This window comes from Leucobacter sp. cx-328 (assembly GCF_014530035.1).
Lineage (GTDB): Bacteria > Actinomycetota > Actinomycetes > Actinomycetales > Microbacteriaceae > Leucobacter.
Window position 1 is genome coordinate 1 of sequence record NZ_JACVMX010000008.1, and the last position, 45004, is coordinate 45004.

Annotated in this window: 35 protein-coding genes, 2 tRNA genes and 1 pseudogene; 23 read left to right on the forward strand and 15 right to left on the reverse strand. The window is 62.5% G+C overall.

Features of this window, described 5'->3' with window-relative positions:
* Positions 1–144 precede the first annotated feature (144 nt).
* The 3 genes from ICL81_RS09755 to ICL81_RS09765 form a co-directional block, all read right to left on the reverse strand.
* Positions 145–390: a hypothetical protein gene (locus tag ICL81_RS09755; RefSeq protein ID WP_188034711.1), complete on the reverse strand. Its 246-nt coding sequence runs from the start codon at positions 388–390 to the stop codon at positions 145–147.
* A gap of 209 nt (positions 391–599) precedes the next feature.
* Complete coding sequence (locus ICL81_RS09760) at positions 600–1178, reverse strand: nitroreductase family protein (RefSeq protein WP_188024640.1); 579 nt, start codon at positions 1176–1178, stop codon at positions 600–602.
* 110 nt (positions 1179–1288) lie between these two features.
* The gene (locus ICL81_RS09765) at positions 1289–2221 is read right to left on the reverse strand and encodes an AEC family transporter (protein WP_188034712.1); all 933 of its coding nucleotides are present in this window, start codon (positions 2219–2221) and stop codon (positions 1289–1291) included.
* Positions 2222–2369: 148 nt separating this feature from the next.
* On the opposite strand from ICL81_RS09765, the gene ICL81_RS09770 reads away from it, so the two are divergent.
* The 3 genes from ICL81_RS09770 (at position 2370) to ICL81_RS12210 (ending at position 4776) form a co-directional block, all read left to right on the forward strand.
* On the forward strand, positions 2370–2984 hold the full coding sequence (locus ICL81_RS09770; protein ID WP_188034713.1) for a LysE/ArgO family amino acid transporter: 615 nt from the start codon (positions 2370–2372) through the stop codon (positions 2982–2984).
* A 90-nt stretch (positions 2985–3074) separates the two neighbouring features.
* The gene (locus ICL81_RS09775) at positions 3075–3719 is read left to right on the forward strand and encodes a TrmH family RNA methyltransferase (RefSeq protein WP_188034714.1); all 645 of its coding nucleotides are present in this window, start codon (positions 3075–3077) and stop codon (positions 3717–3719) included.
* A gap of 235 nt (positions 3720–3954) precedes the next feature.
* Complete coding sequence (locus ICL81_RS12210; protein WP_188034715.1) at positions 3955–4776, forward strand: DUF559 domain-containing protein; 822 nt, start codon at positions 3955–3957, stop codon at positions 4774–4776.
* Positions 4777–5066: 290 nt separating this feature from the next.
* Here ICL81_RS12210 and ICL81_RS09785 read toward each other — a convergent pair whose 3' ends face one another.
* Together ICL81_RS09785 and ICL81_RS09790 are read right to left on the reverse strand one after the other, a co-directional pair.
* Positions 5067–5441 (reverse strand): hypothetical protein, encoded by a 375-nt coding sequence (locus ICL81_RS09785; protein WP_188034716.1) that lies wholly within the window; start codon positions 5439–5441, stop codon positions 5067–5069.
* Positions 5438–7231, reverse strand: a complete 1794-nt coding sequence (locus ICL81_RS09790) for a PspC domain-containing protein (RefSeq protein WP_188034717.1) — start codon at positions 7229–7231, stop codon at positions 5438–5440. The genes ICL81_RS09785 and ICL81_RS09790 overlap by 4 nt, the downstream gene beginning before the upstream one ends.
* A gap of 113 nt (positions 7232–7344) precedes the next feature.
* Here ICL81_RS09790 and ICL81_RS09795 point away from each other — a divergent pair, with 113 nt between their 5' ends.
* A complete protein-coding gene (locus ICL81_RS09795; protein WP_188034718.1) occupies positions 7345–8751 on the forward strand; it encodes an ATP-binding protein in 1407 nt (468 codons plus the stop codon).
* Entirely contained in the window at positions 8744–9418 is a 675-nt protein-coding gene (locus ICL81_RS09800; protein WP_188034719.1) for a response regulator transcription factor, read from the forward strand. The genes ICL81_RS09795 and ICL81_RS09800 overlap by 8 nt, the downstream gene beginning before the upstream one ends.
* A gap of 228 nt (positions 9419–9646) precedes the next feature.
* On the opposite strand, the gene ICL81_RS09805 is transcribed toward ICL81_RS09800, so the two are convergent.
* Together ICL81_RS09805 and ICL81_RS09810 are read right to left on the reverse strand one after the other, a co-directional pair.
* Positions 9647–9717 (reverse strand) — tRNA-Gly (locus tag ICL81_RS09805).
* A gap of 70 nt (positions 9718–9787) precedes the next feature.
* Positions 9788–11044 (reverse strand): serine hydrolase domain-containing protein, encoded by a 1257-nt coding sequence (locus ICL81_RS09810; RefSeq protein WP_188034720.1) that lies wholly within the window; start codon positions 11042–11044, stop codon positions 9788–9790.
* 120 nt (positions 11045–11164) lie between these two features.
* Here ICL81_RS09810 and ICL81_RS09815 point away from each other — a divergent pair, with 120 nt between their 5' ends.
* Both ICL81_RS09815 and ICL81_RS09820 read left to right on the forward strand, forming a co-directional pair.
* On the forward strand, positions 11165–12265 hold the full coding sequence (locus ICL81_RS09815) for a biliverdin-producing heme oxygenase (protein ID WP_353055488.1): 1101 nt from the start codon (positions 11165–11167) through the stop codon (positions 12263–12265).
* Between the two features lie 19 nt (positions 12266–12284).
* On the forward strand, positions 12285–13364 hold the full coding sequence (locus ICL81_RS09820; protein ID WP_353055489.1) for an FUSC family protein: 1080 nt from the start codon (positions 12285–12287) through the stop codon (positions 13362–13364).
* A 32-nt stretch (positions 13365–13396) separates the two neighbouring features.
* Here the strand turns inward: ICL81_RS09820 and ICL81_RS12215 are convergent.
* Positions 13397–14425: pseudogene (locus ICL81_RS12215) on the reverse strand (sensor histidine kinase); the annotation flags it as partial.
* The gene (locus ICL81_RS09825; RefSeq protein WP_188034721.1) at positions 14422–15120 is read right to left on the reverse strand and encodes a response regulator transcription factor; all 699 of its coding nucleotides are present in this window, start codon (positions 15118–15120) and stop codon (positions 14422–14424) included. The gene ICL81_RS09825 and the pseudogene ICL81_RS12215, both read right to left, overlap by 4 nt.
* 160 nt (positions 15121–15280) lie before the next feature.
* Here ICL81_RS09825 and ICL81_RS09830 point away from each other — a divergent pair, with 160 nt between their 5' ends.
* Entirely contained in the window at positions 15281–15733 is a 453-nt protein-coding gene (locus tag ICL81_RS09830) for a DoxX family protein (protein ID WP_251382072.1), read from the forward strand.
* 220 nt (positions 15734–15953) lie between these two features.
* On the opposite strand, the gene ICL81_RS09835 is transcribed toward ICL81_RS09830, so the two are convergent.
* The gene (locus tag ICL81_RS09835; RefSeq protein ID WP_188034722.1) at positions 15954–17603 is read right to left on the reverse strand and encodes an amidohydrolase; all 1650 of its coding nucleotides are present in this window, start codon (positions 17601–17603) and stop codon (positions 15954–15956) included.
* Positions 17596–18858, reverse strand: a complete 1263-nt coding sequence (locus tag ICL81_RS09840) for an MFS transporter (protein ID WP_188034723.1) — start codon at positions 18856–18858, stop codon at positions 17596–17598. Before ICL81_RS09840 ends, ICL81_RS09835 begins: the two co-directional genes overlap by 8 nt.
* Positions 18859–18989: 131 nt before the next feature.
* Between ICL81_RS09840 and ICL81_RS09845 the strand changes: the two genes are divergently transcribed.
* Positions 18990–19604: a TetR/AcrR family transcriptional regulator gene (locus ICL81_RS09845; RefSeq protein ID WP_188034724.1), complete on the forward strand. Its 615-nt coding sequence runs from the start codon at positions 18990–18992 to the stop codon at positions 19602–19604.
* Here the strand turns inward: ICL81_RS09845 and ICL81_RS09850 are convergent.
* Positions 19601–20884 carry a DEAD/DEAH box helicase gene (locus tag ICL81_RS09850; RefSeq protein WP_188034725.1) on the reverse strand — a complete coding sequence of 428 codons (1284 nt, stop codon included), beginning with the start codon at positions 20882–20884 and terminating at the stop codon, positions 19601–19603. The two genes, ICL81_RS09845 and ICL81_RS09850, sit on opposite strands and share 4 nt — an antisense overlap.
* A gap of 59 nt (positions 20885–20943) precedes the next feature.
* Here ICL81_RS09850 and ICL81_RS09855 point away from each other — a divergent pair, with 59 nt between their 5' ends.
* Complete coding sequence (locus ICL81_RS09855; RefSeq protein WP_353055490.1) at positions 20944–22161, forward strand: MFS transporter; 1218 nt, start codon at positions 20944–20946, stop codon at positions 22159–22161.
* A 526-nt stretch (positions 22162–22687) separates the two neighbouring features.
* Here ICL81_RS09855 and ICL81_RS09860 read toward each other — a convergent pair.
* Complete coding sequence (locus ICL81_RS09860) at positions 22688–24061, reverse strand: MFS transporter (RefSeq protein ID WP_188034726.1); 1374 nt, start codon at positions 24059–24061, stop codon at positions 22688–22690.
* Between the two features lie 248 nt (positions 24062–24309).
* Between ICL81_RS09860 and dnaK the strand changes: the two genes are divergently transcribed.
* From dnaK to ICL81_RS09885, 5 genes are read left to right on the forward strand one after another with little or no spacing between them, the layout of a single operon-like run.
* Positions 24310–26157, forward strand: coding sequence for a molecular chaperone DnaK (gene dnaK, locus ICL81_RS09865; protein WP_188024610.1), 1848 nt, complete (start codon positions 24310–24312; stop codon positions 26155–26157).
* A gap of 2 nt (positions 26158–26159) precedes the next feature.
* Positions 26160–26765: a nucleotide exchange factor GrpE gene (locus ICL81_RS09870; protein ID WP_188034727.1), complete on the forward strand. Its 606-nt coding sequence runs from the start codon at positions 26160–26162 to the stop codon at positions 26763–26765.
* Positions 26758–27708 (forward strand): DnaJ C-terminal domain-containing protein, encoded by a 951-nt coding sequence (locus tag ICL81_RS09875; RefSeq protein WP_188034728.1) that lies wholly within the window; start codon positions 26758–26760, stop codon positions 27706–27708. Before ICL81_RS09870 ends, ICL81_RS09875 begins: the two co-directional genes overlap by 8 nt.
* Before the next feature lie 14 nt (positions 27709–27722).
* Entirely contained in the window at positions 27723–28163 is a 441-nt protein-coding gene (locus tag ICL81_RS09880; protein ID WP_188024607.1) for a heat shock protein transcriptional repressor HspR, read from the forward strand.
* Positions 28148–29329 (forward strand): methyltransferase, encoded by a 1182-nt coding sequence (locus ICL81_RS09885; protein WP_353055491.1) that lies wholly within the window; start codon positions 28148–28150, stop codon positions 29327–29329. The genes ICL81_RS09880 and ICL81_RS09885 overlap by 16 nt, the downstream gene beginning before the upstream one ends.
* Before the next feature lie 63 nt (positions 29330–29392).
* On the opposite strand, the gene ICL81_RS09890 is transcribed toward ICL81_RS09885, so the two are convergent.
* Positions 29393–29704, reverse strand: a complete 312-nt coding sequence (locus tag ICL81_RS09890) for a helix-turn-helix transcriptional regulator (RefSeq protein ID WP_188034729.1) — start codon at positions 29702–29704, stop codon at positions 29393–29395.
* Between the two features lie 76 nt (positions 29705–29780).
* Here ICL81_RS09890 and ICL81_RS09895 point away from each other — a divergent pair, with 76 nt between their 5' ends.
* The 3 genes from ICL81_RS09895 to ICL81_RS09905 all read left to right on the forward strand — a co-directional run bounded on the left by ICL81_RS09895 (position 29781) and on the right by ICL81_RS09905 (position 35106).
* The gene (locus tag ICL81_RS09895) at positions 29781–31070 is read left to right on the forward strand and encodes a glycosyltransferase family 4 protein (RefSeq protein ID WP_188034730.1); all 1290 of its coding nucleotides are present in this window, start codon (positions 29781–29783) and stop codon (positions 31068–31070) included.
* Between the two features lie 76 nt (positions 31071–31146).
* A complete protein-coding gene (locus tag ICL81_RS09900; protein WP_353055492.1) occupies positions 31147–32385 on the forward strand; it encodes a glycosyltransferase in 1239 nt (412 codons plus the stop codon).
* A gap of 117 nt (positions 32386–32502) precedes the next feature.
* On the forward strand, positions 32503–35106 hold the full coding sequence (locus tag ICL81_RS09905) for a transglycosylase domain-containing protein (RefSeq protein ID WP_188034731.1): 2604 nt from the start codon (positions 32503–32505) through the stop codon (positions 35104–35106).
* A gap of 94 nt (positions 35107–35200) precedes the next feature.
* Here ICL81_RS09905 and ICL81_RS09910 read toward each other — a convergent pair whose 3' ends face one another.
* The gene (locus ICL81_RS09910) at positions 35201–35692 is read right to left on the reverse strand and encodes a GNAT family N-acetyltransferase (RefSeq protein ID WP_188034732.1); all 492 of its coding nucleotides are present in this window, start codon (positions 35690–35692) and stop codon (positions 35201–35203) included.
* A 126-nt stretch (positions 35693–35818) separates the two neighbouring features.
* Here ICL81_RS09910 and ICL81_RS09915 point away from each other — a divergent pair.
* The 5 genes from ICL81_RS09915 (at position 35819) to ICL81_RS09935 (ending at position 44604) form a co-directional block, all read left to right on the forward strand.
* A tRNA-Tyr gene (locus ICL81_RS09915) sits at positions 35819–35899 on the forward strand.
* A 164-nt stretch (positions 35900–36063) separates the two neighbouring features.
* The gene (locus ICL81_RS09920; protein ID WP_188034733.1) at positions 36064–37806 is read left to right on the forward strand and encodes a sigma-70 family RNA polymerase sigma factor; all 1743 of its coding nucleotides are present in this window, start codon (positions 36064–36066) and stop codon (positions 37804–37806) included.
* A 118-nt stretch (positions 37807–37924) separates the two neighbouring features.
* Positions 37925–41794, forward strand: a complete 3870-nt coding sequence (locus ICL81_RS09925) for a collagen binding domain-containing protein (protein WP_188034734.1) — start codon at positions 37925–37927, stop codon at positions 41792–41794.
* A gap of 93 nt (positions 41795–41887) precedes the next feature.
* Positions 41888–43438 (forward strand): SpaH/EbpB family LPXTG-anchored major pilin, encoded by a 1551-nt coding sequence (locus ICL81_RS09930; RefSeq protein WP_188034735.1) that lies wholly within the window; start codon positions 41888–41890, stop codon positions 43436–43438.
* A 122-nt stretch (positions 43439–43560) separates the two neighbouring features.
* Positions 43561–44604, forward strand: coding sequence for a class C sortase (locus ICL81_RS09935; protein WP_188034736.1), 1044 nt, complete (start codon positions 43561–43563; stop codon positions 44602–44604).
* Positions 44605–45004: the final 400 nt, after the last annotated feature.

Consider the following 45004-nt stretch of genomic DNA (forward strand, 5'->3'; position numbering starts at 1 on the left):
CGCGGGGCGGGGGCCCCCCCACCCCCCCCCCCCCCCCCCCCCCCGCCCGCCCCCCCCCCCCCCCCCCCCCCCCCCCCCCGCCCCTGTGTCATGCCGTTACGGCCGCGGCGAAGCCTCCAGCGCAGGCTTGCTACCCAGCCTCCGCTAGCTGAACACGAAACAGACGTCCACCGCAATCAGCATGAGTAACGAAGAATGGGCCGCAATCCACATCAGGTTCGCGTTTGGAAGCAGTTTGGACGGGTCGAAGCCAGCTGGACCTTCCGCCGAATTCACGCTCGTGGCGTCAGCGATCCACCAAAGCACGAAGAAGGAAACTAGGACGACGTTCAGGGCTACGAGCAGTACCAGCGTCGTTGTTCGCAGTGCAGAGCCTGCTTCTTTCGTCATGTGCGTTCTCCTTGGCGCTGGGTCTTCGAGCCCGAGCGCCAGTTTTCCGCGCTGGGTTCCCGGAAGTGCCCCAAATCCTAATGGCAAGAGGACTTGCCTGCCAGGCCATCTTCGGGGCGCAAGCCTCCAGCACAGACACACAGGGGCGCGGATCGGACAACCACTGTCTGATCCGCGCCCCTGTGTCGTGCCGTTGCGGCCGCAGGAAATTACGCTGCGATGGTGACGATGTCCTCGAGGGGACGGCGCTCGCGGGGAGCGGTCTCGCGCTCCTGGAGCATCTCGGGGAGGTGATCCGCCGACTCAGCGATGGTGCCGAGGGTCGAAACAGTCACAGCAACCTGGTTCTCGCCGAGGTTGAACGCTGCCTTGAGTGCTGCGGGGTCGAAGCCACCCATCTGGTGCACGTAAATGCCCTCGCTCTGAGCCTGCACCGAGAGGTGAGCCATTGCCTGGCCGAGGTCGTAGTGTGCCCAGGGGCGTGCGTTGCCCTCTTCGTCAGCGGTCTCTGCGACTGCAACGAGGAGTGCCGAAGCCGAGCCAGCCCATGCCTGGTTGAAGCCTACGAGCGACTCTGCGATCTGTGCGAAGCCCTCGGTGCCACGGCGTGCAACGATGAAGTGCCAAGGCTGAACGTTGTTCGCGCTGGGTGCCCAGCGAGCTGCCTCGAAGATGCCGCGCAGCGCGCCCTCGGGGAACTCATGGTTTGCGTCGAATGCGCGGGGGCTCCAGCGGTTGCTGAGTGACTCAAGAATAGGAGCGCTGGTCTGCGCGGTGCGGGGGCTCATGTTGAGGCTTACTCCTTGAAATACGGTGATGTACGCAGGGTGCAACATCAGATCTGGCCAGAGTATTCCAGCGAGTTTTCTGTGCGTCAGTTTGTGACGGTGCCCCGTCGCTATCCCAGCAGCAATGCGATCGCGGCCAGCACCGGCAGCGAGGCAAACGTGGTGAGGAACACGGTGTCGCGCACAAGCACCTCACCGCGCTGATAGGTGACGGCGTAGGTGTAGACGTTCTGCGCGGTCGGGAGGGCTGCGATCGTCGTGGCCACGAACGTGGCGTGCGGATCGAGCCCAAACGCGAGTGACAGCCCAAACGCGATGAGGGGCATGCCCACGACCTTGAGGCCCGAGGCAGTGAGTGAGGCTGCGCGGCCGCTGCCTGCCGTGAGGGGACGCTGGCCGTGCAGCGAGATGCCAAAGCTCAAGAGCACCATCGGAATCGAGGCCGCACCGAGCATGTCGAGCGGTTCGACAATGAGCTGCGGCACGGGTACCGCGAAGAGTGCACAGAGATAGCCAGCTGCCGTGGCGATGATGATGGGGCTGCGGAGTGTGCGCCCGAGTGCTTGGGTGGCCGTTTTGAAGGCTGAGGATGATCCGCCAGACCGTGAGAAATCGAGAATCGACAGCGTTACCGGGGCAAACACAATGAGCTGCACGAGCAGCAACGGTGCAACGTACGCAGCGTCACCCAGAATGTACATGGCCACCGGCAGGCCCAGGTTGTTCGAATTCACATACCCCGAAGCGGTCGCGCCGAGCGTCGTCGCAGCGAAGTCACGTTTGAACCACAGGCGCGAGGCAACGACAAACAGCAATGCCGCGGCAATTGCCGAGAGCGTCGTGACGAGCATGACTGGCGAGATCAACACCTTCGGGTCGCTGCGCAGCAGCACGCCGAATAGCATCGCGGGCATCGCGACGTAGAACGCGACGTTGTTGAGGACGCGTCGTTGCTCGCCTTTGACGATGCCGAGGCGACCCGTGAGATATCCCGCTCCGATGATGACGAGGATGACGGTGAAGCCCTGCAATACGCCAAACACGGGTGAGGATCCTCTCGATCTGCTGCCGCGACGGGAAGCGCCGCTAGATCAATCGTATGGGGCGTGGATCTCGGGGCCACCGCAACCGTTGCAGAGATGCAACCTGCCCGAGCTGTTGGCATGCCATGCAGCACGTACGCTGTATCGGGTGATCATTCCATTTCTCGTCGGTATCGGTAGCGGCCTCTCTCTGATCGTTGCGATTGGTGCGCAGAATGCGTTTGTGCTGCGCCAGGGCATCCGACGAGAGCACGTGCTTCCGGTCGTGCTTATCTGCGGGCTGACGGACGCGCTTCTTGAAACGCTTGGCGTCGCTGGTATCGGATACGTCGTGGAGCGAGCGCCTATCGCGCTTGAGATCATTCGGTGGGGTGGCGTGCTCTTCCTGCTCTGGTACGCGTTCTCGGCCGCTCGCCGTGCGATGAAGCCGTCTGTGCTCGTCGCTGATGGTGCGGGGGAGTCATCGCTTAAGCGCACGGTCCTCGCCTGCCTCGCAATCACCTACCTCAACCCGCACGTGTACCTCGACACCATGGTGCTCATGGGGTCGATCGGTAACGCACAGGGCGACCCCGGCCGCTGGTGGTTTGCTGCTGGCGGAGCGATCGCGAGCATCGGGTGGTTCTTCCTGCTCGGGTACGGCGCACGCCTGCTCACGCGCTTCTTCGCGACGCCGCGTGCATGGCAGGTGCTCGACTGGATCGTCGCTGGCATGATGCTGGTCATCGCTGCGCGCCTGATCTTCGGTGGTGCGGTCGGCTAATTCGCGGCATGGGGCTGCTTGGAGCTGCTTGGAACGATCCGCGCCCTGCCCGCGGCACACGCGCCCGCGCGAGCCTGGAAGAATAGGGGTGTGACTGAAGAGAGCGCACCCATCCAAGATCGTCCCGGCGTCGGGCCGTGGCCTGGCGGCCGCGAGGAGTGGCCGACCGAGGATTACTACGACCCCGAGCTGCTCGAGAATGGCGATTCACGCAATGTGATCGACCGGTATCGGTACTGGACGATGGATGCCATCGTGGCGGATCTCGACGAGCACCGACACCCATTCCACGTCGCGATCGAGAACTGGCAGCACGACATGAACATCGGTTCGATCGTGCGCAGCGCCAACGCGTTCGCCGCAGACACCGTGCACATCGTCGGACGTCGCCGCTGGAACAAGCGTGGCGCAATGGTGACTGATCGCTACCAGCACGTCGAGCATCGGGAAACCGTGGCGGATCTCGTTGCTTGGGCACGGGCTGAGGGCATTCCGATCATTGCGATCGACAATGTGCCTGGGTGCGTTCCCCTGGAGACCTTTGAGTGGCCCGAGCGCTGCGTCATGCTCTTTGGCCAGGAAGGCCCTGGCTTGAGCGCCGAGGCCATTGAGGCGGCTGAGGCCGTGGTCGAGATCACGCAGTACGGGTCGACGCGGTCGATCAACGCTTCTGCTGCTGCCGCGGTGTCGATGCACAACTGGGTGATGCAGCACTCGACGCTGCGGCCCCGGTAGAGGTTGGTGCTGTTGGCTGCGCTGCGGCCGCGTTTGCCGTAGATATGCGATCGGCCGTCAATATGGTGTTTGGGCGTCCAAACACCAGTTTTTAGGCAGATTACAGATTTACGGTGACGTGCTGATCCTGGCTTTGCGTTGCGCACAGGGGCACATATCGCGAAGACCCGAGTGAGTTTTCCACATTTCCAGAATTCGCCGTGCGGTGGGATTCAAGCGTTGCAATTGTGGGTAAATGTATCGGCAGCGCTTGGAAGAAGCACATGGGGTGACCCGCACAAGTGAATTGCGTGAGGCGGGCCTGAGTAAGTATGCACTCGACCAAGCGGTCAAACGTGGATCGCTGCTTCGAATTGGCCGCGGTTGGGTGGCCGTGCCAAGCGCAGATCCAGCACGAGTGTACGCAGCCAAAGCGCGACTCACGCTGAGCTGCGTCACTCAGGCAGAGCGGCTGGGGCTGTGGGTGCGTGAGAGTGGTCAGCGCCACTTTGCTGTGCCCAGGCCTGGGAGCGAACTGCGCGAAGAGGGAATCTGCCTCCACTACTGGAAACCGGTTGAACCACGGATGCCGTATGCGCTCGAAGACTCGATCATTAATGTGTTGTCACATGTTGCTCGATGTCAGCCTCACGAGGACGCGGTTGCGACTTGGGACTCCGCATTGAACAAGCAGCTCGTTACCAAGGGACAGTTGGAAAGTGCCGCACTTGGTGGCCGAGCAAGACGCGTGCTCAGAGACACTGACCGCTTCGCGGACTCGGGGCTAGAGACATACGTACGACTCAGGCTGAGGTGGTTGCCGGTACGGCTCCGAACTCAGACCTGGATCGAGGGGCGACGAGTGGATTTCCTCTTAGGGGAGCGTCTGATCTTGCAGATCGACGGAGGTACGCATGTTGGCGTACAGCGAAACAAAGACAACACTCACGACGCAGTGCTGGCGACGTTGGGATTCACCGTGCTGAGGTTTGGCTATGCCCAGGTCATGCATGACTGGCCAGAAACCCAAGAAATCATCATGACGGCAATCAGGGCGGGACTGCATAACAGGCGTTGATGCAGACGTAGGGTGGTTGGTCCGAAAGCGATTCGGCTCAGGGCAAGGTCTGCCGGTGGCAGGCCGCGGCAGCGCCGTGTAGGGCCTCCATGTCGTGGCGGGGCTGTATGGTGCTGCCGCAGCCGGGCATGCGCCCGGCATTGCCCTGGGCTAGTGGCATGTTGCGGCTGTCGCTTGCCGCATTTGCCGTAGATATGCAATCGGCCGTCAATATGTTGTTTGGGCGTCCAAACACCAGATCTAGAGCGGAAAGCAGATCTACGGCAACAGCGGGCTGGAATGGGCCGGCGCTACGTGCGACGCCCGCGCACCACGACGGTGATGCCGACCAGCAGGAGCAACGTGCCAAGCCCAATCGTGGTGATGGTGATCCAGGTGATCGCGTCGAGGCTACCTGTGCCAAACGCCTTCTGGCCGACGTAGGCGCAGAACGCGAGAATCAGGGCACCCCAGATGATGGGACCGGTTCGTGGCCCCGTGCGATGGTCATCCTGCGCTGGCTGCGCTGGCTGCGCTGGCTGCGCTGGCTTCAGCGGCGGAACGGGCTGCGTCGGCGGAACGGGCTGCGTCGCCTCGATCGGAGTCGTCGGAAATAGTGGAGTAGTCGCAGGTTGCACTGACGGCTCCGCTCCGGTTTCGGGGCGAGTCTCTTCTGAACTGCTCATCGGATGACCTCCTGCTTCGCACGGGCGAGTTGGCTCTCGAGTTCAGTCTCGCGAGCTTCGAGCTCGGTACGGTCCTTGGCCGAGAGGCCTGGCTCGGTGAGCTGCCACTGTACATGGTCAAGCTGCTCCCCGATACGGGCGGCCTTTGCTTCCGCTTCTGCTTCCGCTTCGGCCGCGGCTTGTTCCTCAGCTAGCTCGGCCTGAGACTTTCCAGTATCGTCCGTCTTCGACCCGCTGGTCGAGGAACTGTCAGTGCTCTCCATTTGATGGAAAACACGGATGTTTCCTGCCAGCACGTAGACGGTGATGTGGGGGAGATCCGCGCTCCGGTGTGCCACGCTCCCGCTGCCGTGCCCTGAGTGGTCAGCGCCGTTGACTTCGATGGTTCGACTCAGCAGCGGGCCAGCGGTGCGAGCGCCAGCGGCCCCGGGCTCTTCGATGTTGCCAGCGAGTACACGCAGTGTGATTACCGCTGGTGTCTCGATCGGGAGAGACACATTCACGCGACCGGCCCCGAGCCATGCGGTGAGATCGCCATCATTGGGTTGCAGATTCGTGAGATCGAGATCCATGTCACCCGCGACGACCACGGCACCGGGCGCCTGGCCGGCCGGGACATACATGTTGCCGAATGGCTGGAAGCGTGAACCCCAGGGGAACACTGCGGTGACGAGGAGCGCAATGACGCCGACAGTAGAGAGGAAGCCGACAACGCCGGTGCTTCGACCGCGGATACCGGCCACAATCAGTGACACGGCCAGCACAACAAGCGCACCAGTGATGCCCGCAATGAGCGAAGCAGGGACACCAGATGCGAACGGCAGGCGGGCATCAAACGTGAGCGCCCAGATCGCGCAGGATCCAGCAGCGAGCAGCGCAAGCGCGAGGGTGATGATCACATGACCTGCACCCAGCTTGCGAGCGTCGTGGTGCGCGGCGTACTGCGCGCTCCATTCGTCAGCCTTGCGGCCTACGTCGTCGCCCCACTTTGAAGCCTTCTCGCTTGTGCGGTCGCCCCAGTCTGAGACGTTCTTCTCCCAGCCGTTGAGACGTTGCTCCCAGGTGGGGTCGGGAGTACCCGCGCTCGAGTCGGAGGCGTCTGACGTGGGGGCGGATCCGCCCGCGGTCGTAGCCGACTCAGCCGGTCCGGCGAAGGAAGCCGTCGAAGGTGCTGCGCCAGCTGTGGCCGGTGTAGCGGCTGCAGCGGCAGCCGGGTCAGTAGCTGGGGCCGCCGTCGGATCACTCGCGCCAGCAGCATTCTGCTTACGGCCGCGCTTCAGCGCGACACGGCTGACCCACCACACGGCACCGCCCACGATTGCGAGCCACAGGCCGATAGTGAAGAGTACTTGCAGCCAGTGCGGGAGCATCCATGTGCCCCAACCCCAGCCCCAATTCCAGACGCTGAGCGGGCTGGAAACGCCGGGCGCAATAATTCCGAAGATCGCCGGAATCACCACAACGACCGCAATAATTACTGCGGCGGTGACGACCCCGGCCGACGCTCGCCCCCGGAACAGTTCCTCCAGGTGAATGCGTCCGCTGGTATCGGGCAACAGGAGCCAGCCTGCGAGGTACAGCAGCAAGCCTGGCCCGCCAAGCACGGCGAGAACGATGAAGATGCCGCGCACGATGAGCGGATCAATGCCTGCTTTCGCCGCAAGGCCACCGGCAACGCCGGCGAACCAGCGATCGCTGCCGCGGGTGATTCCGAGTCCACGCAGCCACGTGAAGAACGGGGTGCCGAAGGGGGCATTGCCGTTCTGAGTCGGTTCGGGTGTGGTGTTCATACTTCGAGTTTGCTGGACACTGGCGAAGCTTGCCATCGGGGTTTCCCCTGAGCGACCCCTGATCCTTGCCCCTGAGGGTGCAGACTGCCCCCGTTGGCTGCTTTGATAGAACCATGAATCGACCCCCGCTCGTGCGCGCGACAGATGACCGCATTCTCGCGGGCGTCTGTGCGGGCCTTGCCGCGCACCTCGCGGTGCCGGTGGCATGGGTGCGGATCGCATTCGCCGTCCTCGCGCTCGCCGCAGGCGCTGGGCCGCTGCTGTACATCTGGCTGTGGGTGACGGTACCGCCGGCAGGAGCGCTTGAACCGATCGTCCCGTTGCGTCGGGCACTGACTCGGCCCGCTGCGACTGACGTTACGGGGCCGACCGCAGGAGCACCTGCGATTGCAGCCCCTGCCGCACCAACTGCGCCGTCTGGTATCCCAGATAGTCAGACGGACGAATCTGGCACCGCACCGGCTCCTGAGGCTGCGCCCCGTGCCACTCCAGACGCGGTTGCCTCTGCGCCAGCGCCAACACCAGCGCCAACACGCTTCACCCGCTGGCCGGTCGCCGAGCTCCTGCTTGGTGCCGGATTCCTCATCGCCGGTATCGCACTCGTGCTCGACCGCTCTGGCGTGCGCTTCGACCTGACGTTCATCCTGCCTGCGCTCGCAGTGCTTGTTGGCGTCGGGCTGACCTGGTGGCAGTTCGCCGATCGCCGCAACCCCGAGCGCAACATGGTTCCCCGCGTGCTCGGGGCATTGGCACTCGTCGCCGCAGGCGTCTTGATGTTCTTTGTCACCGCTCGAGAACCGAGCGCACTCACCGTCATTGGTGCCGCATTCGCGGTGCTTGCTGGCGTCGCGCTCGCGATTGCGCCGTGGCTGCTCCGTATGAACCGTGAGCTCGTGGCCGAGCGGTCGGCACGTGCCCGCGAGGAGGAACGCTCCGAAATCGCCGCCCACCTGCATGACTCGGTGCTGCAGACGCTCGCACTGATCCAGCAGCGATCCGCCCCCGGCAGCGAAGTCGCGCGGATCGCCCGCGGCCAGGAACGCGAACTCCGTGAGTGGCTGTTCCGCGCTGGGGACGGTGCTGCCGCGCGTGAGCGCGAGCTTGCCGGCGAGGAGCTGCGCGCCCACGCTGCCGCGCTCGAAGCGGAGCACGCGGTGCGATTCGAGGTCGTCGAAGTAGGTTCGGCAGGCATCGCCCCCGAACCGATCATCGCTGCCGCGCGCGAAGCCATGCTCAACGCAGCCCGCCACGCGGGCGGTGACGTCACGGTATACCTCGAAGCGACCGCTGACACGATCCGCATAGATATCGCCGATCGCGGTCCCGGTCTTGATCTCTCCAATCTGCCAGATGGCCGCATGGGAGTGCGCGAATCGATCCTCGGTCGCATGGAGCGCGCCGGTGGCGGGGCGCGGATCGTCCGAGGCCCCAGCGGCGGCACGTCAGTGCGACTGAACATCCCACGGGTGGCCCCTGCCGCCACAGCCCCAGACTCTCCGGAAGGAACCCCGAATGACTGAGGTGCAGAGTGCGCCAATCCGCGTCGTGATCGTGGATGACCACCAGATTTTCCGCACCGGGCTGCGCGCTGAGCTCGGCCCGGAGCTCGATGTCGTTGGCGAGGCGGCGACCGTCGACGAGGCTGTTGCGGTGATCGCCGAGACGTTGCCCGACGTCGTGTTGCTTGACGTGCACTTGCCCGGCGGTGCTGGCGGTGGCGGGGCTGAGGTGCTCCAGCGGATCGCAGGCACTCCGGCCGGCGCCACGGCTCGTGCACTCGCGCTCAGCGTCTCGGATGCTGCTGATGACGTGGTGACCGTGATCCGCGCGGGTGCTCGTGGGTACCTGACCAAGACGTCATCGGGTGCGGAAGTTACGGCGGCAGCGGTGCGTGTGCACGGTGGCGATGCGGTCTTCTCGCCGCGCCTGGCCGGGTTCGTGCTCGACGCCTTTGGCGCTGGTGGCGGCGAGACTGCAGCGGCTGATGATGAGCTCGACCGGCTGTCTGCCCGGGAGCAAGAGGTCATGCGCATGATTGCCCGAGGCTATGCGTACAAGGAGGTGGCGGCTGAGCTCTTCCTGTCGGTGAAGACGGTGGAAACTCACGTCTCCAATGTGCTGCGCAAGCTGCAGCTGTCGAATCGGCATGAGCTGACTGCCTGGGCGCTGTCGCGGCGGCTGCTGTAGGGGTTTTGGTCTGGCGTCGGTGCCGCGACCGCGACCGCGACCGCGATTTGCCGTAGATATGTAATCGGCCGCCAATATGTTGTTTGAGGCCGATTTCTGCATATTTACGGCAGAAAGCATATTGACGGCAAATTGGGGCGCTTCGTCGTTGCAACCAGGCATAGCCGCGGCGCTCGCACAAACAAAAGGTGGTGGGCCCCGCATAAGCGAGGGCCCACCACCTGGCAGAGGGACCGACGGGAATCGAACCCGCGTTCTCAGCTTGGGAAGCTGATGTCTTACCATTAGACGACGATCCCAGGCTGCGTTACCGCAACCCTACGAGCGTATCAGAATGGGAACCCGAAGGCGCCCATTCTGGCGCCGTAATTACGAAGCGCAGACTGCCTTCTCGGCGATGGCGTTTGCCTGTGCCTCAGCGGTCCAGCTCATTTCGGGTGCAGCGCCGTTTTCAGCGGCGATTGCTGCGAGCTCGAACGCGAGCGCACGCGCGAAGCTTGCGCCTGCGGTCGAGTTGTTCAGTGCGACTGCGACGGTGAACTTGGTCTCGGGATCCTGGTACGCAGCGCTGATGGTGCCAGAAAGCTTGCCTGCATGACCGAGCAGCGGGCCGACCTTCTCGACGCCGAAGCCCCACTCAGCGCCGCCTTCTTCGACTTCACCCGTGGGGTTGCCGTCCTTGTCGCGCTCGGGGTTCGACGCAGATTCGGTCGTGGTGGTGATGCTTGCCTGCTTCGGTCCGCCGAAGGTGCCCGCGAAGTATGCGTCGTAGAAGCGCTTCATGTCAGTGACGGTCGTGACAGCCGAGCCAGGGCCCGAAATCATCGTGGTGCTCACGCCTGAGAGCGTGATGTCTTCAGCATCACAGACGGCATTGCCGTCCTTCGTCGGGTACGCGAGCGGGGTGAGGCCGCCTTCGCCGAGGCTGGTCTCAGTTGTTTCAGGGATGTACGACGAGCGCATCTCGGCAACCTCGAAGAGCTCGTCCTGGTACAGGTTCTGCGGCGATACCGCTGCCTGAATGCGCAGTGCGCGATGCAGAAGGAGCGCGTTGCCGTCTGACTCGTGGAAGTCGAGACCGGGCCACGAGAGCGGTGAGCGTGCGAACGTGTTCGCAAGCAGCTCCTGCTCAGCAAAGACGCGCTCGGGCGTCTGCATGTTGGCGCTCTCGAAGCCCTTCTTGTAATCTGCAAGGCCAGAACGCTGGGTGCAGAGCTGCTCGAAGGTGATGTCGTCGAGGTGCGCTTGGCGCGTGAGTACGTCTGAGACCGGCTGGTTGAGCTTCAGCTCACCTGCCGTGACCTTCTCGAGCAGAATCGCGCACGCAAACGGAGTTGCGGTCTGAGCAGCGTTGAACTGCGAGCCTGCGTCGATGCCCTCGCCGAAGCCCTGGACGTACTCGCCCTCTGACGTCCAGACGCCGACGACGGCCTGCGTCGATCCGCTCTTCTCGAGCGCGTTCTGCACCGCGGTCTCGAAGCTCCCTGCGAGGCCTTCACTTACGGTGCTGGAGTTTGAATCGTTGCCGGCCTGGCCAGCACCGCTGCATGCGGTGAGGCTGAGGGCGACGACAGCGAGAGCACCCACTGTGGCGACGCGAGTGCGTCGGGCAAAGCTTGCGAACACGAAAACCGCCAATCCTGCTTACTGGTTGCGCGAGGCAAAGTCGAGGAAAGTCTACTCTGTGGTACCAGCGGTAACCCGTGAAAATGGCCTCTTTCACCAAGTCGTTAATAGAATGGTGTGGTGAAGAACTTTGATGCCGCCGTTATTGACGCAGTGCTCGCCCACATGAATGACGACCACAACGATGACAACTTGCTCATCGCACGCGCAAATGGTTATCCCGATGCGACTGCCAGCGTCATGGCAGACCTGAACCAGGATGCCGGTGTTTGGCGCGCCGAGGGCCCCGAGGGCACTCGTGAGATCACTGTTGCCTGGCCGAGTGCTCCGCTGACTGAGCGCCCGCAGATCCGCCGCGATGTTGTGCTGGTGTACCAGGCGGCATGCAAGACGCTCGGCGTTCCCGCTCGTGAAGAGCACAAGCCTGCAGCCGATGCCAACCCGCATGGCGAGCACGGCGGCCACGGCCACGGCGGCCATGGCGCAAGCCCCCACGGCCACGGCGGCAACCCGCACGCGCATGGCGGCAACCCGCACGCGGCTGCAGCTGAGCACACCGGCCCGAAGCCGTTCTCGCAGGTTATCCGCGAGAGCTCGTGGGGCGACCACTCAGACAGCGAGGGTGCGACCTTCATGGAAGACATCATGCGCGGTGTCGCCACGAAGCAGGACTACATTGACCTCGTCATCCAGCACTACTTCATGTATGTAGCGCTCGAGGCGGCTGCGACTCAGCTCGCAACCCGTGATGACGCAGAGCTGCTGCACCCCGCAGCGCTCGTTCGTCTTCCCGCTCTTGAGGAAGACCTTGAGTTCCTCGTTGGTGCTGACTGGCGTGAGCAGATCGCGGCAGTGCCTGCGACCGCTGCATATGCGGCTCGCATCACCGAAATCGGCGAAGAGGGCTGGGCTGCTGGCGTTATCGCGCACCACTACACGCGCTACCTCGGTGACCTGTCGGGTGGCCAGATGATCGCGAAGCGTGTCGCGAAGCAGCACGGCTTCGATGATGGACGTGGCATCTCGTTCTACAACTTTGCTGAGCTCGGCGATCTTGCTGAGTTCAAGACCAACTACCGCACGGTGCTTGATTCGCTGGGTGACACCCTCGATGAGGCCGAGCAGAAGCGCATGTGCGACGAGGTGCGCCAGGCGTACGCGTTCAACACACAGGTCTTCATCGATCTGGGCAAGCAGAAGGCTGCCCGCGCAGCAAACTGAGCAGGCTGAAGGGGATCGCGTGAGCCGCAAGGGAAGCCTAGGCCAAGCGTTCTCCGAAGCAATCCGGAGCCTGTGGGCGATGCCAGCTGGTCCCGGTCCGCGTCACTGGATCGCGCTGCGAGCGGCCGCTTCTATGGGCGTTCCGCTCGCGATCGGCACGCTGCTTGGCGAACCCGGAATCGGCCTGCAGGTTGGCACCGGCGCGTTCACCGCGCTGTTCTTCGCTGGCCTTCCCGCTGCGGAACGTGCGCGTGTGCTGCCGCTCGTTGGCGCGATGCTGTTTGGCTGCGCTGCCCTCGGTGGGTGGCTCGCGCACTGGCCACTGGCAGCCGCGATCGGCCTGGTTATCGCCGCGATTGTGTCGAGCGCGGTCACGTATGGCCTGCGCTTCGGCCCGCCTGGTCCGGTGTTCTTCGTGCTTATGTACGGGCTTGCCGGGACGATCGCTGGGCCGAAGAGTTCGGTGTCGCTTGGTTCATTCTTGCTGGCACTGGCTGTTGGCATCGTCTTTGCCTACCTGATCGCGCTGCTGCCGCTGTTGCGTCGTGCAGAACGTGAGCGCCCGGCACGACCGTTCCGCGAGATCATTCCGCGGATCTGGTTTGGTCGCGGCGAGCAGGAACTCCTATTGCGTGTGGCGATCGTGGCCGTTATCGGCACGATCGTGAGCGAGCTGTGGATCGAACCGTCGCGCGCGTACTGGACGGTCTCGTCTGGTGTCGCGGTCATTGGTTTGAGCACGGTGCGTAGGCACTCGCTCGGCCGCGGCCTGCATCGCTCACTCGGCACGATTCTCGGCGCCGCACTGTTCATACTCATCGCACCGCTCGGTGAAAACCCGTGGATGTTTGTGGCGATCATCGCGTTCTTCCAGTTCGCGATTGAGATTGTCGTCGTGCGAAACTACGCGTTTGCGCTTGTGTTCATCACGCCGCTCGTGCTGTTCATCTCGTCGGCTGCTTCTGGCGCCGGCATGGAGTTTACTGCGGAGGTGCGTGTGATCGACACCCTCGTGGGGGCGACGCTCGCGATCTTGACCTCGTTCATCCACGCGCCTGGACCGCGCACGGCCACTGGCACACTCAAGGTGGTTTCGTAGCCGCCGTCTGGGGCGTGGCCGGAGGCCACTGATCCGCCAAGAATATGGGCGCGCTCACTCAGGCCGACGAGGCCGAGTCCTGAGCCAGGCAGCCCGAGCCCTGGCATCTGCGGCGCGGAATTGCTCACGCGCACCTCAAGTACCCCCTCGACAACTTGCCCGCGTACGCTGACTGCGGTGCCGGGAGCATGCTTGCGCGCATTCGTGAGCGCCTCTTGAATGGTGCGGTAGATCGCGCGCTGCACCGGTGCACTGAGTGAATCTGGCAGATCGAGCTCCACCGTTACCTCGAGTCCGGAGGCCTCGGTGAGCGCGGCGACATCTGACAGGCAGGGCTGTGGCGCAGTTTGGGGCGCGGATCGATCGCCAGATCGCAGCACCGTGAGCATCGTCCTGAGCTCTTCGAGCGTGGTCACGCAGAGCTGGCGGATCGTGCGGGCACCCGTGCGTGACTCCTCGTCGCGGGCTCGCACCTGAAGCGCACCGGCTTGCACGGCCATGAGACTGACCTGGTGTGAGACGACGTCGTGCATTTCGCGGGCAAGGAGTTCGCGCTCGTGTCGCACCGCCTCGGCCGCAGCGCGTTCGCGCTGGGCAGCGTGCGCTTCGCCGAGTTCCGCGAGGCTGTCGACGAGCTGGCAGCGGGTGGCGACGAGCACGCCGACGGCTGCAGGAGCGAGGGCGAACATCGCTGCGGTCGTGAGCATACCTACGGGGTGTTGGGGAATCTCTGCACCGGCAGCTCCAGCGACGTGCGCCACGAACATGGTCGAGATGGCGCCACCGAGCACCATGCGGTGCGGCCGCTGTACGGCGAGCGAGTAGAGCGCGATGACGGCGGCGATCGAGGCGCAACCGAACACGAGGCCGGGAAGCGCGAGTAAGACGGCCGCCCATGGCGCGCACCGTCTGAGTATCAGCCCAGCCGCGGCAACGAACGAGAAGATGGTGCTCAGAAGCCCCGAATCAAACAGGGTAATCGCGGCCTCCGCCGAGGCGGCCACGAGCAGCGCGGCTTCGACCGTCCAGCGCGGGAGTGTCGCGGGAGCGAGCGTCTTCATCGTGTGACCTCCGTGCGGAGGAGCCCGGCACGCTCGGCCAGCAGCGCGGCGGGCACGCGGCCAGAAACAGATAACTTCGCGAGGATCGCGGAGACGTGGTCCTTCACCGTACCGACACTGAGCAAGAGTGCGCGGGAGATCTCGGTGTTTGAGTCGCCCTGTGCAACGCGGACAAGCACCTCGCGCTCTCGCTCGGTGAGCTGCGCGATCCGCGCCACTGCATCGTGATCGGTCCCGCCAGCGCGCACTGCCTCGCGCATGCGCTGCGCGGGGAGGGGAGCGAGCACAACACCACCGCTCGCGGCCGTCCGGACATACTGCGGCAACAGCTCGGGATCGGTGTCTTTCAGGAGGTATCCGGCCGCGCCAAGGTCGAGCGCGGTGCGGACGTAATCGTCCATGTCAAAGGTGGTGAGCATGACGATGTGGGGCGGATCGGGCAGCGCCGTCAGCTCCCGCAAGACAGTGAGCCCGTCGACCTGGGGCATGCGAATGTCGAGCAGCACAACCTGTGGGCAACGCTCCCGCACGAGGGCGAGGGCTTCTGTGCCGTCACCTGATCCGACAACGGTGAGGCCGGGTGCCGCCTCAAGAATGAGCGTGAGTCCCTGCCGCACGAGTGCCTCATCGTCGATGATGGCGACGGCGATGGCGATGGCAGCGGTGACGCTGGACGCGGGGAGCTGATCTGACATACGGCAATGCTAGGTTGCGCTGATCCGAACCTCGCTGGGTATGCGCCGGGTTCAGCCGGTTGACGTCGTGTTTCAGCCAGGTGGGGGATACCGGCTCGCCGGAACGAACGCCAACACTAGATTTGGGCGCGACATCCGCGCTCACAGTGAAGGAGATCTCATGACCCAGACGCCTGCCCCCACCGCCGCCCGCGCCGTGATGTCGGACGATATCGCCAAGCTCCTGCTGCGCATCGTGCTCGGCGGAGCGCTCTTCGCGCACGGCTGGCAGAAGTTCTTCAGCATGGGGGTTGACCAGGTGGGCCTCTTCTTCAGCTCGCTCGGTTTGCCGATGCCTGAGGTTGCTGCGATCATCGTGGCGGTGCTCGAGCTTGTCGGCGGCGCCCTCCTCGTACTTGGCGTCTTCGTGCGCCCGCTCGCGGTGCTTGCGGCGCTCGAACTGTTCGTCGCGATCGTGACCGCACACGCAGGTGCCGGCTTCTACGCTGACGGCGGTGGCTGGGAGCTGCCCGCGATCATTGCTGCGGCACTCGTCGCGCTCGCCCTGCTCGGCCCGGGCCGCTTCTCGGCGCTCGCAACGCTTCACGGCCGCATCCCGTCGTTCCTGCGCTAGTCGCACCCCTCCCACCGCCTCACCGCCCCACCCCAGCCGCCGCGGCCCACCGCCTCGGTAGCATTTCGTCGCTTCTGTAAGACATTTTTTGGCGGATCCGTCTGACCGAAGCCGTGTTTCGATACCGGGGCGAAGGGGGGCGCACAGAGATGGGGCGCGGATCAGCATCACCGATCCGCGCCCCATCTCTGTGCGCGTGCCCACCGGGCAGCGAGCTGCCCTACGCGCGGTAGGCGACCTCGCCGTCGACGAGCGTGAGCAGCACCTGCGCGGTGCGCAGGGTTTCGGGATCATCGGTGAACGGGTTCACACTGAGCACGGCGATGTTCGCGCGCTTGCCCGCAGCGATGGTGCCGTGATCCGCGTCTTGGCTTGCGGCGTACGCCGGCCCGTGCGTGAGTCCCTGCAGTGCGTCACCAGGGGTGAATGCGCGCTCGGGGTGGTAGCCAGGCAGCGATGCATCGAGCGCGGAGCGCGTCGTCAGCGCGATGAACAGGTTATCGAGCGCGTGGTGAGGCGCCGTGGGGGCGTCCGTGCCGAGGGCGAGGGTCACACCGTGCTCGCGGAACGTGTGCCACGGGAAGCCCTGCTCGCCACGCTCGTCACCGAGCATTTCGATCCAGTTGTCGAGGATTGCGGGATCACAGTGCACGGGCTGCATTGACGCAGTGATGCCGAGGGCAGCCATGCGCGCGATCGTGTCGGTACCGACTGATTCGAGGTGCTCGATGCGGGGGCGACGGTCTGCGCGGGGGCCGTTCACACGGATGCACTCCGCAACCAGATCAGCCGCCATCTCGCTCGCGGCGTCACCGATCGCGTGCAGCGCGAACTGCAGGCCGGCAGCATCAACGGCGAGCGCGACAGGGCGTGCAGCCTCGTAGCTCCAGATCGGAGCTGCGTTCTCGCCGTTCGCGTACGGTGCTCGCATCGCAGCGGTGCAGGCGTCGATCACACCGTCGAGAATGAACTTCACACCGTTGATGCGCAGCCAGTCATCGCCGAACTCCGCGTGGATCTCATCGCGCAGCCGAGCCGCGGTCGCGACCTGTGCAAGATCCTCAGCGGGATCGCCCGATGCGCGCAGCAACCAGTGCGCGGTGACGGGGAAGGGCAGCTTGCCATCGCGGCGCAGACGACGCACGAGGGGGCGGATCAGGCCCTCATCAAACGCCATATCTGTCGCGCCAGTGACGCCGGTCTCGAGGTACACATTGAACGCGTTGTCGAGGTAGCGGTCTTCGTCTTCCTCGGAGGTGACGCGTGCGAGGTAGCCCCACGCGTGCTGCATGGCTGCGGTCTCGAGCAGGAAGCCGGTTGCATCGCCGTTCTCGTCGCGCACAATCTCGCCGCCAACGGGGTTCGGAGTATTGCGGTCGATGCCCATCGCCTCGAGTGCTGCGGTGTTTACCCACACCGAGTGCAGGTCGTTCGCGTCGAGGAGCACCGGAACATCGGCAACTACCGCGTCGATCATCGCCGCGGTCGGGCGTTCGCCGCCGAGCGCGCCGAACTGCCAGCTCACACCGAGCACGTGCGGCGCATCGGACTGCTCCGCGCGGCGCTCAGCGAGCGCGCTCTGAATGTCAGCGAGCGTCGCGCACTCGCGCAGCTGCACCTTGTCGAGCGCCTCGCCGAGCATGCGCAGGTGCGAGTGGCCCTCAATCATGCCGGGCATGACGAACTTGCCGCCAAGGTCGACCTCGGTGATTTCGGCGGGAACTGCGCCAGGGCCGAATGCCGAGCGCACGGCATCGAGAGTACCCGCTGCAACGATGCGACCAGCCGAGACGACGAAGGCTTCGGCGAGGGGGCGATCCGCCAGCCCGGTGAAAACCGTGGCATTGCGGTAGAGGGTGGTGTTAGGCATTGTGTGCTCCTGCGGTTGCTCCATAGGTTGCTGCTGCCGCGTGGGTTGCGGCGGCGTGCTCGCGTTCGAGGGCGCGCTCTGCACCGACTGACACGCGAGCGATCATGACGGTCGGGATGATGACGATGAAGCTGACGATACCCATCAGGAGGCAGAAGGTCGAGATACCGACGGTTTCGATGAGCCACGCACCGATAAGCGGAGCGAAGCTCGAGCCGACGAGGTACGCGCCTGAGAGCGGTGCCGACCAGCGGCCGCGCGCATCCAGGCCAGCTGCGGTGGCGATGAACAGCGCGAACGCGAACGCGTACACCGTGTTGATGAGAATGATGAGCCACGCAAGCGTCGTGGGGTCGGCGGTGAAGCCGACCCAGATCTTCAGCACGCCACCGAGTGCGAGGGCAAGTGCGAGGGGGAGCGCGCGGCCGAGCTTCTTGCCCGCGATCAGCACGATAAGCATGGTGATGAGGCCGCCGCCAGCTGCTGCGCTGAGGGCTGTGCCAAGCGCTGCGGGTGAGAGGCCAACTGAGTCACCGAGCACGCCGGCCATGGTCCAGATTGCGTCCTCACTCGTGCCCCACAGTGGGAAGACGATGAGGATCCCGATCCCAGCCCAGGTGATGCGGCGGGGTTCTGCGATCTTCAGCGACTGAGTGACGTCGACGGGTTCTGCGTGCGCGGGCGCATCTGGTAGCCATGACGCTACCGCGAAGCTCAGCAGCGAGATGACGGCAAGGGCGCCGAACACGTTGACCTGGCTCAGGCCCATGATCGGGATGATGGCGAGCACGATCATCACGAGGATGCGGTTGATGATGCCGCTCGTCGCGCTCACACGGTTTGGGTTGCGGAGCGCGGCGATCGCGGCGCCCGAGGTGGAGATCGAGGCGCCAACGCCGGCGCCGCCAACGATAAACGCGGTGACCGCGAGCGACTGGGTCGAGGCGAATGCTGCGAGCGCGAACCCGACGGTGCCGACTGCGAGGCCGGCAAGCGCGAGCATGCGGCGGTGAACGCCAGCGGCGAGACGCGAGGTGCAGAGACCGACGACAGCAGAGGCGAGCAGACCCCAGGTCAGTACGGCGCCAGCGTCAAGGCTCGAGAGTCCGAGGCCTTCGAGAGCGGTAATAATGAGCGGCGCGAGGTTTGCCATCATGAGACCGGCAAGAGCGAGCAGGAAGGTGGCTGCGCCGTTCTTGATTCCCAGCGGGTGACGTGGATCGGACCCCTGGACTGCGTGTGTGTTCGAACTCATGATGAGAGCCCTTTCTCAGTGCGTCATTGCAATTCACAGCATTAACCGAATTGATTTCGGTTTCTGCAATATGATGCACTGCAGGAGGTCGCATTGTCAAAACCGGCGACCACGAAGACCGAGGAGGGTCAATGGCGCGACCAAAAGTGGCACTTTTGAGCCGTGACGTGATCGCACGCAAGGCGATCGAAATCGTGGAGTCCGGGCGTGACCTGCAGATTGTGACGCTCGCACGTGAGTTGGGGGTCAGCCCGTCGTCCCTGTACCACCACGTCGAGGGCCGCGACGGCATCATTCACGCAATGCGCGAATCGCTCTCGGCCGAATACGCGCCGCCGCCAGTCACTGATGCGCCCTGGCGCGAACAAGTGAGCGTGCTCATCAGCACACTCTGGCGGCTGTACTCCGACCACCCACGCACCCTCCAGCTGCTGCTCACCGTCATTATCGAGGAGCCCGACACCCTGGAGCTCTACGGCGACATGGCCGCGGCGCTCCGCCTCGGGGGAGTCCCAGACGACGAACTGCTCGTCACGATCGAGACGCTTGACGCGTTTGCGTTTGGATCCGCGCTCGACGCCCTCTCGCCCGAGAGTATCTTTGCGCGCAACAAACTCGACCCCTCGCTCGACGCGCTCATCGACAAGCACCCAACCGGCAAGGCGCGCAACGAGCAGCTCTTTGCGCACGGCGTCGACCTCATCCTTACGAGTGTGGAGCTTCGCGCAGAGCGGGCACGGAGCTAGGCTGCTGGCGCGCTTGCCCCGCGCTCACGCATGAAACGGACCACGTTCGGATCCACAATCACGTCGCTCGGGCGCAGATCGCGCGCGAGATACAGACCCTCGAGTGACCGCACGCGGCTGAGCGCGACGTAGGTTTGGCCTGCCGTGAAGGCGCGCGGGCCAAGGTCAACGCAGGCCGCGTCGTAGGTGTGACCCTGCGACTTGTGGATCGTCACCGCCCACGCCAGGCGCAGCGGGAACTGCTCGAACTCGGCGACGACCTCCTTCTCAAGCTTCTTGGTCTCGGCGTCGTAGCGGTAGCGGAAACGCTCCCACACCGCCGGTTCGACTTCGTACTCGTCATCGTCGGTTTCGACCCAGACCGTGCCCTCCACGCGCGACACCGTGCCGATCGTGCCGTTCACCCAGCGGCCGTCAGGGTCGTTGCGCAGGAACATCACCTGGGCGCCAGGCTTCAGCTCAAGCACCTCATCGGCGGGGAACAGGTTCTCCTTGAACTCGCCCGTGACCTCGGCCACGGCACGGAGCGCGGATCCGCCAATCTCTGCGAGGCGCTCGGCATTGATGCGGTTGACGGTCGCATTGGTCGACGCGAGCGTGATGACGTCGCGCGGTGCCGGGCGCGCGCCGGCCTTGTTCAGGGCGTTCGCCTGGTTCTCGTCGACGATGCCGTGGCGCACGGCGCCGAGGATCCGCTTGAACGAGTCATCGCGCTGGCGATGCACCTCGCTCAGCTCGATCACGCTGAGGGGGACTGCCTCCCAGACCTTGGCATCGAAGAACCACAGCGAGCGGTACGTGTCGTCAAAGTATGCGCGCTCGTGCGGATCCCGCGGCGGCACCGGGGGCAGCTGGAACGGGTCACCAAACATGATGATCTGCGCTCCGCCGAACGGATCGTGCTTCTTGCCGCGCGCGAGGCGCAGCGCGCGGTCAATCGCGTCCATGAGGTCGGCCGAGACCATCGAAATCTCGTCGATGACGAGGGTGTCGATCGACGCGAGCATCTTCTTCAGCTCGGACGGCTGATCGAGATCGTGATCGGCAATCACGCCGGTTGGCAGGCGCAGCAGTGAGTGAATCGTCTGGCCGCCGACATTCAGCGCAGCGACACCGGTCGGTGCGCACACCGCGATGATCTTCGAGGTGTTGTACGACAGGTGGTTCAGGATCGTCGACTTACCCGTGCCCGCACGGCCAGTGACGAAGATGTGTTCGCGGGTGTGCTCAATCTTCTCGTAGACCGAGAGTTGTTCAGAGCTGAGTTCGGGGCGCGACACCCATATAGGGTACCCGGTTTCGGTGAGGAGCTGCTGGCTGCACGGGGGATAATTGTGTGGTGAAACGTATCCTCGCCCTCTTCGCGCTCACGCTCGGTGGATTTGCCATTGGCATTACCGAGTTCGCCACGATGGGGGTGCTTCCCGATATTGCAAGCAACATGCTTCCGGGGTACGAAGCTGACCCGCAGCGCGTGATCGCGCAGGCAGGCACCATCATTTCCCTCTACGCACTCGGTGTCGTAATCGGCGCACCAGTCATCGCGATCTTGTGCGTGAGAATGTCGCTCACAACGCTCGCGTGCTGGTCGCTCGTCGTGCTCGGTGCCGCAAACCTCGCGTCGGCGCTCATGCCGTCGTTTGAACTTGTGTCGGCGTTCAGGTTTGTCTCCGGCCTGCCGCATGGCATCTACCTCGGTGTCGCAGCGCTGCTCTCTGCGAAGACGCTCGGCCCGGGCAACATGGGCAAGGGCATCGCGATCTCGATGATCGGCCTCACGACCGCCAACGTAGTGGGCGTGCCCTTCTCGACCATGCTCGGCCAGGCCTTCGGCTGGCGCTGGGTCTATGGTGTTGTCGCCGCGCTCTTTGCGCTTGCACTCCTGCTCGTGTTCCTCTTCGTCGAGAAGCTGCCGGGTAACCCGGAGCGGACGGCGCGTAGCGAGATCCGCGCCCTCGGGAACTACCGGGTCTGGCTCATGATTGGCACGCTCGCGGTAGGCAGCGGTGGTTTCTTCGCCGTCTACTCCTATATCGCAGACGTCACCACCCGCGAGGTCGGCCTCGGCCCCGAGGTCGTGCCGTGGGTGACCGCGACCCTCGGTGTCGGCATGGTGATCGGCAACTTCCTCGGTGGGGTGCTCGCCGACCGGCATCTCAACCGCGCGGCCATCTTTGGCCTCGTGCTCGCGGTGCTGGTCTTTATCGCGTACTCGCTGTTCGCTGGGGCGCCGATCCGCCTCTTTATCTTTGCCTTCCTCGTGAGCGCGTCGACCATGATGTTTGGGCCAGCTGTGCAGGCTCGCTTGATTCGCGTGGCAAATGGGGCGGATCTGCTCGGTGCGTCCATGAACCACGCTGCCTCAAACATGGCCAACAGTCTCGGCGCCTGGCTCGGCGGCCTCGTCATCGCGGCCGGTCTCGGGTACCTTGCGCCTGGCTGGATCGGCGCCGTGCTCGCCGCCCTCGGCCTTGTCATCATGCTCGTGAGCATTGCGGTTGAGCGCCGCGATAAGGCGCGCAGCCTCGACACCGGTGGCGTGCCCGTCATTGGGTAGGTGTTTCTGCCTTGCTGCTGCTCGCGTTTTGTCCTCGGCTGGAAATCGGCCGTCGTCAGCATGAAATTGGTGGAAAACACCCTGACGGCGGCCGATCTCAAGTCCTGGGTGAACCGCGGGACGTAGCCTCGCTTGATCGGCGCAGCAAAGCAACCAACCCAAAGGCAAGGTTTGGTCGAATGACCAACCGCGGCAGCCCGTTTCGCTCAGCCCCGCCCGGCAAGCAGCCACCTATGATGCTGCCGCGGGCGACCTTGCGGCCGCCCTTGCCCTGAGCTGGGCTGCGCACTGAGCTGGCTATCTTGCGGCGCATTGGCGCGCAGTTTGCGGCAAACGGCCCCGCGGTGCCGACCCCGCGCGAGAACCCGTTCGCCTCCGTCTGGAATCGAGCTTTGGTAAGACGAAAATAGCCAAATCAGTCTTACCGAAAGCTCGGTCCACTACCGAAGCGAAGAGCGCGCCCAACTCAAGCAAAGAGGGCCTGGAGCAGAAACCCCAGACCCTCTCGCTCACAGACAACAGCGAACTACACCCGCGCGGGCTTCTTCACGAGCGAGGCCATCAGCACGAGTCCGACGATGAGCACGATCGTGATACCGAGGATTCCATAGTGCGTTGCGCCAAACCACAGGATGAATGATGACCACAGCCACGGTGAGAGGAAGCTCATCACGCGGCCGGTAGTGGCATACATGCCAAAGACCTCGCCCTGCATGTGGCCGGGCGTGAGGTGCGTGAGCAACGAGCGGCTTGCTGCTTGCGCGGGGCCGACCGCGGCTGAGAGTACGAGGCCGCCGATCCAGAAGATGGCTTTACCTTCTTCACGGAAGATGAAGATGAAGAGCGCGCTCGCAATGAGGATCACGAGCGACCAGATGATGATTGCGCGCGGACCAAAGCGGTCGTCGAGACGGCCGGCAGCGATCGTTGCAATGCCAGCAACGAGGTTGAGGGCAACACCGAAGATCATGACCTCGGTCGCAGAGAAGCCAAAGGAAACGGCCGCGAGAATGCCACCGAACGCAAAGATGCCAGCGAGGCCATCGCGGTAGATTGCGCTCGCGATGAGGTACCAGAAGGTCTGGCGGTTGTTGCGGAACAGACCACGAAGATCGTGGGCAAGCACAGCGTAGCTCTTGAAGAATCCGACGCGGGGGCGCTCGTCACGTGCGGCTGTCTCGGGAACCCAGAGGAAGAAGGGAATCGAGAAGACCACTGTCCACACGGCTGCGCCAACCGCGATGAGGCGGTAAGCCATCCCGTTCGATGTGTCCATGCCGAACCACTCGAGCTCGGTAATGATGACAACGACGAGGAGCGCGATGATGCCGCCGATATAGCCGAGGCCCCAGCCGAGCCCGCTCACGCGGCCGACCGTCTTCTTGGTCGAGACGTCAAACAGCATGGCGTTGTAACTCACGCCTGCGATCTCATTGACTACCGAGCCGACCGCCACGGCAATTGCACCGAACCAGAAGTAGCGCGGATCCGCCTGCACGAAGAACATCACAAACTGGATGAGCGCGAGCACAGCGGTGCACCCAACGACCCAGCGCTTCTTGTTGCCGCGTGCGTCTGCCTGCTGGCCAAGTACCGGTGCAATGACGAGTACGACGAGTCCCGCGGCGAAGGTGATCCAGCCGTAGGTTGCTGACAGATCGGCGAGACCGGTGCAGTACGCGGTCGCTGCGTCCGCTGTTTGCGAACACGTGAGGTTGCCATCTGCGTTTTGGGCGGCAACTTCGGGCGCAAGGAAGGAATCTGAAACGAGGTAGAGCGACACCCATACGAAGGTCAGGATGACCGAGTTGAATGGCTGCGTCGCCCAGTCCCAGAAGGCCCACGAACGCACTGTTCGCGCGGGAATTGTGGCCTCAGTGACCGTATTCGTTTCACTCATAACTGCGAGCGTACCTGGTCTTCTGGCGCCCGCAGGGGCGCGGATCACACTGCATTCCGGGGGTTCACTTGTGCGTTACCTGAAAGTTGAGTGTGTTTGGCTCAAGTTTGCCTAAACCGGCTTGACTTGGCACTTGACTTGAGTAAACTTGAGTGCATCAGGCTCAGCTTTGAGTCGACAGGAATTCGGTCGTTCGATCCCCAGTGTGATCAGTTGGCCGACCAGCAGTTAGGTAAAGGAGAACACATATGTCACGTGCAGTAGGTATTGACCTCGGCACCACGAACTCGGTCGTTTCCGTTCTCGAGGGTGGCGAGCCCACGGTCATCGCAAACGCAGAGGGTTTCCGCACGACTCCCTCGATCGTTGCTTTCACGAAGGATGGCGAGGTTCTCGTAGGCGAGACCGCAAAGCGTCAGGCTGTCACGAACGTTGACCGCACCCTTGCTTCGGTCAAGCGCCACATGGGCACCGACTGGAAGACCGACGAGATCGACGGCAAGCGTTACACCGCTCAGGAGATCTCGGCTCGTACCCTTATGAAGCTGAAGCGCGACGCTGAGACCTACCTCGGTGACAAGGTCACCGATGCAGTCATTACCGTCCCCGCATACTTCAACGACGCTGAGCGTCAGGCAACAAAGGAAGCTGGCGAGATCGCTGGCCTCAACGTCCTCCGCATTATCAACGAGCCCACCGCAGCGGCACTCGCTTACGGCCTCGACAAGGGTAAGGAAGACGAGCTCATCCTCGTATTCGACCTCGGTGGCGGTACCTTCGACGTTTCGCTCCTCGAGGTAGGTAAGGACGACGACTTCTCGACCATTCAGGTTCGTGCAACCGCAGGCGACAACCGCCTCGGTGGCGACGACTGGGATCAGCGCGTTGTTGAGTGGCTCATCACCCAGTTCAAGCAGTCGACCGGTGTTGACGTTGCAGGCGACAAGATCGCTCTCCAGCGTCTGAAGGAAGCTGCGGAGCAGGCGAAGAAGGAGCTCTCGAACTCGATGAGCACCCAGATTCAGCTGCCGTACCTCTCGCTCACCGAGAACGGCCCGGCAAACCTCGACGAGACGCTGACCCGTGCAAAGTTCGAAGAGCTCACCAAGGACCTCCTCGAGCGCACCCGTAAGCCGTTCGAAGACGTCATCAAGGAAGCGGGCGAGAAGGTCAGCGACATCGACCACATCGTTCTCGTTGGTGGCTCGACCCGTATGCCCGCTGTCACCGAGCTCGTCAAGAAGCTCACCGGTGGTAAGGAGCCCAACAAGGGTGTCAACCCTGACGAGGTCGTCGCTATCGGCGCGGCTCTCCAGGCTGGCGTTCTGAAGGGTGAGCGTAAGGACGTTCTGCTCATCGACGTGACCCCCCTGAGCCTCGGTATCGAGACCAAGGGTGGCATCATGACGAAGCTCATCGAGCGCAACACCGCTATTCCGACCAAGCGTTCGGAGACCTTCACCACTGCTGATGACAACCAGCCTTCGGTTGCTATCCAGGTGTTCCAGGGCGAGCGTGAGTTCACCCGCGACAACAAGAACCTCGGTACGTTCGAGCTGACCGGTATCGCACCGGCTCCGCGCGGCGTTCCCCAGATTGAGGTCACCTTCGACATCGACGCGAACGGCATCGTTCAGGTTTCGGCGAAGGACAAGGGCACCGGCACCGAGCAGACCATCACCATTTCGGGTGGTTCGACCCTCTCCAAGGAGGACATCGAGCGCATGGTTCGCGAGGCTGAAGAGCACGCAGCAGAAGACAAGGCGCGCCGCGAGGCAGCTGAGCAGCGTAACAACGCTGAGCAGCTCGCGTACTCGGTCGAGAAGCTTATCTCGGAGAACGAGGACAAGCTGCCTGAGGACGTCAAGACTGAGGTCCAGGGCGACCTCGATGCGCTCAAGCAGGCACTCGCAGGCGACGACGACGCAGCAGTGAAGACCGCTGCCGACAAGCTCGGCGAGAGCCAGCAGAAGCTCGGCGAAGCGATCTACGCAGCAGCACAGGCAGAAGCACCGACCGCTGACGCGGCTGACGCTCCCGCTGATGAGGACGTCGTTGACGCAGAGGTCGTTGAAGACGACGAGGAGCAGAAGTAACCATGACGAATGAGGAGCAGCACAACAACGGTGAGGCTCCCCAGGCGGCGGGGCCGGAGGCGAATGCATCCGGCCCTCAGCCGCATCAGGGGGACGATCTGACCGTTGAGGACATCCTGAACGCAGAGCAGACCGAGGCAGCCGCTGGCGCCGAAGAGTCGGCACCCGCAGCGGAAGCTGCAGATGACGCAGAGGCTTCGTACCTTGAAGACCTGCGCCGTCTCACCGCGGAGTACGCGAACTACCGCAAGCGCACCGAGGCAAACGTGGAGATCGACAAGCAGCGCGCAACCGCAGCTGTCGTGAGCCAGCTCATCTCGGTGGTCGATGATCTCGATCGTGCCGAGCAGCACGGCGATCTCGTCGAGGGCAGCGCGTTCGCAGCAATCGCGCAGAAGCTCCGCTCGACGCTTGAGCGCGTTGGCCTGGTTAGCTTCGGCGAAAAGGGTGAAACCTTTGATCCGCAGATTCATGAAGCAATCGCGCAGGTGCCGGTTCCCGGCGCCGAGGGTGAGACCGTGCTTGACGTGATCGAGCGCGGCTACCGTATCGGTGACGTCGAACTGCGCCCCGCGAAGGTAGCGGTGGCGGTGGGAGCTGATGGCTAGTCAAGATTGGTTAGATAAAGACTTCTATAAGACGCTTGGCACCTCGAAGGATGTCAGCGACGCAGAGCTGAAGAAGGTCTACCGCAAGCTTGCGCGCAAGTATCACCCGGACTCCAACCCGGGCGATGCTGCCGCGGAAGCGAAGTTCAAAGAGATCAGCGAGGCTTACTCGGTGCTCTCTGACGCTGAGCAGCGCGCGGAATACGACCAGGTTCGCGCCATGGGCGCTGGCGGCGCACGATTCACGTCGGGCAGCCACGGCGGACAGGGCTTCGAAGACGTCTTCGGCGGCATGTTTGGTGGCGGCGGCGGTGGCCGGAGCGCAGGCTTCGGCGGCGGTCAGAACTTCGAGGACATCTTTGGGATGTTCGGCGGCGGCGCGCAGCGCGGTCCGCAGCGTGGTTCTGACATCACCGCGTCAACGACGCTCGACTTCGAAACCGCAGCGCAGGGTAAGACGGTCACGCTTGATACGCCGAACGGACCCGTGAAAATGCGGATCCCGGCTGGCGTGAGCGACGGCCAGAAGATCCGCGCTGCTGGCAAGGGTCAGAAGAGCCCGAACGGCGGCCCCGCAGGCGACCTCCTCCTGAAGGTAAGTGTTCGCCCGCACCCGGTGTTCGAGCGCGATGGCCTGAACTTGAAGCTCAAGCTGCCGGTCACCTTTACCGAGGCCGCGCTTGGCGCGACCGTCGAGGTTCCGACGCTTGGCGGTTCGTCCGTGAAGCTAAAGGTGCAGCCCGGCACCCCGAGTGGCCGAGTGCTGCGCGTGAAGGGCCGCGGCGTGAACAGCTCGAAGGGCACCGGCGACTTGCTCGCTGAGGTTCAGGTGGTTGTTCCTTCGCACATGAGTGACGAAGCGAAGGAAGCGCTTGCCGCTTTCCGTGACCTTGAACCAGATGACAATCCGCGTGAAGACCTCTTCTCGCGGGCACGCGGCTAAGGCTGGGCCGAACCATGGCAAATCCGCAGGTTGATCGCTTCACCCCGATGTTTCCCATCGCGGGTGCGGCTGAACTCGCCGAGATGCACCCGCAGACGCTGCGGCAGTACGACCGTATTGGGCTCGTAGTGCCGCAGCGTACCCGGGGCAACACTCGACGGTACTCGCTGCACGATGTCACTCAGTTGCAGACGATCGCTCGTCTCTCTGCTGAGGGGCTGAGTCTCGAGGGCATTCGCCGCGTTCTCCATTTGGAAGACCGTGTGCGTGACCTCGAGGGTCAGGTGCGTGAGCTCGAGCGCGCGCTCGCGCAAGAGCGCCTGCAGCGTCCCGAGCGACGTGTGTTTGCCGCTGGCTCTGCCGGCGCAGCCGTCACGCTGAAGCGTGGCACCCGTACGAAGCGCAACGCCGACGTCATGGTCTGGCAGCCAGGAGTGGTGTGGAAGAGCGAATGACGCTCGACGAGTGCTTTGCGATGCTCGGGCGCGATCCAGATGTGGATGCGCCCGAGCTCTTCGCGTATGACGCGGCAGACCAGCTACTGCTGGAAACCGCGGCGCCGCACTTCGCAGCGCTCAACCCGGGCGAACTCGTCGTGATCGGCGACCGCCACGGTGCGCTCACCCTCGGCGCGGCACAGGTGTATGGGCTGCGGGGGATCCGCACCCATCAAGACCCGGTACTTGGTGAGCGTGCGCTCGCGCGCAACGCAGAGCGCCTCGGTCTCGACACCGCCGACACCTACCGTTCGCTGCCCCTTGGGGCAGAGTTGCTCACAGGCGCGCGGCTGGTGCTGGTGCAACTGCCGCGCGCGCTCGACGCGCTCGATGAAATCGCTGCGTGGATCGCCAAGACGGCTGACCCAGGCGTGATCGTCCTCGCTGGCGGCCGTGACAAGCACATGTCACGGTCGATGAATGACATTCTTGCTCGCTATTTCGGCGAGGTTTCGGCAGGTCGCGGCGTGCGCAAGGCGCGCGTGTTGACCGCCACACAGCCGCTCGCCTCGGTCACCGGCGGTGACGAACTCGCGTTCCCGAAGTGGGGCAGTGACCGCGAACTCAGCTTTGAGCTCGCGGCATTTGGTGCAACATTCGGTGGGCCGACCTTCGACCACGGCAGTCGGCTCATGCTCGCTGGCTTGCGCGCTGAGTATGCAGGCCGAGCGGGTGACCGATCCGCGCCCTTGCGCATCGTCGACCTCGGCTGTGGAAATGGCGTGCTCGCGGTATCTGCGGCGCTGCTGTTCCCCGACGCCGAGATCATCGCGACCGATCAGTCGCACGCGGCCGTCGCCGCGACCAAGCTCACGGCCGAGCGTGCGGGGGTGGCGGATCGCATCACCGTGCACCGCGCTGACGGTATGGAAGCGGTCGCTGACGGGTGGGCGGATCTCGTGCTGCTGAATCCGCCGTTCCACACCGGCGCGATCGTGCACGCCGAAGTGGCACATCGCCTCATCAAGTCCTGTGCGCGGGTGCTGGCTCCCGGTGGCGAGCTGCGCATCGTGTTCAACTCGCACATGCGGTATCGCCCGCTCGTGGAACGTCACATCGGAACGACGCGACAGGTCGCCCGAGACAAGACGTTTACGGTGTTGTCGTCGATCCGCACCCAGTGAAACAGGCATGCTGCGGCGCACGCCGTGACGTGAACTGAACGGCCGAAACGCTCAGCGCCGGGACTACTGGCGCTCGTTCGCCTTGCGAGCGCGCTCGTCGATCAAATCACGTGCAGTGAGCTGGTGGGTGGTTGGGCCATACATGTCGGACGTCACGCCGGTGATGAACAGCGCGGGGTCAACCTCGAGTGCCGACGCGATACGCACAAGCGTTTCCGCAGTTGGGCTTGAAGCGCCACGTTCAATTTTGCCGATCGTGGTCCAGTTGATGTTTGCAAGCTCGCCGAGATCTTCCAACGAAATACCGAACGCTTGGCGTGCGGTGCGCATGCGGGTGCCGATCTGAACGGCAGCCTGGGAGTGAATCTTGGGCACGTACCCAAGATTGGCCTCATTGGACAAATAACACCAACGTCTTTACGCCTAAGGAAAAATAACCTAGTGAGAGTGTATGACGTTTTGTACATACACCGGTGGCAAGATGAAAGACATGAGCAACTCACAGCACCCGCAGCCGAGCGTCATGATCGTGTGCGACTACTCACTGAGCTATCTCGGTGGGGCGCAGATCGCGCTCGTGCGGCAAGCCAGGGCGCTCGCAGACGCCGGCTGGCGTGTGACAGTGGTTGCTCCTGATGCAACGCAGACGTTCCGCAATGACCGGCCAACACATCTCGCAACGCGCGACCCCAAGGTGCTCTTCACGCTGCCCGGCCTCGACCTACCCATGCTTCCGAGCCGCGGTCGCCTGAGCCGAGCGCTGACCAAGCTTGGCAAGCAGCAGCACATTGACGGAATTATCGTGCACTCGGAGTTCGCGCTTGCAGCCGCGGCGCTTGAGACTGCGCAAGAACTCGGGGTACCGCTCCTGCACACCGTGCACACCTACTTCTGGGATGCTCCGAAGGCGCTCGCGCCGGTCGCGCCCGTCGTAACGGCGTTCCACCGCACACTCACCGGCCTGCCCGGAAAGCAGAAGTTCCGCGGCAGCACGACGATCAACAACGCACTGCGCAGCATGACTCATCGCCTTGCAACCGAGGCAGACGCCGTCATCTCGCCGTCCCGCCACCAGGCTGATGCGCTGCGCATCGCTGGTGTCGAAAACGTACACGTGCTTTCAAACGTGGTGCAGCCACTCGTTGATGAGCCCAAGCCTGCCGACGGCGCCCCCGGCCACACCCACGCACCAGAGGAACCTCACCTGCGGCTCGTCTGGGCTGGCCGGATCGCGCCGGAAAAGCGGATTGAGGTCGTGCTTGAGGCGATCCGCCTCGCCCGTGCCGGCCTCGAAAGTGCGGGCGCCGGAAGCAACGCGATCCACCTTGATATTGCAGGTGGCCACGGTGAGATCGAACCGGGCGTGACCTACCACGGCCGCCTGGCGAGCGACGAGGTTGGTGAACTGATCACGCGCGCAGATGCGATCGTGCTCACTTCCCTCGGATTCGATAACCAGCCAATGGTCGCGCTCGAAGCGTGCGCGCGGAAGCGGCCGATCATCGTGAGTGATCCCGTGCTCGCGCGCGAGTTCGGTGACGCTGCAATTGGTGCAGCGGGCGACGGCACCGAAACGGGAGACGCGGCTGCGCTTGCCAACGTGCTTATTGGGCTCGCGATCGATCGCGGGGCACTCGACGCTGCTGGCGAAGCCGCCGAGGAGTACGCACGCGACCGCCAGGGCGCAGCGCACGCAGCAGGAATTGCAGCAATCTTGCAGGCAGGTTGCCGAGCGGCGTAAGGAAAATCCCTGCTAGCTTCGTAAGCTTGAAGTAGTGAGACCGTGAGCAACCGCTCATGTACTGAAAGTGGGAACCGTGGGAATTACACCGAACGACGCCGCAACTGCGCCTGAATCGGGGGCCGAGCGCCCACTGCGGATCCTGCAGGCCTGCGACACGTTTGCCCCCGACGTCAATGGCGCGGCACGGTTCACCGAGCGACTTTCTGCTGGCCTCGTGCGCCGCGGAAACGAACTGCATGTCATGGCACCATCGGCGTCGTACAAGCGCAAGGGGCGCTTCACGGAGACCATCGAGGGCGAGACGATGACGGTGCACCGCATCCCGAGCTACCGCTGGTACCCGCACGACTGGCTATGGTTCGTGCTGCCCTGGCGCGCGCGTCACTACGCGAAGGTCGTGCTCGATGAGGTGCAGCCCGATGTCATCCACATCCAGTCGCACATCGTGATCGGTAAGGGTGTTTCGATCGAAGCCGAGAAGCGCGGCATCCCCATCGTGGCGACAAACCACGTCATGCCTGAGAACGTCCTTGACTTCACGCTGTTGCCTCCCATCGCCAAGCGCTCGTTCGTGCGCTGGGGCTGGCGGGCCGCAGACAGGGTGCTGCGCCGTGCGCGTGCGGTCACGACTCCCACGCGCCGCGCCGCTGACTTCCTCGAACGCAGCACGGAGCGTCGCGGTGTGCTGCCTGTCAGCTGTGGCCTGCGTGCCGCTGACTACGAGGCTGTCGTCGCGCCGCGCGCCGAGAACAAGATCGTCTTCGTTGGTCGTGTGACGCAGGAGAAGGAGATCGACGTCATCATTCGCGCGCTCGGTCGCCTGGATGCGGGCCTGAACGCCTCCTTCACGGTCGTTGGTGACGGCGATCAGCGCAAGAACCTTGAAAAGCTCGTGGCGGATCTCGGCCTGCAGGACCGCGTGCACTTCACCGGCCGCGTTACCGACGAGGAGCTTCGCCGCAACCTCACCGAGGCAAGCGTCTTCGCGATCGCCTCGATTGCCGAGCTGCAGTCGATCGCGACCATGGAGGCAATGGCCTCGGGTCTCCCGATCCTCGCGGCAGACGCGATGGCGCTCCCTCATCTCGTTGACGAGGGAAAAAACGGATTCCTGTTCCAACCTGGTAACGATCGAGAACTTGCTGACTACCTCACGAAGGTATTCACAGCATCTCCCGCGGAGTACGAGCAGATGCAGCTCGCGTCGCTCGAGGCAGTCAAGGCACACGACATCGATCGCACCCTCGACACCTTCGAGGCCTTGTATCGCGGGGCAGATCCCGCAGATCTCGCATCTCCTTCGGCACACTAGCCGTCACTGTGCGGGGCGCGGATCGGCGCCTCGCACACCTTGGAAAGCCCCCAACGCACACGAACTTTCTCAGTCAGCCGAAGGTGATCGTCAGCTCCGTGGCCTAATCTGGAGGGTATGACTCAACCCAGGCCTACGAAGACGCGCGCAAAGAGTTCTCGCGCGCGCACCGTATCCGCGAGTGGCGGCCGCAAGATCAGCGGCCTTTTCGGCGCAATCGCAATGAGCGTTGTTGCTGGTGTACTCGTGGCTGCGGCAGTGACGCCAGTCGTGGCAGTGAGCGGATTTGCGGCGTCGTCCGCAGTCAGCCTGTTCGAAAACCTGCCCGAGCATATTGATCCCGGCACGCTGCCACAGCCGTCGACGATCTACGCAAAGAACCCGAACGTTGAAGGCGGCCTTGAGAAGGTCGCAGACTTCTACTCACAGGACCGTGAGGTCGTTGAGTGGGACGAGATTAGTCCGTACGTCAAGGACGCGGTTGTCTCTGAGGAGGATCCGCGCTTCTACACCCACGGCGGTGTTGACGTACTCGCTGCCAGCCGAGCGCTCTTGCAGAACGCAGCTGGTTCGGGCTTCTCTGGTGCTTCGACCGTAACGATGCAGTACGTGCGTAACGTGCTCATCCAGGAGTCGCTCGCACACGCTGACGAAGCTGACCGTGAGGCAGCCTACGAAGACGCGATGGAGCAGACCGTTGAGCGCAAGCTCAAGGAGATGCGTTACGCGATCTCGATTGAGAAGAAGAACTCGAAGGACCAGATCCTTCTTGGCTACCTGAACATTGCGCTGTTCGGCAACCGCGTGTACGGCATCGAGTCGGCCGCGCACTACTACTTCAACACGACTGCCAAAGATTTGACGCTGCCCCAGGCGGCTAGCCTTGCGGCAATCGTGAACGCCCCGAACGCTCTTGCGATCGACGACCCCGACAACATCGAGGCAAATAAGAAGCGTCGTGACCTGATGCTGCATTCGATGTACAAGCACGGTCGTATTTCCGAGAAGCAGTACGAGGAAGCAATCGCTACTCCGGTTGAGCCCCACATCACGCCTCGCGTGGCTGGCTGCTCGGCGGCAGAGTCGAAGGGCATGGGCAGCTTCTGCAACTATGTGCAGCGCTACATCCAGAATGACCCGAGCTTCGGCGCGACCCAGCAGGAGCGCGACTACAACTTCAACCGTGGTGGCTGGCAGATCATCTCGACTGTGAACCCCGAGCTTCAGGCTGCGGCGACCTCGGCAGTGCGCGACAACGTCCCCTCTACCGAAGAGGGCATCTCGCTCGGCGCAACCGCAGTCAGCGTCGAAGTGAAGACCGGCAAGGTCCTCGCTATGACGCAGAACCGACCGTTCAGTGAGGACCCAGACGTCCTGAACTCGAACCCTGGCTACACGAGTATTAACTACAACACGGACTATGACTATGGCGGATCCGGTGGCTTCCAGGTCGGCTCTACCTTCAAGCCGATCACGCTCGCAGAGTGGATCCGCACCGGCCACTCGGTACGTGACCGTGTAAACGTGGACGCGCGTACGGTTGAGTTCAGCTCCTTCCGTGCAAAGTGTATGCCTGACGGTATCTATGGCTATGGCTCATTCGGTTTCCAGAACGATGACAACCGATACAAGGGTGGCCAGCAGGTTTTGACGGCGACCCAGTGGTCTGTCAACGGTGGCTTCATCTCGATGCAGCAAGAGATGGACCTCTGTGACACGTTCGATCTCGCAGAGAAGCTAGGCGTGCATCGCGCGGCTCCCATGACGAATGAGGACCTCGAGAACTACGGCACGACCAACCTGACCCGCGTGCCCTCGGGCGTCTTCGCTGGTGTCGATGAGGTCGCTCCGGTGACCATGGCGAATGCCTACGCGGCGTTTGCTGGCGACGGCACCGTGTGTGACGCTGTCCCGATTGAGAAGATCACCGACTCCGAGGGGAAAGAGGTGAAGTTCACCGGTGGCAACTGCCGCGAGGCAATCTCGCCCGAGGTGGCTGCGGGCGTTGCTTACGCGCTGGAAGCGACCGTCAATGGCGGTCTGGCAAGCTCGGCGCGATCCTATATGGGTATCCCGCACCTCGGTAAGACCGGATCAACGGATGATTATGTTGACACCTGGCTCATCGCTGCAAGCTCGCGCGTATCGACCGCAGTGTGGGTCGGAAACGTTGAGGGCAAGGTTAGCCTGATTCCCTACGGCTACAACAACTCACGTCACTCGATCATGCCCCGCATCCTCGAGGTAGCCGACCGCGTGTACGGCGGCGAAGCGTTCCCCGAGCCGAGCGAATCTGCGATCCGCCAGACTGCGGTGAACGTGCCCGACGTGACCGGCAAGTCGGTTGAGGAAGCGACCAAGATTCTTGAGGCGCAGGGCTTCACCGTTGCTGACGGTGGCGATACCGACTCTGAGCTGGCACGTGGCCTCGTCGCTCGCACCGACCCTGGTGCAGGCGGCGAAGCATGGATGGGTGCGACCATCACGCTGTACAAGAGCTCGGGCAACATGACCAAGGTTCCGGACGGGCTGACCGGCGTGACCGGCTCAGTCGCTGCCGAACGTCTCGCGGCGGTCTCCCTGAATGCCGACTTCCAATGTGAAACTGGCAAGAAGGAAGACCCTGACAAGAACAAGGTCGTAAGCGCTGATCCAGTGAGTGGCACTGCCGTGAAGGGCGGAGCTACCGTCAAGCTCAAGCTTGCTTGCGGAGCTGACTGATACGTCGCGGTGACATAACGAAGACGGCCCCGGGGAGATTCCTCCCGGGGCCGTCTTCGTTGTATTGGGGTGAGGTCGGGTGCGGATCCGCCACCTACACCAGTGGTGCGGGCTCGCGTCGCATCGGAGTGTGTGGGATGCCGTCCTCGAGGTATTCTGCGCCGCACGCGACAAAACCGAAGCGGGCGTACCACTGCGTGAGGTGGGACTGCGCGTGCAAGATCGCAGGGGAGCCGGCGGTGAGTTCGAGCGCATGCATGATGAGCTCAGCCGCAACGCCTTGGCCGCGCCAGTCGGGTGCAGTGGCGACACGGCCGATAGCGATGAGACCGGGCTCATCTGCGGAGTCGTCGAGCACGCGCAGGGTGGCTGCGACTGCACCATCATCGGCGGCCGCCCAGATCTGCACGGTGTGCGGCTCGAGGTCGCGGCCGTCGGCATCAAGGTAGACGCACTCCTGTTCAACAACGAACACTTGCTGCCGAAGCTGCATGATGCCGTACAGGGCTGCGGGCGCGAGTTCGTCGATGTCTCGAGCGGTGTGCAGCGTGAGGCCAGACGGGAGCTGGTGTTGGCATGGAGTCATGAGCCGATTCTGTCACGGTGGCGAGAACGCGACATGCCGAGGGCGAGAATTCTGCACCTCGATTTCCTATTTCCGTCTCGAAGCCGCTAAAGTTAATGCTTGTTCGCGTTCGCGCGATCAAACCCTGGCGGATTGCCCGAGCGGCCAAAGGGAGCTGACTGTAAATCAGCCGCGCAAGCTACGTGAGTTCGAATCTCGCATCCGCCACAGGATAAAAGCCCCAGTTCTTCGGAACTGGGGCTTTCTTGTTTCTCGGTCGTCGGTTTTGAGAACACCTCTGCATGTATTTTGAATGCGATCGCTATCCTTCAGCGGCGGATCGCTGTGAAGTTGCGAAGCGCAGTCATCGTGAATTGCTACTATGGCCTGCTGTGACGGTAGAAGACCTTGGATTCACAGACGCCGCGTTCAGCGACGCTGAGTTGTGCCATGTGCTCCGCGAGGGCAATGCCTGGCCGCTTGCTGTGCTCTGGGAACGACATCACGAGATGGCATTGCGGTGGGCAAAAGGGAAAGACTCGCAAGCTGCCGAAGACGTTGTGGCAGATGCCTTCGACGCTGTATTCCGTGAGCTGCTGCGGGGTAAGGGACCAACGGATTCGTTCCGGAGCTACTTGTTCCGTACGATCAACACCGGCTTCTCTCGGCATTGGACGGTCGAAAAACGCACGGTAGGCGCCGATGAGCTCGACGTCGTGATCGATCCAACCGCACCAATGAACGAAGTGCTGTTGTCGGAACGTGAAGAGCAATTAGCTGCGGCTGCAGCGCTGCGAGATCTCCCCGAGCGCTGGAACTACGTCATCCTCGAAGTTGAGGTCGGCGGACGCTCAGTGCAGGACGTCGCGGCTGAGCTTGAGATGACGCCAAACTCTGCTTCGGTGCTGTTGAAGCGTGCGAAAGAGGGACTGCGTAAGTCTTGGTTGAAGCGCATGCACCCTCCCGCCCAGCTCGGCGGCGCCTGTGCGGCGTGCGTTGCCCAGTTTAGTGAGATCCGTTGGGGCAAGAAGAACGGTAAGCGGCGTGGTCAGGCAGAAGCCCACCTCGAGGGTTGCCCGGCGTGCCGTCAGCGTTGGAAGCGTTTCGTCGAGCAGGCCGCGGTGATCGGTATGGTCAGCGCGGGCGTGATCGCGGTAAACAAGAATTGGAAGCGAAGCGCACTTGTAGGAACGGGAGCTGCCGCAGCATCCATCGGAGTGCTAACCGTGGCAGCTGGACTTGCAATGCCAATGCTCTTTGAGCCACCGGCACCAGTGCCGATGCCTGTGCCTGAGCACGTTCAGTCTCCGGCTGCCAGCTCAGACTCATCGACCAATGCTGATGCCGACGCTGGGCTAGGCCGTTCTGAGGGCGAACAGCTGGATGCAGGTTCAGCGGGGAGTGCGTCTGATGGCGCGGCCGCAGCTGATCCGGTAGAGGGAGTGTCGCCACCGGTGGCTGGTGATGCCGGTGCAAGCTCTGGCGATGAACGGGCAACGCTGCCAGGACTGCCTCCGACCATGGAATTTGCAAACTCAGCTCACGTGAATGTCAACGATCTCGATCTCGACGGTGACGGCGAACCCGGCGCACCGACCAACGAGGTGTGGTCACGATGGGGCGGTGTGCAAGCCGTGAAAGTTGACGCCAGTGACCCGATCAGAGGCCTTGCAGGAGCAAAGTTTAAGCTCTGGGCAAGCTCGCAGACAGCTGGATGCCTGGTGAATAGTGACTTGGTGCCGGTCCTGGCAGCTGACGGGGACGAATTTGTCGTGGTCTCTGGAGCGCAAGGACTCATTGAGATCCCAGCCTTGTGGGTGGGGGATGACGAACGCGATGTCGGCACGATGGAGAATGGCCTGTCTCAACGCTGCTACGTGCTTGAAGAGATTGCTGCGCCACGAGGGTATGTGTTGCCCAGCGGACAGAAGGCACGTACAGAGGTAATCGCACGCTCGGTACTGACGAGTGAGCACCCCCAGCCAGTGATTATCGCCAATGACCGTAGCGCCTGGGCTGCGTTGGTGAATACGGGGGGACCGAGCCTTTACCTATTGGCGGGTGGTGGAGCCTCCATAGTGCTCTCTGGAGGTTTGCTGCTCATCGCACGTAGGCAAGCCACTGTCGCAAAATAGATTGTAAAAAATATTTTCTAAACCGCGTCACATTAAATTCATCTCATCCTCTCTTCCCTTGAACGGCAATTATCGGGAAAGATTGCCACGTTAGTTAAAACGTAGGGGCGGGGAAAAGATGGCTGCACAGCGACAGCGTTTACGACGCAGCAGAGTACTGAGCGCGGTGATTGCCGGGGTCATGAGTCTGTTGGTGCTGTGCACCGGGCTCGTTACCACGGCATTCGCGGCGGATGGTGACGTTTCCGTTTCGGTCCGCCCGATAGATACCGAGGTGCTCTCCGGGGAAACTATCACCTTTGAGGTGCTGTGGCAGTGCGGCAGTACGAACTCGCCGCAGTGTAACGGTGGGAAGATCGAGGTGCCTGTACCACTCGGCCAGCCCGATGGTCTTTCCCTCAAAGTCGAGGGTTTCACTGCCGTTACGGTGAATGGGCAAAGCTATCAGGTGCAAGTGATCGGCAGCGGCGCCGAGAGCAAGATCGTGTGGGAGATGCCGGCAACAATGACCGGTTCGAACGCGGGCACCGTCACGTTCATGCTGAAAACGCAGAATTGGGTGACCCCCGATGGTACGACCGTCACGCCGACTGCGACCTTTACCTCAAGCCTTGGCTCTGCCTCAGCCACTTCAGATCCAGCAGTGATCCGCTCCGATGTTGGACTCAAAGTTGACAAGGTGAAGTATTCCCCAACAAAAGATCCCTACGTTGATGCGGATGTGACGTACGAGGTGCGCGCGGGGTATCCCAAACAGTGGAGTGACGACGGCACCTTCACGTCCTACGGAAACATCTGCGAAACTCCAGGATTCTGGGCAATGAAAGATCTCGTTGTTGTTGACCAGCTTCCTCCCGGGACCGTATTCAAGTCGGCCTCATCCGGCGGCGAATATGACGCGCAAGCGCACACCGTTACTTGGCGCCTCGGAAGCTCCGCAACAGTAGATGCGATGGGCATTGCAAAGTGTGACAAATCGACTTTCAACAAGAGCATGTTTGTGACCGTGAACTTCCCGGCTTCGACGTTCACTGACGCTGCAAACAATCACATCAAGCAGACCAATAACGTGACCGCGAAGTCAACACCCTGGCTGCGTCCAGATAGCGAACTCGATGATGCTGCAGCAGCTTCGCATTATGTGCAAATCGGCGCTGACGGAAAGTTCACCGTGCAAAAGGGCATCTCGTATGCGGCCTCGAACGGGAACGCGCGCGAGTTCTCGCGAGGCGCGGAACACGAAAATGGAGATTGGGTGCGTGGTTACCTGCACCAGTTCAGCATCGAGGGCACAGGCAACGCGAACGGAACCTGGAACCTGACTGACATGCTGCCATGCGGTTGGTCATCACCAACCGACACGCAGTCGACAGGGTGCGCCAAGCCTGCCTACAAACAGATTTCTTTCGGTGCAAACGGCAGCATGTCGAAGCTTGAGGTGCACTGGCAGACGAATCAGGGACGCACCGGAATCTGCACGATCGCCGAGGGAAACCTTGTCGGCGATGCAACCGTGCGGTTCTGTGATGGGCTGGACGGTTCGCAAGCGATCCCTATGTCTGCTGGAGAATGGGTCACGAAGTTCTGGCTCGCAGACAATCCCGTGAAAGCTGGCACCAAAGGTAAATTGTTCCTCTTCGGTACAGTCAGCGATGACATTCCCCTGGACAATTCACAGGCCGTTGCAGATGGTGTCTATCAGCCGCATTTCTTGACCACGGGTACTGCAGCGCCCACGCCGGTTCGCGGCGTGACACCTGCTTCGGAGCATCCGTTGTGGGTCACCGTCGAGAACTGCACCGCAGACAATACGGTTCGCTGGAATGGCGGATCGATGACGCGGAACGATGCGCTCGTCGACTCCAATCATGAGGGTCGCTGCGGCTACAACCGAATCGTGCGTGACCCGGTGAATATCTACACCGTTAAGCGCATGTACAACCCGTTGACCGCCCAAACGATCGATGAAAAGGAAGCGCAGCCGCTTGCACAGCCAGGCGACGAGCTGCGAGTCGAGATTGTTACCCAACGCGACACCTGGTACTCCGAGTACGAGGCTGACTTGAAGCGAACTTTCACGCCGACGATCACCGAGATCCTGCCCGAGAACCTGTCTTACGATCCCGCGTCGAAGCTTCACCTTGCACTTGAAGGGGATCCCATGCGAGGTGAAGACGATGTCATCGCCAAGCTCGGTGAGCCGCGTCTCACAGTGACTGATGTTCAGATTGATGGGAAAACTCGCGTCAAGATCGTCGTCGATTTCCCGAATCTGCCCACCGGTGGGGGCTTGAAGATTTACGACGAGCAGGGCATACGCGATGTGCTGACTGTCGGATTCGACGTGCGTGTGAAGGACAGCGTCCCGGCAGCAACGTACAAGAACTACACCTTGGTACAGGCCGCTGAAGCTGCAACGGGATACCTCGTGTGTGCCTCGCCTGGCCGTTATGCCGATCCGAGCGTCTTGAACGGATCGACCACTTGGGCCGACCTCAGCTTTGCAAACAAGGTTCAAGGCCCTGACGCTGACACTGGCTGTCGTGCAGAGCGCCCGTACACGGTTGTCGAGGGCCCAGGTATGGGCTCGCATAAGGAAGTTCAGGGCGTTCACGATGCACAGTTCGTACCGTCGCCCGGTGTGGGCTCGACTGACCGTACTGGCGTCGCCACCTACCGTATTCCGGTCGTGAATACTGGCAACGTCGATATGCGCAATGTTGTGGTGTACGACTTGCTGCCACGCGTGGGTGACCATGGCGTTCGACCGGGTGCTGACGCTCGTGGCTCGCAGTTTGATGTCTTTATGACTGGGGCAGTGACCGGACTGCCAACAGATGCCGTGGTGCAGTACTCGAAGGCAACGAACCCGTGCCGTGGTGAACTCGCAGGCAATGGCGGGGGCAGCCGGACCAGCGCGCCAAGCGGATGCACTGATGACTGGACAACCGCAGCCCCGGGCAATTGGGCAGATGTCACTGGTGTTCGTATTGATTTCGGCGCACGCGTCTGGAAACCAGCAGATGAATTTGTTGGTACGTTCCCAGCAGTTGCCGGCGAAAACGGCGACCTGACTGGAATTGCCTGGAACAACGTTGCGATTGCTGCGAACCGCAACTCGAACGGCACTGCGATTCTCCCAAGCGAGGCGTCAAAGGTTGGCCTGCAGCTTGCCCCTAATCTGTCATGGCGCAAGGTAGATGGCGCGAGCGGTACGACATTGCTCGCTGGTTCTGAGTGGACGCTGACTCCGGTCATTGCTGAGGGCGGGCGCATGCCTGCTGGCGAGTGGCCACGCACGATCGTTGACTGTGAGGTCGCAAGCTCGTGCGGTGAAGACCGTGACGCCGCGCCTGGCCGGTTCACACTCTTGGGTATCCCCTGGGGAACTTACGATCTCGTCGAGACGAAAGCACCGTCGGGGTACGTCCTCGCAAAGCAGCCGATCCGCCTAGTGGTTGGACCAGGCAAGCTCAACGAAACGTCATGGACCTACGAGTTCGGAACAGTCTCGAACTTCAAGCCGGGCGTGAACGTGAGCTGGGAAAAGGTTGATCCGCAGCAGCTTCGACTCGCGGGTTCCGCGTGGGAACTGCAGCCAGTCGACGCCGCAGGCGAACCGATTGCCGGTGCTGAGGCCATTGCCGTAACTGACTGTGTGCGCGACGTCGCGGCTGACTGCACCGGACCTGACACTGATCCAGCGGCTGGCAAGTTCTTGCTCACCAATGTGCCGCCTGGCACCTACCACCTCGTTGAGACCAAGGCGCCACCGGGCTTCGTGCAGTTGCGTGATCCGATTGCGGTTGAAATCGCAGGTGACAACACTGTTGCAATCGGCAAGATCACGAACACCCAGATTGAGGTTCCTGGCCTTCCGCTTACGGGTGGCATCGGTTCGTTCCTCTTCTTCATCGGTGGCGGCCTGCTGATCGGAGTCACGGCGCTGCTCGTGACCCGTTCAGCACGAGCCAAGCGCACTGCCTAATCACACAATTTTCATATTCTTCCGCGCCTCGTAAATCAGTGGGTGCGCGGATCGCACCACTGCCGTTTCTCGGCAGCTCAGAAAGGAACTCCCATGTCTCAGAACACTGCACCGCGCGCAATGCGCCGTGGCCTCGCAGCATCGGCGGCGCTCGCTGTTGGTGCGCTGGGTCTGTTTGCTGGCGGTTCGGCAGCATATGCCGAGAACATTGACACCGCTGCAGACGGATCGCTGACGATCCATAAGTTTGAAAACCCGGGTGGGGGAGCAATGAACCCTGACGGTAGTGGCACGGTTCCCTCGTCACAACCGATCGACGGCGTTGTTTTCGAGTACTGCAAGGTCGACGGCATCAACCTGTTTGACGGCACGAACGCGGGTTGGAACACTCTGCGCGCGGTCACTGATGCGCAGCTCATCGGCGCGCGTACTGGTACTGCGCTCGGCGCACACACGCTCTCAGGCTGCACCGAGCTGCCAGCGACTGTCGATGGCATCGCAAAGAGTGAGCGTATGCCGCTTGGCGCCTATGTCGTGCGTGAAAAGTTTGCTCCAGCAAGCGTGACGAAGAAGGCAGAACCGTTCATCGTCACGCTTCCGACACCCGGTGTCAACCAGGGCGAGGGCGACGGTAGCTGGGTATACGACGTCAACCTGTACCCAAAGAACGACGTTGGTGATAAGCCACACAAGACCATCCAGGATCAGCCTGAGAACGGCTTCGTGCTTGGCTCTAAGGTGAGCTACTCGATCACGCAGAAAGCCCCGGCTGTTACTGGAGACAACTATGCAAAGTTTGTGGTCACCGATACCCTCGATGAGCGTCTGACCGGCACTGATGCGCCGGTGGTCTCGCTGAATGGTACTGCGCTCGTTGCTGGTACTGACTACACCGCTGCCTGGGCTCAGGCTGGCTCGCCAGAACGCTCTACGCTCTCGGTCCAGCTCACTGGTGCACTCGCAAAGCTCAAGCAGGGTGACCTGGTTCAGGTCGACTTCCAGGCAACCGTAAAGTCACTGGGAAACGGTGAAATCGCCAACCAGGCGCTGGTCAATGTGAATGACCTCGACCTGGATGGCGATGGCAACCCCGGTACCCCCACTGAAGAGGTTTGGACCCGTTGGGGCCAGGTCAAGATGCAGAAGATTGATGCCGACAAGGCCTCGAAGGGCCTGACCGGAGCTGAATTCCGTGTGTGGATGAGCGAAAAGGCAGCTGACTGCCGTCTTGACGATGCGTTGACTCCTGTAACCAACGCAGATGGCTCTGAGTACATTGCGACCTCGGGCGCAGATGGTGCAATCGAGATTCCTGGTTTGTGGATCGGTGACGACGAACTCAAGGGTGGAACCAAGACCAACGGCCTGACTGAGCGTTGCTACGTGCTTGAAGAGATCAAGGCACCTAACGGCTTCGTGCTTCCGACGGGTGACGATGCCAAGACCCAGGTTATTGTTCGCGCTGGTGCAGTGACTTCGGTTCCTGTCGAGAACCAGATCCCGAACCGCCAGCAGGAAGTACCGTCGCTGCCGCTCACCGGTGCGGCTGGCCAGGTGCTCATGGTTGTAGGCGGCCTCGCGCTCGTCTCGATCGCAGCAGGATCGGTGATGATCGCTCGTCGCCGACAGAACTCAGAGGCGTAAACCCTCTCCGCTGGGGGCGTTCGCGCCCCCAGCCCTGAACTCGTCGGTGTGGGAAGTACCTGTTTCCCCCAAATGAGTAATCCTCCCCATGCCGACGCCCCGTCGTTACCGTAGGAATCATTATGAATCGCCACGCAGCGCAGTCTCAGCAACTCCCCATCGCAGAGGTTTCGCAGCGCGATGCGCGAAAACGGCGGGATCAGCAGTCGGTCGCAGGCGTAACGAAGCGCAAGCGGCCGACTGCTTCTACCTGGATCACGGTGGCATGCTGGTTGCTCGGAGTGAGCGTCATGCTCTATCCGACTACTGCCGCGTGGTTCTCGCAGCTCAACCAGGCTTCGATCATTGGCCTGTACGACCGTGAGCTTGCGCAGACGACCCCTGACCCTGCAACACAGGTAAGTGACGCATACCGTTACAACGAGAGCTTGTCAGCGGGCGCCCTCCTTCCCGCAGGAGCGAATGTCGCGATTGGATCTGGCGAGCTTTCCCAGCAGGAAACTGCGTACCGTGAGCAGCTGAGCACTCCGAGCGGGGTGATGGCGAGGCTGCGGATTCCGTCGATCGATGTCGACCTTCCGATCTATCACGGTACGGACGAAGATACGCTGCTGCGTGGCCTTGGCCACCTTGAAGGTACGTCTCTCCCCGTCGGTGGCGAGAGTACGAGGTCAGTGATCACTGGTCACCGGGGACTAGCGAGCTCACGCATGTTTACAGACCTCGACAAGCTGAGTCCGGGAGACACGTTTACCGTTGAAACCTTTGGTGAGGTATTGACCTACCGGGTTCGCGAGACAGTGGTGGTTGAGCCCGATCAGACCGAGACGCTTCACCAGGAAGCAGGCGAAGATCTCGTGACACTTATCACTTGCACGCCGCTCGGTGTGAACTCCCATCGCATCCTCGTTACGGGGGAGCGGATCTCGCCAACACCGCAGAGCGATCTGGATGCTGCGGGACAGCCGTCTGGCGTTCCTGGGTTCCCGTGGTGGGCGGTTGGGGTCGGTGGCGCAGTGGTGCTTGCTGGCGGCTATGTGTTCTGGAGCACGAAACCACGTCGCAGCTCGTCTCGACGTGCGGTTGATCGAACGAGCGAGAAAGTGAAAGTGTCCGATCCTTCTGCTGAAGTAGCTAGCTCGAGGTTGGAAAGCGACGAACGGTAGACGCTGTCAACCGAGGAGCAAGGTTGAGATCACCTTCGTGCCGGAACACGCCCGTGAAACGGTCTCGGTTTGCGCTGGGGTGTGGATCGGCGTAATGTATTCCCTTGTCGCCGCAACGCAGCCGGGCAGCTCAGCTGCTTCGGTTTTTTGCCTTGTGGTCAATCAATTACTTAGGTTTTGGTTGTTGGACTGCTTTTCGGAGGGCCATTGGTTTGGTCGGTACGGGGAGTGTCTGGTCCTTGAGAACTCAATAGTGTGCACTTGATTGTCAAATGCCAATTTTTTATCCCTGGCATGAACCTTTGTGGTTTGTGTTGGAGATTCCTTTTTTGGATGAATAATTCAGTGACATTTTTTATGTCAGTGTTTCTATTTGTCAGGTCAAACTCGCATCTTGTCT

Coding starts and splice junctions, on each gene's coding strand:
- ICL81_RS09755 (WP_188034711.1), bottom strand. CDS start 390: ATGACGAAAGAAGCAGGCTCTGCACTGCGAACAACGACGCTGGTACTG.
- ICL81_RS09760 (WP_188024640.1), bottom strand. CDS start 1,178: ATGAGCCCCCGCACCGCGCAGACCAGCGCTCCTATTCTTGAGTCACTC.
- ICL81_RS12210 (WP_188034715.1), top strand. CDS start 3,955: ATGTATCGGCAGCGCTTGGAAGAAGCACATGGGGTGACCCGCACAAGT.
- ICL81_RS09785 (WP_188034716.1), bottom strand. CDS start 5,441: ATGAGCAGTTCAGAAGAGACTCGCCCCGAAACCGGAGCGGAGCCGTCA.
- ICL81_RS09790 (WP_188034717.1), bottom strand. CDS start 7,231: ATGAACACCACACCCGAACCGACTCAGAACGGCAATGCCCCCTTCGGC.
- ICL81_RS09795 (WP_188034718.1), top strand. CDS start 7,345: ATGAATCGACCCCCGCTCGTGCGCGCGACAGATGACCGCATTCTCGCG.
- ICL81_RS09800 (WP_188034719.1), top strand. CDS start 8,744: ATGACTGAGGTGCAGAGTGCGCCAATCCGCGTCGTGATCGTGGATGAC.
- ICL81_RS09825 (WP_188034721.1), bottom strand. CDS start 15,120: ATGTCAGATCAGCTCCCCGCGTCCAGCGTCACCGCTGCCATCGCCATC.
- ICL81_RS09830 (WP_251382072.1), top strand. CDS start 15,281: ATGACCCAGACGCCTGCCCCCACCGCCGCCCGCGCCGTGATGTCGGAC.
- ICL81_RS09835 (WP_188034722.1), bottom strand. CDS start 17,603: ATGCCTAACACCACCCTCTACCGCAATGCCACGGTTTTCACCGGGCTG.
- ICL81_RS09840 (WP_188034723.1), bottom strand. CDS start 18,858: ATGAGTTCGAACACACACGCAGTCCAGGGGTCCGATCCACGTCACCCG.
- ICL81_RS09845 (WP_188034724.1), top strand. CDS start 18,990: ATGGCGCGACCAAAAGTGGCACTTTTGAGCCGTGACGTGATCGCACGC.
- ICL81_RS09860 (WP_188034726.1), bottom strand. CDS start 24,061: ATGAGTGAAACGAATACGGTCACTGAGGCCACAATTCCCGCGCGAACA.
- dnaK (WP_188024610.1), top strand. CDS start 24,310: ATGTCACGTGCAGTAGGTATTGACCTCGGCACCACGAACTCGGTCGTT.
- ICL81_RS09870 (WP_188034727.1), top strand. CDS start 26,160: ATGACGAATGAGGAGCAGCACAACAACGGTGAGGCTCCCCAGGCGGCG.
- ICL81_RS09875 (WP_188034728.1), top strand. CDS start 26,758: ATGGCTAGTCAAGATTGGTTAGATAAAGACTTCTATAAGACGCTTGGC.
- ICL81_RS09880 (WP_188024607.1), top strand. CDS start 27,723: ATGGCAAATCCGCAGGTTGATCGCTTCACCCCGATGTTTCCCATCGCG.
- ICL81_RS09895 (WP_188034730.1), top strand. CDS start 29,781: ATGACGTTTTGTACATACACCGGTGGCAAGATGAAAGACATGAGCAAC.
- ICL81_RS09905 (WP_188034731.1), top strand. CDS start 32,503: ATGACTCAACCCAGGCCTACGAAGACGCGCGCAAAGAGTTCTCGCGCG.
- ICL81_RS09910 (WP_188034732.1), bottom strand. CDS start 35,692: ATGACTCCATGCCAACACCAGCTCCCGTCTGGCCTCACGCTGCACACC.
- ICL81_RS09925 (WP_188034734.1), top strand. CDS start 37,925: ATGGCTGCACAGCGACAGCGTTTACGACGCAGCAGAGTACTGAGCGCG.
- ICL81_RS09930 (WP_188034735.1), top strand. CDS start 41,888: ATGTCTCAGAACACTGCACCGCGCGCAATGCGCCGTGGCCTCGCAGCA.
- ICL81_RS09935 (WP_188034736.1), top strand. CDS start 43,561: ATGAATCGCCACGCAGCGCAGTCTCAGCAACTCCCCATCGCAGAGGTT.